This is a genomic window from Thermococcus sp. PK (assembly GCF_000430485.1).
Lineage (GTDB): Archaea > Methanobacteriota_B > Thermococci > Thermococcales > Thermococcaceae > Thermococcus_A > Thermococcus_A bergensis.
Window position 1 is genome coordinate 16,893 of record NZ_KE387151.1, and the last position, 53,890, is coordinate 70,782.

Consider the following 53,890-nt stretch of genomic DNA (forward strand, 5'->3'; position numbering starts at 1 on the left):
AATGGTTTCAGACTTCATGTTCCCCCTTCTTTTTCTAAAGTACTGCCAGTAACTTAAACCTGACACCCCACAGCTTATCCTAACAGTATCGCCCTAACGATAAATTGGACTGTTTCTGGGTAAAGTGCTGCAACGCCTCTAATGTTCTTTATTGCCTGTCCTTCAAACATATAAAGGCCGTTGTAGGCATAGTAAGCTACATCGTTCTGAAGAATCGCGGCTTGGGCGTTTCCATCCCCAATTGCCTTTGCGTTTGCTACACTTGCACCGCTTGTAACTGCCTTAGCTGGGATATCGTTTTTAGTCAAAATCTCGGCATATCTGGAGCCAAGAGGGAAGTAAACTCCTCCAGTTCCACCGGTATAGATGGTTATTTCCTGGCCTTGGGTTGTTGTCTGGGTCCGTTCTGCCTACCCGTAAAGTGTGTGTAGGGTGTTAATTTCGTAACGGGTAGGCTTCCAGCCTCCCGTCTTCATTGGCTGGCTTTCGGGGGGAACGGTGACTCCCCACATCTTCAAGGCTCTCGACAGTCCCCATTCGGGCTTGACAAACCCCACATTCTGGGAACTGCTTCACCACAAGGAAGTATAATTAGAGACTATTTAAAAATTACGGAAAACAAGGGCGTGTTTAGTTTCACCCCCTGTTATTTAAACAGTATTTGACTCTGAGGAGGATTTTCAGACCATAACACATTACCCCAAGCAGGATTCGGGTTACAGTAGTCTTTTCAGAAAACAGGGGATCCTACTGCCAAACCACGTTGTAAACGCACCCCAGAACCCCTCATGAGGATTCCTACGCCTGTACCTCTTCTTCAGAAAACACTCTGTCTCTCTTCTTACTACCCTTTGAATCATAAGCCCCATCAGCATAAAAATTCCCAGAACCCCCCGGCAGGAGTTCAATCAGCTCGTTCTCAGAAGTTGTGATCTTCACAGCAACCGGATACAGTAAACCCTGCAGGATTCTCGTTATTGCCTGAACTTCTATCCTGCCCTTTTTTATTTGTGATAATGGTTGAGTCTGCTTGAGTGCTGGCGTAGGGTAATTTCTGGAGTTTTTCAGGAGGTGGTTTGTCAGTTCTTCGAGGTTCAGCTTTTTCTCCCCAGTTGTGGAGGGTTGAGTAGTGAATGTTTGCTCCGAAGAATTTTCTGCCGTAGTGCTGGGCGTCTCTGAGAGGTAGGTTGTAGTATTGTTTAAAGAGGAGTATTGCCAGTATTGTTTTTACTGGAAATTTTTTGGATTTTGGCAGGTTCTTCAGCTTTCCTTCTGATTCGAAGTCTGCTAAAACGTCAAGAATTGCGAATGCCACGCTTTCAGGGTCTTTGAGTCTGTGATCCCATCTGGGGATCACGACAACCACCCGAAAGAATTCAGCAAAAACCCTAATAAAGGTTACTATAAACACGCCCTCTCTATTGAAAAGATTTATAACCCCTTTTCCTCAAATCTCGAAGTGATCAGAGATGATGCTGATAACAACATCCCACAGACCCACAAGGAGGACTAGAAGTTTCGGACACGACCTAGAGAGGGTTTTCCCTAACTCGACTTATCTGACTAGAGGAAAGAAGACTATTCAAGACCTTCTTATGGAGGCTTATGATAGAGGCTACGAAAGGCTTTTGATAATCAATGTTTGGAAAGGAAATCCGCTAAAAATGACTTTCATAAAAGTCTCTCCAGAAGATTGGGGATATCTGGGTTACCTCTACCTCCATGGAATCAAACTTCAGAGAGAAATGGGGTTTAGAAACCTCCGCCCGATTAGGGAGGAGATGCCCTTTATAGTTACAACCGCCAAAAGGGTTGGACTTGACCACATCGTCTTTGGTCAGGTTTTTGCTGAGCTTACTAACGGGAAATTCGTCCCAAGAGGAGAAAAGAGCCTGCAGTACATAGCAGATAAATACAACACGGATGTTCTGGGTGTAATTGAGCGCCACCCAAGGGGAATGGCTGTAAACTTCTACCGCTTTGATGTCTCAAAAGATAGGCCTGTGGGGCCGTTGATAAGCGTTAAAATATGGATAATGGAAGACGGGAGAAGATGGGACTATAAAGAAAAGCTCGGCATCAAAAGTGATGAAGAATGATAAAAGGGAGAATCGAGCTTGAATTCCCCGACAGCGAGACAGCAAGAGTTGTTTATGAGAGCGTTCTTTTTGAGCACAAAACGGTTCCCTATAGAAGAAGCAGGATGGACTTTTATTTAAAGGAAAATAAGGTTATAATGGAGTTCATTGCAAAGGACAATTCTGCCTTAAGGGGGACTTTGAATTCTTATCTTCGATGGATTAAAGTTGCCCTCGATGTAGCAGAGCTTTAGTTAACTATTTAAATCTTCTTCGAGAGTATAGCTTCGGACTAAAAGGAGGTGTTATCATGCAAAACATTCCACCTCAGGTGCAGGCTCTATTGGGACAGCTTGAGAACTATCAACAGCAGCTCCAGCTTGTAATCCAGCAGAAACAAAGAGTTCAGGTAGAGCTCAACGATGCTAAAAAGGCCCTCGAAGAGATTGAAAAAGTTGAAGAAGACACCCCAATATACAAGACAGTTGGCACTCTAATAATCAGGGCAACGAAAGCAAAGGCACTGGAAGAGCTTAAAGAGAAAGTCGAGACCCTGGAGGTTCGCCTAAAGGCTTTGGAGAGACAGGAGCAGAAGCTTAACGAGAAGATTAAAGAGCTCACACAACAAATACAGAACTCTCTAAGAGGAGTGGCTGGGTGAATTTCTTTTTTCAACATTTTATGAGGGGGCGTAGATGAAGAGGGTATTCCACATAGGGCTTCCAGAGCTGGGTGAAGATGAGCTGATAGCAATTGGTGAACTAGCTCAGGAAGTCATCATAGACTACATCTTTGAGCACTTAACAAGGAGTGAAGTGAAGGACATAGAGGTGACGACGAGGATAAACCGCGAAGATACCCTGGATTTGGAAATAGAGGTCTACCTTGAGGTGCCAATATTCGTAAAGGTGGACGTTGAAAAGCTGGTTGACGAGGCACTTGAAGCTGCTTATGAAAAAGTTGAAAAAAGGTTGAGGGAAATTGCGGGGCAAAATAAAACTCAAGAACTTTCTGAATAAAGCAAGGGAAAAGAATTATTCTTTTTTACTGCTGTGCCATCACAATGCCGACCCGGACTCTTTGGGTAGTGCTATAGCTTTTTCCAGGTATCTTACAAGCTTAGGGTTGAAAAACCGGATAGGTGTTTCTCAAAGCGTCTCGTCTTATGCAAAACGCCTTCTCAACTTCGCCCAGGTAGAAAGGAATCCATCCGTTTTAGAGGACGTGGTTATAATCTTTGACACTTCTTCCATCGAGCAGCTGGAGCCTGTTGAAGTTCCAAATGATCGGTATGTAATCATTATCGATCATCACATCGAAAAGGAGAACCCCATAAAAGCCCACATAAAAATCATCGACTCCTCAAGGACTTCCACCGCAGAGATTGTGTGGGAGCTCTTGGAGTACTTTGGCTTTTATGATGAAGTTTCCGCGAAAGCTCTTCTGGCGGGAATAGTTACGGATACTGCCAACTTTAGGTATGCAAACTCAAAAACTTTCAAAACAGTGTCCAGAATCCTGGAGAGATTTGATATTCAAATGGGGGAGATATACAATTTAGTTGCTCCGGTTACGGATGAGAACATAGACCAGGCAAAGAGAATGGCCATATTAAAGGCCTGCCAGAGAATGGAAATAAAAAAGGTGGGCACTTACATAATAGCAGTTTCGAAAGTCTCTGCCTATGAGTCCTTGGCCTGTAAGGTTTTCCTTCAGCTTGGGGCCGATGTTGCGATTGTTGGAAGTGATAAGAACGGAGTCAGGATTTCTGCAAGGGCGAAGGAGAACCTTGTCAAGAAAGGCCTTCACCTGGGCAGGCTTATGGAGAAAGTCGGCCCGATTATAGATGGCTCAGGTGGAGGGCACTCCGGAGCGGCTGGTGCTAATGGAAAGAGAAACCTTGAGGAAGCCGTTAAGTTTTTAGTGAAAGAAATCGAAATGTTTCTAAAGACGTTGGGGTGATTTAATGTCCAGATGCCCCTTATGCGGGAAAATTATTAGGTGGGAAGACCTTATAGAACAGATGCTTATCCTTGAAAACTTTCGGGAGCTGCTTAAGGATAAAGATGCATTCTTATCGGCCTTAAATGACTTCGCGTTCAAATGCCCCGAATGTGGTGAGGAATTTTATGGGAGGAATCTGAATCTTAGGGAGGCTGAAAAAGTTTTTGAGCTCTTAAATGATTTTGACGGCTCGATAGACTATAGCAGCAACAAAGTCCGGCTTAAGCTTACTAATCTTCTGGCGTTGGACTTAATGCTTGAGGAATGGGATAAGAAAGTTAAAGGTTCTCGGTGATAGTTATGATGGAAAATATCTCCGACTTTCTCCAGAAAGGGGATTTTTCAAGTGCTCTGGAACTTGCCCTTCGAATTGAGGATCCCTTTTCAAGGCTTGAGGCGCTCTCTTACATTTACCAATATGTAGAAGGGGACGAGTATAAAGAGATCGTGCTGGAAAGGATGCTTGAAACTATTGACTCCCTTGAGGGACTTCTGGAAAAAGCTAGGGCGCTGGCACTAGTTGGATATGCCCTTACTGTAAGCGGGGACAAAAAGGGCGAGCACTTCTTCAAAAAGGCTCACCAGATTATTAAGGCCATTGATTACCTCCTCTGGAAGGCGGAAGGTTATGGGTACCTTGCATACTATATGGCACTTGCGGGAGATTATAGCAGTGCATTTTACTATTACAACGTAGCATATGAAACGGCCCAGAACTCTTCTGAGCCTTATTCAAAAGTCCTATCGTTCTTATACCGTCTAGCTCAGCAGATATTGGAAAATGCCGAGGAAATACGCTCTCCAGAAGCTAAGGAGTTCTACGAACTTGCTGCGGAGATTTACGAAGAGATAAAAAGGCACCTGAGTGCGCAAGAGCTAAAGAAAAAGGCATCTCTAATAGAGCTGGCACTTGAGAAAGGCAGCAAGGTCGTTTCTGAATTTCTCGAAAGGAGAGATGTGGACAACGCTGTGTTTGTTATCAAATACCTGCCAGATGAAGAAAAAGTTTTGGCGCTCTTGGAAGTAGCGTACTGGCTCTTCCTCCATGACAAGAAGGGGCTTGCAAAGAGTATTGTTGAGGACGCATTTAGAATGGTTGCAGAAAGAAAAATAAAGCCAAATGACGAAAAGCTCGAGGAAATTGCAGCAAAGTTCTTAAAAATAGGTCAGATTGAAGAGGCTTTGACAGTAGGGGCAATTATCTCTGACGATAGGATAGCGTCCAGAGTTTTTGAAAAAATTGCTTTAACTTATGCAAAGAGGGGTGACAAGCTCAAAGCAATTGCAGTTGCACAGGCAATTTCTGACGAAAATATTAAGAGAGGTGTTCTAAAAGCGATTGAAGGTGAGGAAAATGTGGGACACGAGTAAGGATTATCGGTTGCTGGTTGCTGAAGAGGCAGTTGAGCTGTTTTTGAAAACCATTGAAGGGGCAAAATTCAAGGGAAAGTGGGACAAAAAGACAGCAGTAAAACTGGCAAAAGAGATGATTCCCGAGATTCAGGCATTGCGCTACTCGTATCTGGAGCCGCAGGAGTTAATTGACACTCCTCAAATGAAAGCACTAAAAGAAAAAGCTCTGGGAATAATCGAGGCACTGGGCGGCGAAGACTGGTACACCAAGTTTCTCGAGCTGGCTGATAGAAGTGAGAGGGAGAAGGTTGAGGAGAGCATCGCAAAGGTTCGCTTTTTCCTAAACACAATTCTTAACCTTGATAAGAGGCTGGAATTGGGTAAGATAAACGACCCGGTTATTGCAGTGGACATAAAGGTTGGCGAAGTCATGAGCGCTGGCAAGCATCCAAATGCGGATAGGCTCTTGGTGTGCAACGTCAACATAGGGGATAGAGCGGTTACTGTGGTTACAAATGATTTAACCGTGAAGGAAGGTCACAGAGTTGCTGTGGCACTTTTACCGCCAGCAAACTTCAGAGGAATCACTAGTGAGGGAATGTTCTTGGGAGCGGGAGAAGGTGTTTTAAAGGATGTAAAGGGCGAAATCGGCGGTCTGCCCAAGGGTATTCCTCTTGAGGCGTTGAAAGAAACAAGAAACTTAGTTGAGGCGTTTTTGAAAGAGTGAGCCTTTATATTGCTTTATTTTTTAGCTCTTTTGATTTCTGTTGAGCTACTTTAAAATTTGGAGTAGCGTTAAAAGAACATTTTGAATCCTTCCTATTGTAGATTATGTTGAATGTCCAAAAACCTATAAACTCCAAACCAGAAAAATAATAATGGTGCTGGAGATGGTGAGTTCCTATTTCAAAGATATCCTTCTTGAGCTTGGTATAAGCAGGGAGCGTATTGAAATACTGGAAAATAAAGGTGGCATAACAGAGGATGAATTCGATGGAATACGGTATCTCAGGTTTAAAGATTCTGCTGGAAGCTTAAGAAGAGGGACTGTCGTTTTTGATTTTCATAACATCATACTTGGCTTTCCTCATATAAAGCGGGTTGTTCATCTGGAAAATGGAATAAAGAGGGTGTTCAAGAGGAAACCCTTCTATGTAGAGGAAAAAGTCGATGGGTACAACGTAAGGGTTGCCCAGGTAGAGGGAAGGGTTTTTGCATTTACCCGGGGTGGTTTTATATGTCCCTTCACCACAGAGCGAATTGAGGACTTTGTTAATATGGAGTTTTTCAAGGATTATCCAAATTTGGTCCTTTGTGGGGAGATGGCGGGGCCGGAAAGCCCATATCTCGTTGAGGGGCCTCCCTATGTGAAGGAGGACATAAAGTTCTTCCTTTTTGATATTCAGGAAAAGAAAACGGGGAATTCCCTTCCCGTGGAGGAGAGGCTTAAGCTAGCTGAGGAGTACGGAATTCCAAGCGTTGAAGTGTTTGGGGTGTATGATATCTCAAAAATCGACGAGCTTAAGGAGCTTGTGGAGAGGTTGAGCAGGGAAAGGAGAGAAGGGGTAGTCATGAAAAGCCCCGATATGAAGAAAATTGTAAAGTATGTTACCCCTTATGTAAACATTAACGATATCAAAATCGGAGCGAGGATATTCTTTGACCTCCCACAAGGATACTTCATGCAGAGAATAATGCGGCTTGCGTTTTATCTAGCTGAAAAGCGAGTGCAGGATGAAGAATTTGAAAAATACGCAAGTGCTCTGGGAAGAGCCCTTTTGGAGCCCTTTGTTGAAAGCATATGGGATGTCAGCGCTGGAGAGGAAATAGCCGAAGTTTTTACGGTGAGAGTGAAGCACATAGAAACAGCCTATAAGATGGTATCCCACTTTGAACGTTTAGGCTTGAAGATTCACATAGAGGACATAGAAGAAATGCCTCAAGGCTACTGGAAGATTACGTTTAAGAGAGTTTACCCGGATGCTACAAGGGAAATTAGGGAGCTTTGGAATGGACATGCTTTTGTTGACTAGCCTAAAGTTTTTATATTTTGCCATTAAATCGAAAACAGAGGTGAAAAGATGGATTGGAAGCGAGGTGCATATCCGGAATTTAAAATTGAGGATGCTATTGCCGTGCTTTTCTTATTAAAAACACCCAAAGGGCGAAAACAGATTTCTGAAGAGTTGAATCTTGGAGAAGGGACTGTTAGAACGCTTTTAAAGAAGCTTTCCTCAATTGGGCTTGTTGAATCTCAGCAAAAGGGACATTCACTAAGTGAGAAGGGTATTAAAGTCCTCCAGGAAATTTCAAAACTGTTCTCAGAGCCCTTGGAGGTAACTCCCCTCGAAGGTTTTGTGACATATGCACTCGTCGTGAGAAACCCTCCGGAGTTTAGGAGTATAGAGCTCAGAGATGAAGCAATTCGCTTTTTCGCTAAGGGCGCCATGATTTTAACAGTACAGAACGGTGAAATAGTATTTCCAGAGGATGGAAGACCTTTGAAGGAAACCCTTCCCGAGCTTTCCGATGACCTCAAAAAGCTCCCTGTTGAGAATGGCGATCTTGTGATTGTTACGTGGGCTGAAAATAAAGCAGATGCTTTGAAAAGTTTAATTCATGTCGCATTGAGCTTGAAAGGGGAATTATTGCCAGAAGAAATCAAAAAGCTTGTTGAGTGAGGTGCTCTGAGATGAAAATAAAGCATCCATTGAGCAAAAAAGAAGTCAAGAAGATAATGGAAGAGATGGCTAGAATCTTCGGAGAAGAAGTAGCCGAGAAGTTAATATCAAAAAATGATCAAGTTCTGGTGGGTGAGTTTGATAAGACTACCCAGATTTTGTTTGTTAACGGAAAGCCTCGCTTTATACGACGGGAGAAGCTTATATTTCCGCTGGTAATAACTCTGTACGAGATTTCCGACAAGGAGGACTTAAGAAAATGGAAGCGCAGAGTTGTTGTCGATCAGGGTGCTGTCCCGCATATATTGAACGGTGCCGATGTCATGGCCCCGGGTATAGTGGATGCAGATGAAGAAATAAAAGAGGGCGATTTTGTGTTTGTAGTGGAAGAGCAGTATGGGAGGCCACTGGCAATTGGGATTGCACTGATGGACGGAAAAACTATGAAAGAAAAAAAGAAGGGGAAGGCTGTGAAAGTGATACACCACGCAAAAGATAAAATTTGGGAGTTGACTGCGGTATGAGGGAAAAGAAAAAGATAAGAGTTGTTGTTGGAGGTGTTTTCGATATTCTCCATGTGGGGCATATTCACTTTCTGAAAAAGGCGAAAGAGCTGGGAGATGAGCTTATAGTAATAGTAGCTCACGATGAAACGGTAAAAGAAAGAAAAGGTAGGCCACCGATAAACTCTATGTACGAAAGGGCTGAGCTCTTAAAGGCGCTCAAGATGGTGGATGGAGTTGTAATTGGGGACCCTGGACACATAAGCCTCGAACTCATTAAAAAGCTTAAGCCAGATGTCATTGCATTGGGCCCTGATCAAAACTTTGATGTCTATGCCCTGAAAGAAGAACTCAGAAAACATGGCATCGAAGCGGAAGTTATTAGAATACCTTATGCATACAAGACAGATGTCGCTAAGACAAGTAAAATAATTCAAAAAATAGTAGAAATATTTTGCGAGTGATTTTAGCAACTTCTGATTTTACCCCTTTGATGATTATAAAGGGTAAAGGATTTAACTTAAGTCGTAATCTACGGCTCCCTTTACAATTCTCTCAATTTCGGGATTAACAATTAAATTGGGTTTTTTCCTTCCTGAAACTTCGTCAAATAGGTTTTCGAGCTCTGAGTCCTTGTTTATCCTCCTGGTTATTGGATTTGAAATTATCAAGTTATCCTCTGTTGTCAATGCGTTAACGTCGCTGCTGAGGATGTGAGGGGATTTTACTCCCGTCATTATCACCATAGCTCTAACGACTTTTCCGAGATCCTTCTCTATTCTTGCTCCCCATTTTATCTCTGACTTTGCTCCGAGTTTTTCATATACAACCTGCATGGCGTCGTTTATCTCTCCGAGGCTGACGTCTGGACCAACTGTAAAGTGCACTAGGGCAGCTTCTCCACTTCCAAACTCAACCTCAAGCATTTTGTTGCTCAAGGCGTTATTTACGGCATCGACGGCTCTCCTATTTGAATCGCTCTCGCCTATTCCAATTAACGCAGCACCACCGTTTTTCATGACGCTGTACACATCTGCAAAGTCTATATTTACCATGGAGGGGAGCATTATTGTTTCTGTTATGCCCTTAACCATCCTCGCTATTATTTCATCGGCAAATCTAAATGCGGCTGAAATTGGAAGCTTCGGCACCAATTCAAGAAGTTTGTCGTTTTCTATTATCACGACAGTGTCTGAATACTTTAGGAGGGCCTGTATGCCTGCTTTTGCTTTTTCAATCCTCTTTGTTCCTTCAGTTTTGAATGGATATGTCACAACACTCACAACAAGCGGCTCTTGGATTCTCCCAGAGTTTCTTGCTTCCTCTTTTATCACCTTGGCAACAACAGGTGCGGCCCCAGTCCCTGTTCCGTTACCCATACCGGCGGTTATGAACACAAGGTCGACATCTCTAACTGCATCTGCTATTTCATCTCTACTGGCCTCCGCAGCTAAATAACCTATTCTTGGATTTCCACCAGAACCCTTTCCGTGAGTAATATTCTTTCCGAGAAGAATTTTCTTGTGAGCCTTGGTTCTTGAAAGATGTTGCGCATCGGTGTTCATGGCTATTAACTCTGCTCCCTCTACCCCTAACTCGTAGAGTCTTGTTATTGTGTTATTTCCAGATCCACCGACACCGATAATTGCTATTTTAATGAAAGATTTAGAAACTTCTAGATCATTGAGAGCTTCCTGTGCTCTGTTATCGTCGTTATCCATATTCAAATCAATACCGGCTTGTTCTAGTAGTTTAAACACCATATCAATTCCCTCCGACACTCTTATTCAATCACATATTCTGGAAGTTCCTTTTCTTCTGCCTCTGTTGTATATAGTTCTTTCTTTATGAGCTCCCTGATAGCTTCTCGAATTGCTTCGCTTCTGTTGGGGTATACTCCTCTTTTGACTAAGACATCAAGAGCGTTTATGAGTCCCTGTGGCAACTGAACACTAATGATCCTCATCTTTGCCATTCTGTCCACCATTACATGAGGTGCATCTAGTGTATGTTTTGGCTTTAATTAGTTAAATACTTTTTGCCTCTGCTTTAATATTAGCGTATTATTAATTTCAAAAATTTTTAAGAAAATTGGAGGATAATTAAAATATTTTTATTGAGTACACATTTCTGTGTAGACAAAAAATTTAATAAACAACGAAGCAATAAGCTTGGGGAGATAGAATGAAGGTATTAAACTACGGCACAATTAAGATCGCAATTGCAAAGATTTTGCTCGAGGATACTGCAGATATTTTTGAAATTCTCCCAGATAATGTCCAGATATTGAACATAAGATGTTGGGAACAGGTAGCTTTTTCTACTATATTGGCCCTAAAATCGTTTGAAAGAAAAACGAACAAAGCGAAAACAATCAAAGGGGAGATACTTCTTAGGGCAAGTGGAACACTTCAGATCAAAGATGCCATTAAGACCGTGGGGGCAAAGGAGGGTGAGAACTTCATAGTGGCATTCGGAGAGAATGCAGAGAAAGATCTCCAGGAGATACTTTCAAAGATACCTGCGGAAGAGATACCATTCAATGACTGTGAAAAAGAGGAAGTAAAAAAAGTCTTCGAGAAGGCTGCTTTAGTCGATGTTCTCTAATACCGGCGTGTTCACTTATTTTCTGGCAAAATTTCGAAGAATTTTTATTATTTGTGCCTAGTTTTGAAACTTTTCTCTCGATAAATTTATAAGAATTTGGCATCACTCATAAATGCTCTTGGAGGGATGAATCATGCGTTATAAAAAGCATAAATATTTCGTTGCGGGTCGTATAAATCTTATCCAGAGATCAAAGATTAGGGAGCTTTTTGAAAGGGCATCAAAGATGCAGAACGTCATTTCCCTCGGAATAGGCGAACCAGATTTCGAAACCCCTCAAAATATAAAGGAAGCAGCAAAGAGAGCTCTCGACGAGGGGTGGACTCACTATACACCAAATGCAGGTATTCCAGAGCTTAGAGAGGCAGTTTCGGATTACTATAGGGATCACTACGGTTTGGATGTTCCATCAGAAAGGGTAATCGTAACGGCTGGAGCTTATGAAGCCACTTACCTTGCCTTCGAAACTCTGCTGGAAAATGGTGATGAGGTGATAATCCCCGATCCGGCTTTTGTATGCTATGTTGAAGATGCAAAGATTGCAGATGCGAAGCCGGTTAGGCTGCCCCTGAAAGAAGAGAACGGCTTCCAGCCCGATCCGGACGAGCTTCTTGAGCTTATAACCAAGAAAACGAGAATGATTGTGATTAACTACCCGAATAATCCCACTGGTGCAGTTTTGGATGAAGAAGTTGCAAAGGCTATAGCGGATATTGCTCAAGATTATAATATTTACATTCTTAGCGATGAACCATATGAGCACTTTCTATATGATGGGGCAAAGCACATACCAATGATAAAGTATGCTCCGGACAATACAATCCTGGCAAACAGTTTTTCAAAAACTTTCGCAATGACCGGATGGCGCTTAGGATTTGCAATAGCTCCGGAAGAGATAATAAGGGACATGATAAAACTCCACGCTTACATCATTGGAAACGTTGCCTCTTTTGTCCAGGTTGCGGGAGTTGCAGCCCTTAGAGAGGAAGCAAGCTGGAAGGCAGTGGAGCAAATGCGCAATGAATACGCAGAGAGGAGAAAGCTCGTCTTAGAGCAATTAAAAGAAATACCCTACATAAAGGCGTTTGAACCGAGAGGAGCGTTTTACATCTTTGCCAATATAAAGGATACAGGAATGAAAAGCGAGGAGTTTGCAGAATGGTTGCTGGAGAAGGCAAGAGTGGTTGTTATCCCGGGAACGGCTTTTGGACCTAATGGCGAAGGCTACATCAGAATAAGCTATGCAACAAGCAAGGAAAAGCTCTTAGAGGCTATGGAAAGAATGAAAAAAGCTCTTGAGGAGCTTTAGTTCTTTAATATTCTTTTTGAGGTGGTAACGTGAAGGAGATCCTTTATGTCTTTGTTGCAATATTCCTTGCAGAATTGGGAGACAAGACTCAGTTAGCCACAATTGCCTTTGCTTCTAAGTACGGGTGGATCAAGGCGTTTTTAGGAGCAATTTTTGGCTTAGCATTGGTCAATTTGATTGGAGCTGTTTTAGGGGACAAAATAGGCGATGCATTGCCCCTTGAAGTTATTCACAAGGGGGCCGGCATTTTGTTTATTGTCTTTGGAGTACTGATGCTGCTTGGAAAGCTGTGAGGTGATAGCTATGAAACGCTGGAAATCCGTTATATTGGACACGCTGGTCATGACTGCAGGATTTGGAACTTTAAGCATGATGAGTGTTGCAAAGCCGGATATAGTTTCCCACTTTGGGATAAGTGCCGAGGCTTATGATCTCCAGCACGTGGCATATGTGTTTGGTCTTTTTATAGCGTTCTTGCTTGGACACACAAGGCTCTACGAAGGGAGTTTCAAAAGAAGTGTTGCCATAGCTCTCAGCTTTGCAGCGATACCCCAAGCTTTGATCCCCTATGTTGGGAACTGGTATCTAGTTGTCTTTCTCAGGTTTATTCAGGGTTTTGTTGTGAGCTTGGTGCCTCTGTTCAGCACCCAGATAGCCAATTACTTTGTCGCAGAAAGGCCGTTTGCTAAGGGTATTATTCTCTCAGGTATATTCTGGGGGGGCGTTTTTGGTTCAATGAGCGCCAAATATTTGGTAAGTGCCTTTGGATGGAAGACGGCTTTCCTGATAACGGTTGCTATAATGTATGCCATTCTTTTGATATGGTGGCTCTTTACGGAGGACTTTGAGATAATTCACAAAAAAGAAGGTAGAGACACGGTAAACATCTGGAAGATGAAATTTACATGGGTGCTTGGATTCACTTTCTTCCCAGCTCTGTGGGTCATCTTCACAATAGCGGGGTTTTCAGCCTCCATGGGATACGAAGCAGGCTGGAGCAAGGATCAGGTGGCCGCTCTAAGCACGAACCTCAACATATCAAAAGCTCTCTGGTCAATAGTTATGGGATTCGTTGGTTTCCAGCTTTCCAAGAAAAACCCAAGTCCAAGGGGACTCTTTAAGGCGATTGTTCAGGTCATGATACTCTCATACGCAGTGGCTTTTGTTGGATTGGGCGTTTACTCTAGGGCAATGCTTCAAGGGAATTACTCATTAGCATTAGCCTCAGTATGGCTTATTGGTGCTCTTCAGGGTACGGGGCCAGCATTTTGGACCTCAGCCCCAGCAACCTACCCCAAGAGCATCTATCCCAGGGCCTCTTTTGCCCTAGGATTGATTTCCAACTCAGCAAACGCAGTCGCTCCGTCTATCACAGAAGCCCTTGCAAGGCATAGTGAAGCGCTGGCACTTGCGGAGCTTATGCTTATGCCGGTACTGGGAATATTGACCTTGATAGCGGTGTCAAGAATGAAGTTGCCTGTGGAGGAGCTTGGAGATGAGGCTTAAGCCCATCGTTTCCACCTTCTTTTTCTTAATGGGGACGTATTTTGCTGGAATGGGTGTGTTGAGTTCCAGTGAAAGATCAACTGCGCTTGGGTTTTTTATAATCGCTCTGATTCACTTCCTTATTCTCCTGGGAATTCTGCTAGGCAGGGAGCTTGTTGTCCAGATTGGGACTTATATAACACTTTTGGACCTTATCTTTGGCATACTGTGGGTATTAGTAAGCTTTGAGCCCGCATCTGCTAGTTTAACTTTTCTGGCGGCAATTTGTCTTGTGCTGATAACCAGCGACGAATTTAAAAACGAAATAAAGTTTGGTTACCAGTGAGGGCAATGAAAGGAAAAGGATACATAACAAAAATGAGTTCTGATGGTTACGGAGTGTTAAAGCTGGAAAAAGAGGTTTATGTTCCTTACACTGTTATTGGAGATTTTGTGGAGGTCAGAAAAACGTTCAGGAGGTTTGGACGTTTAATTGCGGAAGACTTCACTGTCCTCGAGGAGTCACCGTTGAGACAAAATCCCAGGTGTCCATATTTCGGAAGGTGCGGAGGCTGTTTTTGGCAGCACGTAAAGTACAAAGAACAGCTAAACCTTAAAATGAAAATATTTGAGGAAACAACTGGAGTCGAAGCTCCAATAAAGGGTTCCCCGAAACTCTGGGGCTTTAGGAACGTAAGCAACTTTATTGTCTCGACAAAGGGCGCTGGATTCAAACGGAGGGATTCCCAGCATATTGTGAGTATCAATCAGTGCCCAGTTTTTTCAAACCGCACTCCGGAGTTCATAAGTGCTTTGAAGCATTTCATGATTGAAGAAAAACTTTCTCCATGGGATCCAAAAAAGAAAAGCGGCGATGTTCACTACCTTTCCGTTAGAGAGGGAAAGTTTACCGGGGAAACTATGGTGAACCTAATTGCACACCTTGAAAAAGCCCCACAAAGCTTCCCTGATTATTTTGACTTTGGAGATTCCATTTATTGGAGCTTTAAAGAAGATCCTAAAGACGACCCTAAAGGCATACCAAAACTTGTAAGTGGGTCTCCGTTTATAAAGGAGAAAATTGAGGGAACTATTTACTTGATACATCCAAACAGCTTTTTCCAGACAAATTCCTATGCCCTTCCCATCCTTTTGAGGGCTGTTTTAAATTTTGTTGAAGGAGAGAAAGTTCTTGACCTTTATTCTGGTGTGGGAACCTTTGGAGTGTTTTTAGCAAAGGAAGGAATTAAAGTTAAGGGAGTTGAAATAAACCCCTTTGCAGTTGAAATGGCAAATAAAAACGCTGAAATAAACGGTGTGGAAGCAACTTTTTTGGTAGGAGATGCCGAATCTTTCCCGATAGGGGATTACGATACAGTTATTGTCGATCCTCCACGAAAAGGTTTGAAAGATGGTGTAAAAACCCTAAAAAGAGAGAAACCGGAAAACATCGTTTATGTCTCATGCAACCCACAAGCATTTAGCAAAGATTATTCCCACTTGAAGGAGATTTACAAGGTAGAGGATGCCATTTTAGTTGATATGTTCCCACATACTCCCCACGTGGAAGCAGTTATAAAGCTCAAGCGGCGTTGATTTTCTTTATAAATTCTTCTGCACTTTTGGGAATCCTTATTCGAACATAGCTGTTGTCAAGGTTCATGAATTCCTCACCTGGTACTGTTAAAATCCCCTTGCTGAGGAAATATTGGTAAGTGTTGCCGTTTCCACCACAAAGGAATATTACTGTTGATTTGTCAGTTCTTGCGATGTGAAAGCTTTTGCCCAATACCTTTATGAGTTTCTCCTTGTTTTTTCTTGTCTGCTCTACCGTTTTTCTTAGAAAATCTTGATCCTCTAGGGCCTTTAAAGCGGCAACAAGTGAAATCGTTGTTACCGAAAAAGGAAAGTCAACTTTGGAAATTGCCTTTTTCATTTCATCACCTTTAACAATGCAATATCCAATCCTCAGACCAGCCAGTCCAAATCCTTTAGAGAAAGACCTTGTAACGAGGATGTTTGGAAACTCAAGGTTTATTGCTGAATTTTTCTTGCTCATGAACTCTCCGAAAGCTTCGTCTACTATCAAGATTGCACCTTTTTTCTCTGCCACTTCTGCAATTTCCTCAATTTGTTTTAGCTTTAAGACCTGCCCTGTGGGGTTATGTGGATTGTCGATATAAATAAAGGAGGTCTTTTCTGTTATCTTCTCTATTATCTCCCCAACGTCTATTGTAAAGTCGTTTTCTTTTCCAAGGGGGACATACTCGTAAACTGCCCCGTTTAATCGAGCGTCGTTGATATATGGAAGAAACTGCGGAGCATAGCCAAGGACGACTGAACCCGGGGAGAGGAGCTTGTTGATCTTCTGAAGACATCCCATGGAACCTGTCCCTAAGAAAATTTGTTCGCTTTTTACACCCCAATACGCTTTTATAGCCTCTTTGAGCTTTTCCTCTTCCCTTGGGTAGAGATAAACAGCTTGAGAGCGGATGTTTTTAATCTCCTCAATCACCCTGCTAGAGCACCCAAATGGGTTGTACGCAAGGGCACAGTCCAAGTATTCCCCTTTTGGCAGGCTTTTCCCATAGTCTTTACCTATCTCTTCAATGTCCTTTGGAAGCATCAATATCACCAAAAATAAAAATTAAGGGGTTGAGGCCTTTGAAAGTTTGTAAAGAGCCCATATCAAAGGCCCATAGACTATGAGCACTACAAACAGGGCTATTATGTACACTGCATCCATTTGAATCACCCCAGCAGGAATTGTGAAATGTATATTACAGCTATCACTATTGGGTATAGGAACTTTACCCAGGGCTTCCAGAGTTCTGGCACGTCTATTAGGGCTCCTTTTTTAAGTTCCTCATACGCCTTATCCACTCCAAGCTTTATCAAGGCTAATGCTGCTATTAAAGCTCCCAATGGCCCTATGTAAACCGTTGAGATGTTGATCAGCCAGTCAAAGTATGATGGATTAATTGCTGAAGGTGCACCTACCAGGAAAGTTAAGAGGCCTAAGAGGATTGAGGCATTTCTTCTGCTCATATTGAGCTTTGTAATGGCTGAGTCTACATAAACTTCGAGCATTGAGACAGTTGAAGAAAGCCCGGCGAATATCAGCAGGAGGAAGAACAATGCGCCAAAAAACATTCCTCCAGGCATTTTCTGGAATACCATTGGTAGCGTTACGAAAACTAACCCTGGACCGGCTGTAGGCTCAAGACCAAACGAAAAAACCGCAGGAAATACTAGAAATCCAGCTGTAACGGCTACCGCTGTATCCCCAAATGCCGTTGCTATTGCCGATAATGGGATGTCATCTTCCTCTTTTAGATAACTTCCGTAAACTACCATTGTAGTCCCTAAGACGCTTAGGGAAAAGAACATCTGCGACAGGGCTATCATCCAAGTTTTTCCACTCATCACTTTGCTCCAGTCTGGAAGAAGGTAGAACTTCAAACCTTCATACGCATTTGGTAATGTAACGCTCCTTATCGTTAATATCACCAGGAGCACAAACAGAGCAGGCATCATGACCTTGTTTGCTCTTTCAATTCCCTTTTGAACCCCCATGGCCACTATAATCACTGTTATTGCTATCATGGTGAACTGCCATAAAATAGCCTCTTTACTAAAGGCTAAGCCGTCAAAAAAAGCCCCTGGATTAACTCCCGTTAGTTCCCCGGTTAGAGAGGCTATGAAATATCTAAGTATCCATCCAAGCACCAGGGAATAGAAGGCAAATATCATGACCATTATTGCGTTTACAATTATTCCAAGGTACTTTCCTCCCGGCAGTGTTTTGGCAAATGCCTCTATGGGGCCTCCCTTAGTTGCCCTTCCCAGAGTCCACTCCACTGTGAGGCCAACTACTCCCACTGCAAAAAGCAACACTAAGTATGGAAGCAGGAATGCCGCTCCGCCGTAGAGACCTGCTCTCATTGGGAACATCCAGATGTTTCCTAGCCCTACTGCACTTCCTACTGCAGCTGCAACAAACCCTACTCTACTTCCCCAAGTTTCTCTTGCCACAAACTACCACCTCCAAAAGGTTTTATTGGATCAGCGCCAAAAACAATCCCTACCTTGAATTAACAATAGAAGAGGTTCACCAACTATACTCCCAAAAACACTCACTCCTGAACGTCATAGGGCATCAACGCATTTGAATGTTTTTCCCCTATAAAAATATTTTCCAGTTTTGTTTGTCATTATGTCAAAAAAGCCGAAGTTGAATAAGGGTTTTTGGTTGTTCATAGAAAATTATGCACTCTGGAGGCACAAATTTAACTATACGGACATTCTTTCCGGCTTTATAGATTTTGTATCCCTTCTTTCTCAGGCATTCGGCATCTACAAAAATAATCACAACATCCCTTCCATATCTGCGCCCTGTTTCGTATGCTTCTTCCTTGCTTGTTGTTAGGTGGACAAACTTTCTTTTCATTGATTTTATGCCCTCTCTCAATATGTTTTTGAGATTTCTCCTGGGAGTTCCATGATAAAGGATTCTCACATCGACGTCTTCCTCATGATTCAGAGAGACGTCGAAACTGTGTCCGTATCGGGCTCTTATTTCGTTTCCTCTAATCTCAAATCTGCCTTTTGGATCGTTCTCAACAATCCAGAGAATTTGCTCTTTCTTAACCCACGGGTAGGATTTTTTAACAGCCCTAACCACCTCCTCAATACTGGCGAAGCCTTCCTCATCTACTTCAACGTCAAATTCCCAGGGAGCGTGCCTTAGGATGTAACTCATCAGTTTGCTAATCTTAGTCCTTTCTCTGCTCTTCAAGAACTCTTCTTTTTTCATCATAAAGAAATAGAGAGAGGGTCATTTAAACTTTCTCAATGCCATCTCAGCCGCAACTGTAATCGGGTCTATCGTGGGGCTTATTGGAGGAGCGTAGGCAGTTTCTCCGTAGGCTATATCTTCTACAGTTGCTCCCTTTTGAGCGGCAAAACTCAGGGCCATTATTCTACCCCACACTCTCTCTCCACCGACTATCTGTGCTCCCACTAATTTTCTGTCTTCCCTTCTAAAGATAAGCTTCACTGTTATTGGCTTTCCTCCCGGGTAGTATTCTGGTCTTGTTGAACCCTTGAATTTGCCCACAACGACGTCAACTCCTTCTTTCTTTGCCCTCTCTTCTGTTATCCCAAACGTTCCGATTTCAAGGTCAAAGAGTTCGGTTATGGCTGTATTGAAAACGGGTCTGAATTTTACGCCTTTTCCAAAGACATTTTCCGCCGCTACCTTTGCCATTCTTACTGCCGTAGTGCCGAGTTGGCTTAGCGTTCTTTTTCCTGTAACCGCATCGAAGACCTCAGCACAGTCTCCAATAGCGTAGATATCGGGATCGCTTGTCCTTAGGTACTCGTCGACAACAATGCCCCTATTGACTTCCAATCCAGCTCTTTGAGCTAGCTCGACGTTAGCCCTTACACCTGTTGCTATAAGAACAAGGTCTGCCTCGATTTTCTCTTCCCCAACCTTGACAGCTGTGACGGGGTTTCCGAGAATCTCACTTACCGCGACGCCGAATTTGAACTCTATCCCCTTTTCCTCAAGGTGAGACTGGACTATTGAAGCAGTATCCTTGTCCAGCATCGTTGGGAGTAAATGGTCGAGCAACTCGACAACAACAACTTCCATTCCAAGCTCCCTAAACGCTACCGCCCCTTCAAGTCCTATCAGGCCAGCTCCAATTATAATGGCTTTTTTTGGGTTTCTCTTCTCTATGTATGCTTGGATTTTCTTTACATCTTCTAAGGTTTTTAGAGTGAAAACTCCTTCACTTTCCACGCCCTTTATTGGGGGGACAAACGCCTTGGAGCCTGTGGCGATGATAAGCTTATCATACGGAACTTCACCTTTGTCCGTAACCACGACCTTCCTTTCCCGGTCTATTTCTTTTGCTTCGGTTTCCAGCATCATCTGGATTTTTTGCTTTTCGTAGAAATCGTTCGGAAATACTATGATATTTTCCAGCTTGGGTATCTTTCCGCTTAGAACAAAGGGCAGTGCACAGGGAGAATACTGCATTGTTTTTTCTTTTCCTATCACGATGATTTCCGCTTTTCTATCAAGCTTCCTTGCAAAGAGGGCAAAATTACTTCCTGCTGTTCCGGAACCAATAACTACTATCCTCATAACTTTCACCATATACAGAAAAGCTGGAGAATATAAAAAAATTGTGAATTAAGGTTCAACTAAAGTACCACTGTGCTTGCCCTTTATTACATCGAAAAGATTTCTTGCGTCCTCTTTGCCTATGACGAGAGTTCTTATTTTGCCCCTCTGGATAAATTTGGCAGCTAAAGCGTCAACAACGCCACTTCCACCCGCTTTGCTCTCGCTCTGCATGGCTATTTCAACAAGCTGTTCAGTTGAAATCCTCTCCAGCTTCTTTGCGTTTGGATTCTTTTTAGGGTCGCTATCGTAAACGCCATCAACGTTTGTTATAACCACCAGCAAATCTGCTTGGAGATACTCGGCTAAGAGAGCGGCAACGGCGTCTGTTGTATGTCCAGGATGCGTCCCACCCATTATGGGTATCTTTTTGAGTTGCATTACTTCCCACGCTTTTCTAAAATCGCTCACCACAAACGGGTACGCTTTTTCTCTGAGTGCCGCTATTAAGAGCATTGCGTTGGCCCTCGTGATGTGTATCCCAATGTAGTCTTTGAAGGTTTCATTTTGCGTAAAAGCTCTCGCCGCGTTGATGTATTCTCTTGCTATTTTTCCTCCTCCGACGACGACTGCTACCTCGTGATCTTCGCTGATTTTTGTCAGCTGATAGGCAATCTCCTCTATAAATTCAACATCAGGCTTGTCGGGAACTAGAACAGAGCCTCCAATGTCGAATACTATCCTCATGGTAACCCTCCTTAAGTAGGAGCCCTTTGCTTTATAACGTTTTCCAAAATTAAAATAAAAAGTCAGAGCTCAAAAAATCCCTTCCATTTAATAAGACCGAGCAGGAACTTGTGAGGAAGCTTGTCATGGTACGGATAAACTCTAACGGCATAGTGCCAGCAGGGATGGCCGAGATTTTTGAGTGCGTTTCCTTCATAGCGATAGAGCCACCTGCTACCTCCGAGATTTTGGGGATGTCTAAGTTCTATGACGTAGGGCTTTTCTATTGCGTATCCTTCTGCTTTGATTCCGTAATAAATTTCAACCTTTACATCCTCTGGATTTAAGCCATCGAGGTTTACTATAACCTCAACACCCGTAGCGTCGTGAGTTGTAATGCGCTCTATCTCCACTTTATCCCAAGAGCTGAGAACCTTCGCTTTCCACGATGCAATCTCTTTTGTAGCTTTGAAGTTGTCTCTCCTTAGAATAGCGGCATTTGTGAGGGCTTTTGAGTAGAACTTATCGACGTATTCTTTTAGCATTCTGTGTGTGCTGAACCTTGGCGCAATGCTCTTTATGCTCTCTTTCATCATGTAGATCCATTTTGGTTTGTTCTCGTAGTATGTGGGGATTACCTCATTTTCAAGGAGGTCATAAAGGCTCTGTGCGTCCCTAATGTCGTCTTGCTCAGTTTCTGGTTCGAGGCTTTCATCTCCTATGACCCATCCGTTTTTGCCGTTGTAACCTTCGACCCACCATCCATCATAGACGCTCAAATTCAAAACACCGTTTAAACCGGCTTTCATTCCACTGGTTCCGCTTGCTTCAAGTGGCCTTCTTGGATTGTTGAGCCACACGTCTACTCCTGCTACCATAGCCCTTGCTGAGCCCATGTCGTAGTTCTCAAACACTATGATTTTGTTCTTAAATTCGGGCATCTGGGATACTTCATAGACCCTCCTGAGGAACTCCTTGCCTGCTTCATCCCTCGGGTGGGCTTTTCCTCCAAAGATTATGTACACAGGCCTTTCTGGATTATTTACTATTTTCTTGAGCCTTTCCAAGTCAGTCAAAATGAGTGTTGCACGCTTGTAGGTTGCAAAACGCCTTGCAAAGCCTATTATCAAGGCGTTCTCGTCTATTTCGGGCAGGGGTTCGTCGATTCCAAGGCGTTCGTTCCTCTTTTTTATCTTCCTTTTGATTAGCTCTATAAACTCTCTTTTCGCCTTTAAATGGGCTTCCCAGAGCTCTTCATCCGGAATTCTCTCCACTCCGTACCAGAGTCCTTCAAGCTCCGCATAGTCTCTCCAGACTCTTCCAATATACCTATCGACGAGCTTCTTTATCTCGTTGTGGAGCCACGTTTTTGTGTGGACACCGTTTGTGATACCTTCAACCGGAATCTCATCCGGTGGAACCCCATTCCAGAGGTGCATCCACATCTCTTTGGTTACCTTTGAATGGAGCTTACTTACGGCGTTTACATAACTTGAGGTTCTTATTGAGAGGAGGGTCATGTTGAACTGGTCTCCTTCCCTGCCCAAGTTAAGGAATTCCTCCTTTGGAAGGTCCTCAAGGAATTTGGCAAGCCTCTTCTCAACCTCTGCTATTGGGAATTTATCGTGTCCAGCTGGCACGGGAGTGTGAGTTGTAAAGATCGTTGTGCCCCTTACGACAGTTAAAGCTTCCAAAAAGTTTAGACCTTCCTCCATATACCATGCTATTCTTTGGAAGTTTGCAAACGCTGGATGTCCTTCATTAAGGTGGATAACAGCTGGATCAATTCCCAGCATTCTTAAAAGCCTCATTCCACCAATGCCTAAGAGTATCTCCTGTTTTATTCTCTTGTCTATCTCAGCGTTGTAGAGGTAGTCACAGATGGTCCTATCATCCGGAGAGTTTTGAGGAACATCGGTATCGAGAAGATACAACTTTACCCTACCGACATTGACTTCAAAGGCTCTTGCATACACTATTCTATCCTCTATTGGCACTTCTATGAGGAGTGGCTCTCCTTTCTCCGTGGTTAGGGGCTTAATTGGCATCTCCTCTGGGTTGTACTCTGGAAACACCTCTATTTGTTTTCCGTCTTTATCGATTTCCTGTTTAAAGTATCCGTGCTTGTAAAGAAGACCGATAGCTATAAGTGGTATTCCCAAATCGCTTGCTGTTTTTATGTGGTCGCCAGCAAGTATTCCAAGTCCACCGGAATAAATGGGGAGGCTCTTGCTTATCCCGTACTCCATACACAGATATATTACGGGTTCCTTCCATTTTGGATAATTGGTTGAAAACCACGTGCTTTCTGGATTCATGTAATGCCTGAACTGATCAATTACGAGTTCATAGAGGTTTATAAAATCATCATCTTTCGAAAGCTCCTTTAATCTCTCTTCCGGAGTATCGAGGAGAAGCTTGACTGGATTTTTATATTCCCACCAGTGTTCGGGATCTATTTTTTCCCAGAGTTTTGTGGCTCTCCTATTCCAGCTCCACCAGTAGTTATAGGCTAGATCCAAAAGACCTTCCAAATTTTCTGGGAGTTTTGATTTTATCTGATTAACAACAGTTTCCATGATATCACCCCACAAGCTTATGCAACTTTGTTACTCATTCGCAGTGATACATTATAAGGATTTTGGAGAAAATAAAAAGCGACGAGCGAATTCATATTAGAACCTTTTTGAGCTTTCTTTTTGCTTCTTCTATGCTCTTGGGTATTTCCAGTCCAAGACTTGAGAATAAATCTACCAGGGGAGGAACATCTAAATTATGCTCTCTGAGAAGATCTGCGTTTCCTAAAATCTCCTCTGGACTTCCAACTTTTATAACTTTGCCTCCATCTAAAAGGGCTATCCTGTCACAGAGTGTAAGATACTCAGCTTCGTGAGAGGATAAGATTATAGTTTTTTCTCCTCTGAATTTCTCAATTAACTCCCTCAACATTTTCTTTCCCCGGAAATCAAGGTTAGCGAAGGGTTCATCAAACACTAAAATCTCAGGTTCCATTGCAAGTACTGTCGCTATTGCTACCCTCTTTTTCTCTCCAAAGCTAAGTTCTTTTGTTTCTCTGTTTTTATATCCCTCCATACCAACAAGCCTTAGGGCTTTTTCAACCCTTTCTTCTAATTCTCTTCCCCGCAAACCAAGATTGTAAGGGCCGAAAGCAACATCGTCAAATACCTTGGGGGAAAATAGCTGGTCGTTTGGGTCTTGAAACACTATTCCAACTATTTTTCTAACTTCTTTTGGATTTTTATTGACTTCTATCCCGTTTACAATAACTTTGCCCATTTTGGGTTTCAATATGCCGTTTAAATGCATTATAAGGGTTGATTTCCCTGCTCCATTTGGGCCCAGAATTCCAAATACCTCCCCGTCGTTTATTTTAAGTGAAATGCCCCTCAGCACTTCTCGGTTGTTATACGAGAAATGGACGTTCACGAGTTCTATCAAAGCAACGCCACCCCCAATGCGATTAGAGTTAGAACTATGGGTTCACCTCTTTTTTCTTCCACTACTTTGGGAAATTCTCCAAAGCCTCTCGAAAGCATTGCCCAGTGTATCCTCACACTTCTCATGTATGCTCTGGCAAATATCTCGCCTATAAGCATTCCTAGCTTTTTGTAGTACTCTATTTTCCCAATGTTAAATGCTCTAGAATCAAGTGCCCTTTTCATCCTAAGGGTCTCTTCTTCAAAAAGTTCAAGATATCGATAGGTGAATGCAAGAGTTAGTACCAGTATTCGCGGAAAACGAAGAGTTTCCATCTCGGCTAATATGTAAGGGAATCCCAAAGAATTTGAGACTACAACAACAGCAGAAGATGAGAGAAAGGCCTTTCCAAGTAGAAGAGAGAATCTTTGAATGCCTTCGTAGGTTATTACTCCAAGGGGAGTCGTTACTACGGGCTTTCCTGGTGTAAACAATGCCAGAATAAAGAGTAGCCCCTCAAAGCCCAAAAGAAATCCCAAATGTTTAAAAAGCGCTCTTTTTGGTTTGAGTAATAATATCAAAGCCATCAGCACTGGGAGAAAATAAAACAGCTCAACTAAGCTTGTTCTTGTAACGATCAGCAGTGCGTAAATAAAAATAAAAATGAGGTACAAGTCAGACACCTTTTATCAGTTTTCCAAGTCCGTAAGCTATTCCAAAGACAAGTGTTATCCCAATTGCTCCCATTATAAGACTTTGTCCCCACGTTTCGCCGTAGTCGAGAGGAGCGCTGTAAACTGGAGATTCCTCCAGATGTACTTTTTCCATTGTTGCTTCAAGTCCATCTGGGTTTTCAGATGCAAATGGCAAGGCAATTGCGAGCAGGATAAGGATTATGAGCAATCCTTTTACGATGTTTCTCATGCTGGAACACCCCCTATCTCGGGGAGTTTAGACTTGAGAGCGTTCACCACAAAGAGAGTTATTAACGCTTCTCCAATCCCTATCACTGCATGGTAACCGACCATCAGGCCTAATACTTTTCCAAAAGGCAAGCTGTGACTTATGCCTATCTCCACCGAAGCTAAGAAGGCCCCTAAAACCACCGCTGACCAAGAGGCAAAGGCTATTCCAAATGCTTCATTAAAGTTCTTGAGCTTGGAGTATATCCAGTATCCAACAAAAGCCCCAACTATCCCCATGTTTAGTATGTTTGCCCCTATGGCAGTTATTCCACCGTCTCCGAAGAGAAGGGTTTGGATCAATAGTACTGCGGTCATTACAAGCACTGCTGCATATGGGCCCAAGAGCACTGCCACCAGCACGGCTCCAAGTAAATGTCCGCTTACTCCCCCTATAATTGGGAAGTTTACCATCTGAGCAGCAAAGATGCCAGCCGCAAACAGCCCCAAAAGAGGGATTTTCTCTTCTGGAAAGTCCTTTAACTTCCTTAATGAATACGCAAGGATCCCAATTGTCACTGCATATGTTACCACTATCACCGGAAGACTCAGCAGCCCATCGGGGATGTGCACATAGCTCACCTCCTCTGATTATCTAGTAGCACTATGTCTTAGTAAGGTAACACCAGATACTGTCAGGATAAGCAGTGGGGCGTCAGGTTTAAATCCCAGACACTACCACAGAAAAAGAAAGGGGGGAACATGCAAGCCGAAACCATTATCAACCGATTAATTTCAGCCTTAAAACCTTTTCGCCGAAACAAAATCCCACCAGAAAAGAAAATCAGGGCAATAACCCTGTACCTAAACGGCTTAAGCTACAGGCAAACCGCCAGAATCCTCGGAATCAGCCACACAACCGTCTGGGAAGCCATTCAAAAAATAGCAGAAGCAGTCTACCAGCCAAAAATCCTCGCAGTCAAAAAACAGCGGAACTTCATCGCAGTTGACGAAACAGTAATAAAAATCAACGGGAAGAGAAGATTCCTCTGGGCTGCAATTGACGTTGAGAGCAAGGAAGTTTTAGCAGTCTGGATTACGACTGTTAGAAACTGGTGGGTTGCCAGGGATTTCATCCTGGCTGTTTTAAAGTCATGTGAAGGGCAGCCTGTTTTTCTGGTTGACAGGGCGAGCTGGTATAAGTCAGTGTTTAAGAGTTTGGGGTTGGGTTATCTGCATGTGACTTTCGGGCCGAGGAACAGTGTTGAGCGCTGGTTTAGGACGTTGAAGGAGAGGACAAAGCGTTTTTGGAATAATTTCAGGAGTGAGGACTGGAGGAGAGTTCATAGGTTTGTTTTTCTGTTTGCCTTCTGGTATAATTTTGTCAGAATTCATTCTAGGTTTGATAGGCCTCCGGGTGATGTTATTGAATGGCTTCAGGAGGTGATGCCCCAGTTATCCTGACAATATCGTAACACCAAATAAAAGCTTTTTTAAAACCTTCCTTTTCCAACTAGAGGTTGCTGTAATTAGTTCAAATAAAACACCTAAAGTGTTAAATAGTTTGGAGGCCAAAATAGATTATAAGGAAACAAAAAAGTTTCCAAATATGAGGTGAAAAGATATGGAATTTAACAAAGTTTTTTCTCTGCTGTTGGTCTTTGTTGTACTTGGAGCTACAGCAGGGATAGTAGGGGCAGCGCCTGCTGAGAAAGCTCGAGTGATAATAACAATAGACAAGGACTTTAACGAAAACTCCGTCTTTGCACTTGGAGGCAACGTTGTTGCAAGAGGAAAGGTATTTCCAATTGTTATAGCGGAGCTTCCTCCACGAGCAATTGAGAGATTAAAGAATGCTAAGGGTGTTGTTAGAGTAGAATACGATGCGGAGGCCCATATATTAAAAGGCAAACCACCGGGAACAGGCAAGCCAAAGCCTTCACAACCAGCTCAAACGATTCCATGGGGAATTGAAAGGATTAAAGCCCCGGATGCATGGAGCATAACTGATGGTTCAAGTGGTGGAGTAATTGAGGTTGCAATCCTCGATACGGGAATTGATTATGACCATCCAGATTTAGCGGCAAATCTCGCGTGGGGTGTAAGCGTACTTAGAGGCAAAGTGTCTACAAATCCCAAAGATTACAAAGACCAGAATGGCCATGGGACTCATGTTGCGGGAACTGTAGCGGCACTCAATAATGACATTGGAGTAGTGGGAGTCGCTTCAGCTGTGGAGATTTATGCTGTTAGGGTTCTTGATGCAAGTGGTAGAGGATCTTATAGCGACATAATCCTTGGAATAGAGCAGGCATTGCTTGGCCCTGATGGAGTGCTTGACTCCGATAATGATGGTGTAATAGTGGGAGATCCGGACGATGATGCAGCTGAAGTCATAAGCATGAGCCTTGGAGGTTCAAGCGATGTTCAAGCCTTCCATGATGCAATAATAGAGGCATACAATTACGGAGTTGTCATCGTAGCGGCAAGTGGTAATGATGGGGCATCAAGTCCAAGTTACCCTGCAGCTTATCCAGAGGTTATAGCCGTTGGTGCAACAGATAGCGATGACCAAGTACCTTGGTGGAGCAACAGGGGAGTAGAAGTTAGTGCTCCTGGCGTTGATATACTAAGCACGTATCCGGACGATACCTATGAAACACTTAGCGGCACTTCAATGGCAACACCTCACGTTAGTGGAGTAGTGGCATTAATCCAGGCGGCGTACTACAACAAATATGGGTATGTCCTTCCAGTTGGAACATTTGGCGATCTTACCACGAGTACTGTTAGGGGGATTCTACACGTAACAGCTGATGACCTTGGAAGCTCGGGTTGGGATGCAGACTATGGCTATGGAATAGTTAGGGCAGATTTGGCTGTTCAAGCTGCTATCAGTTGATTTCTTTTTTTATTTTTCAGAAACTTTTAAAGGGAATATCCTCGTATTGCTATTTTGGTGATTCATATAGAGCCAAAAACAGCTCTCAATATAAGCAGATTCATTGTTTTCCTAGGATTTATAACTGCTCTCATCTATCAAAGGGTGGATCACATATACCGGACTCTTGTGGCCTTAATTGGCCTTTACATCCCGGATGTGGTTGATAGATATTTCTCAAATCCTAATCCTAAATTAAGACCATTTTTGGCTCCAATCTACAACAAAAAGACGATGGTACTCTTGGGAATTTTTATAGCGGTTCATGTTTCTCTTGTAAACGTTCCCTTCACTACAGTTGACCTATTCCACAAAGAGTGGGGAAACGCGGACATGATAAGCCACTTCCTTGGAGGAATGGCTGTTTGGGCTATAATTGCTGAAGTTCTCCTTAATTTATCAGATGAAGGGTATTTAAGGTTAACAAAAAGAAAATTGGTTCTTTATTCTTTTTTGGCTCTTTTCATTTTAAGTCTGGGCTGGGAAGTTATGGAAAAGCTTAGTGAAAGTGAAATATCTTTTATCTATGAGAGTATCGAAAACAAAATCCGAGACACTATCATGAACGCACTCGGTGGATTATTTGCTCTGTACTTAGTTCTTAAGAGGAAGTATCCATTTGAGGTGAATTTGAACCATTAAGGTATCGAAAACTTTATTAACCTAATGTAAATAAATATTCTCTAGGAAAGGTTTAAATGGAATGAAAACAAATATAAAATTGAAGGAGGTGTTAAGAATGGTCGGGATTTCTGTACAAGAGGTTATGACAGAAAAATTTGCAAAAATTGACATAAACGCCCCCCTTTCTGAGGCGATTGGAATTTTTGAAAAAGAAGATCCGGATTTAATTGTTGTTTTTGATGGAAATGTATACAAGGGTGTATTGACCCAAGATTTGATAATTCGCTCTCATTTGAAATGGGATCCGACAAAGGCTAAGGTTAGGGATGTATATAAGCCCGCACCTGTTGTAAAGCCCGATGAAGACCTGAGCATGGCTGGTAAACTTATGATAGAAACTGACTTACGCTCACTTCCGGTCGGGGAGGATAAAAGCAACATTATTGGTGTAATAAGTGATATTGCTTTGCTTGAAAGAGTTGCCAAAGAAGAATTTGGAAAAAGACCTGTAAAAGAGTTTATGAGCAGTGATGTAATCACCCTCAAACCCTCCGATACAGTGGCTAAAGCCCTCGCAACAATGAGAGACCATGCTATCTCGAGAATTCCGGTTGTAAACGAAGAAGGAAAACTTGAGGGTCTGGTAACACTGCATGACCTGATTATCAGATTTATAAAGCCAAGGTTTAAAGCACAATTTGGAGAAGTAGCTGGAGAAAAAATCTCGCCGTTCTCAACCCAGCTCAGAGAGGTCATGCTTAGAGGAGTAATAACAATAAAGCCTGAAGCAAGCGTTAGAGAAGCTGTGGAATTAATGAAGGAGCACAACATCGATGGCCTTGTTGTAGTTGATGATAAAAACATAGTTAGAGGAGTGCTCACGGTCAAGGATCTCCTGCTCCCAATCTCAAGAATGGTGGAGCAGAAAGCAAGGTTCTACCTGCAGCTAGGTGGAGATGCTCATTACCTCAGTGACTTCACAAGAGAGAGGATAATATCCGACATAAAGAGATTCGTGGAAGGTTATGAAGAGCTCTTGGGGAACGAGGGAATAATATATTTGAGAATCAGGAGATTCCCAGAGAAGCTTCGTGGAGTCCACCTCTACCAAGCAAGAATGAGAATCGTAACAGACAAAGGCCAGTGGGTAGCTACTGGAGAGACTTGGGGAGCTATACAGGCAGTTCACGATGCCCTTAGGGCAATAGAGAGGCAGATACTCCAGGAAGCAGAACTCAAGAGAGAAACAAAGCACACTAGGAGGTTTATAGAGTATCTTGGCTTCTGAGTTTTCTTTTTATATTCTGCTGCTGAATTCTCTTTCTAGGAGTGCCATCTGCTTCTCGGTTAGGGTTCTCGGGTCTATTATTAGAGCTATAACCTTTCCCTTGCTTACAACTCTGTCCTTCAAATCAAATAGGAACTTAACGGCATTCTCAAATCCATTTTCTATCATTAGGTACTCGAATCCATCTATGTAAACCGCATTGTATCCGCTTTCAAGGTTCTTAGTTATGAGATGAATCAGGATGTCTATTTTCGTTGGTGATATAGGATAGACTCTTCCATCTCCGCTTCTGCTGCTTTCTTCTATTCTTGTGAGCCAGTAAACTAAAGTATTTTCGGGAACTTTTTCTTTTGGTGGATTTCTTGTTATTATGATAACATCTTGGTCAAAGAAATTGGGGATTAGTTTTTCCAGGTCTTCTTTGCTTTTAAAGATAAATGCGCCCTTAACTTCTGGAGGCTTTTGCTGTTTTGGCTTTTCGAATACTGCCATTTTGGAGGGATATATTGCAAACTTCAAAGCTCCAACTGCAGCCATTAATCGAAAAACTGCCGCTAATAAAAATGCTGTTGGGGCTATTGACTCAACGTTTCTTATAAACGGGTATGTTAGGTTTATTGTCCCTAAAAGAATAAGCCCCCACGGAAAGAGCTCCTCGAGTGTATTCTTGGAAACCGCATAGTTCCTCAATACGTACCCAACGTATATCAAAGAAGCCCCAAAGGCAAGGATAGGAAATAATGACTTGATTGTAAATGAGTGTTCAAACCTATCAAAAAACTCCGTTGCCAGAAGAAAGATCCAGATATAGGTTGCAGTGGCGAATATTCCTAAAGCTACAACATCCCTAAACTCGCTCCTTTCTTTTCTTAGCTGAATTCCACCCCAAGTTAGCAGGCCAGCTATGAGAAAGTTGGGAATACTACAGGCAATATCGTAGGCTTCTGGTTTGATGGAAATGCCAAGAGGAGTTAAAATGTAGCTTTCTACATCCAGAGCGTTTATAAAAAGAGCTGTAGCTATTAAAGCCCATCTTTTCTCCTTGGTCTTAACGGTTTTGTATGCAACTGCTAAAAACAACAACCATCTCGATAGGAAATTAAGATAGGGAATGAAATCCATTCCCTCTCACCTTTCAATAATCTCTTTTTCCTGTTTGGCCACAACCAATACATTGGAGGGGATGTTTTTATCAACTATTACGCCCGGACCGATAAGAGAGTTGCTTCCTATTTTTCTTCCCGGATATATCGTTACGTTGATCCCTGTTTTTACGTTGTGCCCTATTATCGCTCCCAGTTTCCTTCTTCCGCTATCCTCAAATTTGCCTTTTATTTCCACCTTTATAGTTTTGTTGTCGTGTCTTAAGTTAGCCGTTATTGTTCCAGCCCCTAGGTTGGTGTTTTCTCCCACAATCGAATCCCCTACATAATTTAAATGAGGAGCGTTGCTGTGATCCATTATTATCGAGTTTTTGATTTCAACTGCATTTCCAATGTGGCACCTATCTCCAATGCTCGTATAGGGCCTTATAAAGCAATTGGGCCCTATTTTGGAGTTTTTCCCGATTTTTACGGGTCCTATGATGTAGGCTCCACTTCTAACAACTGTTCCCTCTTCAATTTCTACAGGAGGAAGAATAGTGGCCCCTTCTTCTACAATTCCTTTTATGCTGTGCTGGAGATGGTTTTTGAGAATGTACTCGTTTAGCTCTAAGAGGTTCCATGGCCTTCCCATATCGTTCCAGTAACCCTCATAAACTGCATAGGCTACTTTCTTGCCTTCTTTTATCATGAGGTTTATTGTGTCTGTTATCTCATATTCTCCGCGCTGGCTCTTTGGAGTTTTTTCTATGAACCCGAAAACTTCTGGCTTGAAGAGGTAAATTCCCAGGTTTGCATATCCGGAAACAGCCCCGGGCTTTTCTCTAATGTTCTTTACGAGCTCACCCTCTACCTCTACCATTCCGAAATGAGTTAAATCCTCAAACCTCTTTACGAGCAATGCGGCATCAGCATTATTTTTTCTGAAGGACTGTAAAAGAGTCTTTATGCCCTCTCTCTCAAAGTATATGTCTCCGTTAACCGCCAAAAACTCCTCATTTTCGATGTATTCAATTGCGGAATAAATGGCCCTTGCAGTTCCTTCTCCTTTTACCTGCTCCACATAGGTTATTGGTTTTCCCCCGTATTCATCTCCTAAATATTCCATAAGCTTTTCCTTTTGGTACCTCACGATCACTATAAATTCATCGACAAAAGGATATATGTTTTCGAAGACGTAATCTATTATCGCTCTGTTTGCGACTTTGAGCATAACCTTTGGCCTATCGTCTGTAAGAGGTCTTAATCTTTCACCTTTTCCCGCTGCGAGTACTACACCCTTCATATCAACACCCCCAATAGAGATGCTATCAAAGCTATGAACCCGAAGAAAATGCAGAACTTGGAAAAGTCAAGCCGCTTGGCAAGTCTAAGCATGACTTCAATCATAAGAAGGCTGACCACAAATGCAGTTATCACTGCAGCTAGTGGAATTGTTAAGGGTTCCGAAGTGCGTGAAACTTCAGGTAGCTCTAAAAACAGTGCCCCCGTAATAGCGGGAATTGCCATTAAAAAACTGAGCCTTATGGCTTTTTCTTGTTTTACACCCAGAAGTAATAGACTCCCTACTGTCATTCCCGACCTTGATATCCCGGGAATTACTGCTATTCCCTGTGCTACTCCAGCAATTATTGAATCGAATATCGTAGCTTCTTCTTTTTCACTTTTTAACCCTTTTTCTAGCTTTTCTAGTGGGGCTTCCCGAGATTTCTTTAAAATTATGCCGGTAAGGATTAAGGCTATACCTATTATCCCATTAATGGCTTCTCCGTTGAATGAAGATGCGACGAGTTTGAAAGTTTTATATAAAGGCAGGCCTACTATACCAGTAAAGAGAGTTGAATAGAACAGGAACTTCTCTTCCTCTTCCCACCTAAAGAGAACCAATTTAAGCAAAATCTTGCTCAACTCATACCTAAATTTGAAAAACAACGCCATAAGAGTTCCTAAATGCAAGAGCAGAGAGTAAGAATAGGCCTGCTCCGGGGGTATCTTAAGAAGGTTTATTAAAAATAGCATTGTCTGACCAGAACTGCTTATTGGCAGCCATTCTGTAATTCCCTGGAATAGACCAATAATAATAGCTTGGTAATACTCCATTGCCGTCACTATAAAAACTAACTAAGGTATGATAAATAAACCTTTCGTAGTTCAAAGGTAAAAAATTAAGAGAAAAGTTCAAATTGAATCTCCAGATAATTTTTAAGAGTAATTAAATCAGATAACTTCAGCAAAGGCGAATTTTCTCTTCACACTGTTAATTACAATCTCCACTTCGTCCCCAACTTTGGTGTTTGGAACGAAGACTACAAACCCTTTAATTCTAGCAATTCCATCTCCGCCTTGTCCAATACTCTCTATCTTAACCTTATACCTTTCTCCAACCTTAACTGGAGCTTCAAATCTTCTTCCACCAAATCTATCTCCATACATTTCCAACAATCTCCTTTCAAATTTTCAGCACCCCAGAAGAGTGCTAATGTTAGTTCTTTTGTGGGTTTATAAAGGTTTGCATTTCGTTTTTTTGCATGCACTATAATAGTGATCTGAGCAATTAAAAGTTCTTTAATGTTCATAATCTATGCTACGTAGTCCATAAGTAGACATGAACAAACGCTTTTCTACATAACCTTAGGTTAAAAACAAGGCTTTTTATACCTTTATTGTTAATTTAGACTTTTACAAAACCCTTTTAAAAGAAATTGTTGAAGTATACATCGACAAAAGCGAAAATAGTGAGAATAAAGGCTTGGATTGAGATTCGAGGTGGGAAAAATGAGTTTCATTGTTTCATTTGTATGGTCGTTTGTGCTTTGGCTTGTACTCACAGCAGGTACCAAAGGAATGCTCTGGAGCACGGAAGAAGTAATCGCAGGGATTATATTCGCTGCAATCGTCGGGCTTTCAACAAAGAATATCATAGGAGAAAAAGCTCAGAGATTCCTAAACCCAGCAAAGTGGCTTGGATTCCTAGTTTATGCCATTGGCCCCCTCTTCTGGGGGATGGTAAAGGCAAATTTTGACGTTGCTTATAGAGTAATCACCGGAAAAATAAAGCCAGGGATTGTTAGAGTACCCGTTGACCTTGAAAATGAAGCCCAATACACAATACTAAGCAATTCAATTACCCTCACTCCTGGAACCTTGACAGTGGATGCCTGCCCAGAAGAAAAAGCCCTCTACGTCCACTGGATATACGTAAGAGACGAAGAACCAAAGAGCTCTGAACCCGTTGCAGGTTCTTTTGAAAAATGGGCAAGGAGGTTAGGGAAATGATTTTCACAGAGTTCTTTTACGGAGCAATAGTAATTGCTCTTGGGGCGTTCATAACTCTGATTCGTGTCATGCTTGGACCTAGTGTCCCTGACAGGGTTGTTGGTGTTGACACATTAAACACCCTTATTGTAGCTGGAATGATCCTCCTGGGAGCAGCTTATGACAGAGTAATTTACATCGATATAGCCATAGTTTATGCCTTGCTCAGTTATATTGGGACTTTGGTAATTGCTAAGTATCTCCAGGGGGGATTGGAGTGATTAAAAGCATAATTTACGTTTTTCTGGCAATCAGTATTACTTTCAACTTGCTCGGGAGCGTTTCACTTCATAGATTTCCCGATGTTTACACCAGATTACATGGCGCAACAAAGTGCACAACTTTTGGAACGATATTTGCCGTCTTGGCCGTAATTGTCCATGCAATTTGGCAAATAAAAGAAACAGGGAATCCAAAGTATCTTCAAATGGCATTGCACAGCTTGGTTGCTCTTATAGCCTTGTTGCTTACAAACCCAACAGGAGCTCATGCAATAGCGAAAGCTGCACATTTGAGCGGATATAAACCAGCAAGGGCTGTTATTGATGCTTATGAGAAGAAGTTGAGGGGTGAAGAAGCATGAACCCATTAACCGTTGATATGATAATTCAAGCGGGGCTCCTCATTGGAATATTGCTTTCTTCATACTGGATGATAACCACAAGGGATTTACTTTCAGCAGCCCTAGCGTCTGCGGCTATGAGCCTCCTTCTTAGTTTGGAATTCTACATGCTTCATGCACCAGATGTTGCCATAGCGGAAGCAGCTGTTGGTGCGGGTGTTGTTACTGCAATAGTTGTTTATGGGATTTCAAAAACCGAGAGATGGGAGCGTGAGAGTCCATGAGAAGAACTGTCGGAGCGTTATCCTTGCTCTTCATACTCGGAATGTTGCTTTTAATTGCTCATCCAAATTACGGCCTAAAATTTGGCTTAGGCGGGGAGGACTGGCAAAAGTATCGCTATACAGACCAGTACTACATAGATCATGGCATTGAAGAAGTGGGTGGAACTAACATTGTTACTGACATAGTCTTTGATTACAGAGGATACGATACCCTTGGAGAGGCCACGGTTCTTTTCACTTCAATAGCGGGAGCAGTCGCATTGCTTAGAAAATGGAGGGAGGAAAATGGGGAGTGACATGGGGCTTATAGTTAAAACAATGGCGAGGGCTACGATACCTCTCATTGGGATCTTTGGAGCTTACGTTGTTGCTCATGGACATCTGACCCCCGGAGGAGGATTTCAGGGAGGAGCAACAATTGCTGGAGCGGGAATACTATTCCTTATAGCATTTGGACTCAATGAAGCCAAGACCAGGATAAACAAGAACTTATATTCCGCCCTTGAGGGAGTAGGAGGCCTAGTTTTCTTGATAGCTGGAATGCTCGGTCTGGGTGTAGCGTTCTTCTACAACACCCTATGGCATAACGGTCCAATTTTCAATGGAGAACCAGGCACACTTCTTTCAGCAGGTTACCTTCCAATAATGAACTTGGCAGTGGGTCTGAAAGTTTACACAGGGCTGGTAAGTGCTGTCTTTGCAATGGCTCTCTTTAGGAGGTGGAGAAAGTGATACCACTGCAATTTGTTACGGCATTTTTAATGATCTTCATGGGCATTTACGCGTTCTTGTACAAGAGAAACCTCATCAAATTAATCCTGGCCCTCAATTTAATTGATGCAGGCATACACCTCTTGCTGATAAGCCTCGGATATAGATTGGAAAACGGAGTTTTACCTACGGCACCAATTTACACCGGGTATGAAACATTAAAGGGCACTCCAATGGTTGGCCCAATACCACAGGCTTTAGTGCTCACGAGCATAGTCATTGGAGTTTGTGTGCTCTCATTGGCAATGGCATTGACGATAAACGCCTATAGACACTACGGAACCCTTGACGTTAACAAGTTAAGGAGGTTGAGAGGATGACGCTCCCGTTTCTAATCATAATTCCATTATTCGGAGCATTTTCAATGCCTATCATTAGCTTATTTGGAAAGAAGCTCAAGGAATATTGGGCACTCATAATCAGCGGCGCTACACTCGGAGTTGCTGCTAAGATATTTTACACAGTATGGAAGACCAACGAAATCATCCTTTATACCCTCGGGAGCGAAAGCCCAATTGGCAAAGGAGTGAAGTTCCCAATTAGAATTGTATGGGAAGTTGACTTACTTGGAGCGCTCTTGGCTTTAACAATAACCTTCGTGGGCTTTTTGGCAGTGCTGTATTCTCTTGGCTATATGAAGCATGATACTGGCTTGGAGAAGTACTACACATTGATACTCATTTTGGAGCTGGGAATGCTGGGAATTGTTATCACCGGGGATATCTTCAACTTCTACGTGTTCTTGGAAATAATGAGCATTGCAAGCTATGCGTTAGTTGCCTTCAGAAACGACACATGGGAAGGAATTGAAGCGGGAATTAAGTACATGTTTGTTGGCTCAGTAGCGAGCTCTTTCATTCTCTTGGGCATTGCGCTGCTCTATGGACAATATGGAACACTCACAATGAGTTATCTCTCCCTAAAAATAGCCGAAAATCCAACACTTGTGGCAAAAGTGGCTTTGGCTTTCCTTATTGGTGGGCTACTCTTTAAGAGTGGTGCAGTTCCAGTTCACATGTGGTTAGCTGATGCACACCCGGCAGCTCCAAGTTCTATCTCTGCAATGCTCTCGGGATTAGTCATCAAGGCGGGTGGAGTTTATGCAGTGGCAAGGATAGTATTCAGCATTTTCAACCCAGGACTGCACGCTTACCTAAAAGCGTTCAACATGCCCTCAATTAACATGGAGGCAGTTGGCTGGGTTATAGTGTTCTTTGCTTGCCTGACGCTCCTCATAGGAAATGCAATGGCCGTAGTGCAGACCGACATGAAGAGGCTTTTTGCATTCTCAAGTGTGGGGCAGATAGGGTATATTCTGCTCGGAATTGGTATTGGAACCCTCGCCTATGGTAGCAGGGCAGGTGAACTAGCACTGGCTGGAGCAATATACCACATAGTGAACCACGCATTGATAAAGGCACTCCTCTTCTTTGTGGCAGGAGCAGTTATCCATGAAGTCGGCACGAAGAACCTTAACGAGTTGAGCGGACTGGCAAGAAAAATGCCTATGACAACCCTTGCATTTATAATAGGTGCTGCGGCAATCATAGGTCTTCCACCATTAAACGGATTTGCTAGCAAGTGGATTATCTATGAGAGCTCCGCTATGTACAACCCAATCTTGGCAGCTATTGCCGTCGTTGGTACAGTGTTCTCCCTAGCAGCATACACCAGGGTGCTCTTTACGTTCCTAGGCAGAGAGAGCGAAAAGGTGAAGAGTGCAAAAGAGCCAGAAATGAGCATGCTTATTCCAATGCTGATTCTAGTAGTTGCAATTGTTGTCATGGGTCTCCTTCCATGGCAGATAAACGATAAAATAATGCTCCCGACAGCAAGAATGCTTGAGCAGCTCAATGGTGAGTATATGGTCGCTCTCTTAAAATTCCTTGGAGGTGCATGAAATGTTCGGCTATTGGGATGCTCTCTATTTCCTTTATGCTTTCTTCATTGGTCTGGTGATTAGTTATTTGCTCATGAAATGGGCAGAAAAAGCCAGCACTGGCACTAGAAGGGCTGGAGAGGGAACAAAGATTTACATCAGCGGTGAGGATCAAGATAAGATTATACCTCATTTTGAGCACTTTGAGGGCTACTTTACCGGAAGGCACGTAATGTGGGGCTTAATAAGAGGAGCTCAAAGGATGTTTTTGGCATTTAGAAAGGAACACACTGGTCTGCTTACAGATTATGTTGCATACCTCTTGCTCACTGTAGCAATAGTGCTTGGAGCGCTCGTCATCGGGGGGTGAAGTAATGAACGAGAGAGAAATGCTTGAGAAAAGAATTTCAAAACTCTGTAAGTACCTTGGAAGGTCACCGTGGGTATTTCACGTTAACAGCGGTTCATGCAATGGATGTGATATTGAAATAATAGCTGCTCTTACACCCAGGTATGACGCAGAGAGATTTGGAGTAAAGCTTGTTGGAACACCAAGACATGCAGATATCCTGTTGGTAACCGGCCCAGTTACAGATCAAAGCCTTGAAAGGGTTAAATTGATATATGAACAAACTCCGGATCCAAAAGTTGTTGTTGCTGTGGGAGCATGCCCAACTGGTGGTAGTGTGTTTTTTGAAAGTCCATTTACTAATGCTCCCTTGGACAAACACATCCCTGTGGACGTCTTTGTTCCAGGATGCCCTCCAAGACCAGAGGCAATACTCTATGGTGTGGTTTTGGGGTTGGAAAAGCTCATAAAAAAGATAGAAGGTGAGAAAGAATGACCCCCGAAGAATTCTTGGAGATGATTCTAACAAAATTCCCTAATGCCGATGGAAAAATTAGTGAGAACAAGCTCCCCCACCCTAGGAAGAGGGTCTGGATAAATGTTGCGAGAGAAGAATTCAAAGATCTTATGAAGTTTATTAAGGAACTTGACCCCAAAGCACAGTTTTCTATAATAATCGCCAGGGATGGAGGAGACTACTTAGAGGCTAAGTATCACCTTGAACTATTTTACGAGCAAGCTCCAAGTATCTCACTCGTAGTTGGTACTAGATGTCCCAAAGATGACCCAACACTGCCCACTATCACAGACATATTACCAAGTTCGCTCCCCTATGAAAGAGAGGTTCAAGAGTTTTTGGGAATATTCTTTGAGGGCATACCCGATCCACGGAGGCTGTTTTTACCCGATGACTTCCCAGAAGACATCTATCCTCTGAGAAAAGATGAGAAAGGTATCAGCGATGAAATGATAAAGAACGCAGGCCATCCCTACAAAATGAAAAAGGAGGGTTAAACATGGAGAATAGAGTTGAATATTGGGTTAAAATCCCATTTGGTCCCATTCACCCGGCACTTGAAGAGCCTGAAAAGTTCATCATTACCCTTGATGGAGAAAGAATAGTAAACGTTGATGTAAAGCTTGGATACAACTTGAGGGGGCTGGAATGGATTGGTATGAGAAGGAATTATATCCAGATACTTTACCTCGCTGAAAGACTATGTGGTATATGCTCTTTCTCTCACAACCACACTTATTCTAGGGCAGTCGAAGAAATGGCTGGGATAGAGGTACCAGAGAGAGCTGAATACATAAGGGTGATAATAGGAGAACTGGAAAGAATCCACTCTCATTTGCTCAATCTTGGAGTTGTGGGGCACGCTATAGGTTATGATACCGTCCTCCACTTAAGCTGGCTTGCCAGGGAGAGAGTTATGGATCTCCTAGAGGCAATAGGGGGGAACAGGGTAAACTACTCCATAAACACGATTGGTGGCGTGAGAAGAGACATAGAGGAGAAACACAAGAGAGCAATTTTGGAAATGATAAAATACTACCGTGAGGAAGTTATGCCAAAAGTTGAGGAGGTATTCCTTTACGACCCCACAGTCGAAGCCAGACTTAGAGACGCAGGCGTTATACCTACGAGAATAGCTATTGAATACAGTGCTCAAGGTCCAACTGCGAGAGGAAGCGGGGTTGAGAAGGACGCTAGATATAATGAACAGCTTGGAGTTTATCCAGATTTGGGAGTTAAACCAATAACTCCAAAAGAATTTACTGGAGTAATCAAAGGAGATATCTTTGATAGAATGGTCGTTAGAGTTGGGGAACTTTGGCAGAGTATGGAACTCATAGAGAGAGCTTTAGACCAGATGCCGGAAGGGAAGATAAAGGCATTTCCAAAGGACAATGTAGCTTTGGTTCAGCTTAAAAAAGCAGAAGGAGAGGGCATCGGTAGGTATGAGGCTCCAAGAGGGGAGCTCATTCACTATGTGATGGCCAACCCTGGAAGCGAAATTCCAGAAAGGTGGAAAATGAGAGAACCTACTTTTCCAAACCTCTTTGCTGTTGCAAGGGCACTGGTTGGAGAACAGCTTGCCGATGTGCCGGTTGCAATAGCGTCGATAGATCCCTGCATGAGCTGTACGGATAGAGTAGCCGTTATAGATGCTAAAACAGGCAAGAAAAAAGTCCTCACCGAGAAAGATCTTCTTAAAGCTTCAATTAAAAAAACGAGAGAAATAAATCCAAACATAAAAGCAAAACCAGAACCCGTTGGAGGTACTTGTGGAGGTGTTAGGCTATGAACATCGTTTATTTGACTCTGGGACTAATAGCGATTTACCTTTACGTCTCCGCTGCTTCTCTCCTTTGGGAGGGAGTGGATAGAAAGCTCGTTGCGAGAATGCAGAGAAGAATGGGTCCTCCTATACTCCAACCGTTCTATGACTTCCTAAAACTGGTAAGTAAAGAGTCCATAATCCCAAGAGATGCCAATAAATTCTTTGAAATCGCTCCAGTGTTGGCTTTAGCTTCTTCAATAGCCCTCCTAGCTTACACTCCTCTTGGATTTGAACCCCTCTTAGCCACAAAGGGCGATGTAATAGTTTTCATATACTTACTTGCTCTCATAGCCTTTGTAAGGGTGATGGGTGCCGTTAGCTCAGGATCCCCCTATGCGCAGATAGGTGCTCAGAGAGAAATAATCATGCTTGCTTCCAGGGAAGTTCCCATGATGTTGGGACTCTTTGCAATACTCTGGCGCTTAAGCAAACTCGGAGTTGAAAAACCTTTTAGCTTGGGAACGTTTTATCAGTATAACATCTGGGAGATTGGTACTCCCTTGACAGTCTTTGGCACATTTGTTCTCTTCATAGTGTTCCTACTCTGGCTTGCAAGTGAGATTGAAGTCGGTTACTTCAACATTCCAGAGGCAGAGACAGAAGTTGCAGAAGGTCCCATGGCGGAATACAGTGGAAGACATCTAGCACTATTTAAACTAAGCAGTGCTCTGAAAGAGTTCGCAAGTGCCAGTTTGGTCGTGGCGATCTTTTTCCCATGGGGTATAAGTGGGTACCTTGGCTTGACAGGTATTGGGGCGGTAGTCCTTGATTTGCTCTTCCACACTCTCAAAGTATTCATAGTCCTCTTTGTTAGCATGAGCGTATTCAGAGCAATAACTGGAAGGCTCAGGATTACCCAAGCAGTTGGCATGTTTTGGGGCAGAATACTTCCAATGAGCTTTATAGGAGTGCTGCTGATAGTCATAGACGTTCTGGGGGTGATTGCATGAAGATCCCTCCAACTCTTTCAGTAGTTCTAAAAAACATCTTCAAAAAGCCTGCAACAAACCCCTTCCCTAAGAGTGATCCTATTCCAACACCAGAAGGCTTCAGGGGAAAATTGGTTTACCATGTTGACAAGTGCATAGGATGTAAGCTCTGTGTGACAGTCTGTCCGGCGGGAGTGTTTGAATACGTGCCCGAGCTCAAAAAGGTGACACTCTGGCTGGGAAGGTGTGTCTTTTGCCAGCAGTGTGTCGATGTATGTCCAGTAAAGGCACTGGAAATGAGCAATGAGTTCCTCTTAGCGACATACGACAAATACGACGATAACCTAAGATGGCTCAAAAATGAGGAAATTGAAGAAATGCTCGCAAAGCAAGGAGGAAAAACAAAGAAATATCGCGTAATCCCGGAGAAATGTAAGGGATGTACATTATGTGCCAGGAACTGTCCACAAAATGCTATTGAAGGAGCACCAAGAGAAGTGCATAAAATTGACCCCAATAAGTGTGTTGGATGCGGAATATGTGCAACTGTATGTCGCTTTGGTGCAATAGAAGAGTACGAAGAGTGAACTTTAGTTCTTTTTTTAAATTATTTTTAAAGTCTCGTCAAGTTGTTATTATAATCCCGAATATTTCTTAACATCAATGAACTTTTTTGAACTATAATGTACTTCTAAGTTCCATTTTATGTAAAGTTTTGTTACCTTTATATTTGTCAAATTACATGTTTTCAACCTTTTGTTAAAGAAACGTATTTAATGAATTTTGGACTAATAAATAATGGAATTAGCTTGAAATATGTAATCGAACGGTTTAAAGCCTAAAGCTGGGGTGAGAGAATGTCCTTTATGACATCTTTCCTGTGGTCTTTGATTGTGTACTTAATCTTGACAGCCGGCTCCGGTAGTGTTTTACTGTGGAGTCCAGCAGAACTAGTGGCTGGAATTGTAATAGCAGCTCTTATAGGATATGCAACGAGAAACATAATGGGGGAAAGGTTCGATTACTTTTTTAACCCAAAAAGATGGGTGCTTTTCATTATATTGCTTTGGGACCGTTCTTTTATGCCATGGCAAAAGCAAATCTCGACGTTGCCTACAGAGTTATAACAGGAAAAATAAGACCTGGAATCGTGAAAATATCCCCGGGATTAACGCGAGATGAAAGCAGAACCCTTCTTGCGAACTCAATAACTCTAACTCCCGGAACGTTTACCCTAGAAATTGACGATGAAGGGAACCTATACGTGCACTGGATTAACGTTCCGCAGGGAAAAGAGAAGCCGACTCCTGAAGAACTTTGTGGATACTTACCAAAATGGGCAAGGAGGATTGCAGAATGACACCTGAAAGTTTGTTTATGGGGGCGATGATACTTCTCTTCTTTTCAGCCACGCTGACAATGATGAGAATGCTACTTGGTCCAACAATTCCCGACAGAGTTGTAGCATTGGATGCTTTAACAACCACCACTGCCGGTGCCATGGTTCTCTATGGGGCGATAACAGAACAAGCCGTGATTATTGACGTTGCACTTGTTTATGCTGTTCTCAGTTACATTGCAACTCTGTATATAGCGAGGTACTTAGTAAAGAAGAAGGTGGGATTGGTATGATAGAGGGCATTCTGGCGATACTCCTTGCAATTGGAGTTGGGTTTAATCTACTGGCTAGCATCGGAATACTGAGATTTCCAGATGTCTATACGAGAATCCACGCTTCGACAAAATGTACAACTTTCGGGACGATTTTCATAGTCTTGGCAACCGTGGTGTATTCAATTTACAGATGGCTTCCAACCCATGATACAAGGTGGATTACAATAGGAATTCACTCGGCACTTGTAGTAATATTCTTGGTGCTAACAAATCCCGTTGGAGCCCATGCAATTGGGAGAGCAGCCCGAAAATCCGGGATAAGACCATATGGTGCGGTAATAGATGAACTGGAGGGATACTATGAACTTTGAAAACTTTTTCTGGGTTCTACAAATCTTCATTGCGATCGCCCTAATAGGGAGCTCAATAGCCGCAATCAGGTTCAAAAACTTAATTGCCGCTGTAATAGCAATGGCAGTCTTTAGTTTAGCTCTTTCTGTGGAGTTCTACGTTCTTCAAGCTCCGGACGTTGCTATAGCGGAAGCAGGTGTTGGAGCTGGACTTACAACGGCAATGTACCTCCTTGCCATCAAAAACACCACCGATGAGGAGGTGGTAGAATGAGGAGAGCGCTTGGATTATTTGCGTTCTTATCGTTCATAGTCTTCATTATAGCTGTGAACATAAGCCTGCGACCCTTTGGGGAACCGCCCCATACGGAGATGGACAATTATTTCATAGAGCATGCCCAAGAAGAAGCTTCAGCTAATAACGTCGTTACCAGTGTCGTATTCGACTACAGAGGTTTTGATACTCTAGGAGAGGCAACGGTTCTTTTTACTGCAGTTTCTGGAGTTCTAATGGCTTTAAGACACTATGGGGGGAAGGAGAGATGACAACCACAATCATAAGAACAACAACAAAAATTTTAGTGCCTCTAATACTGGTGTTTGGCTCGTATATCATTCTACATGGTCACCTAACACCCGGCGGAGGTTTTCAAGGTGGAGCTGTATTTGCAAGCGGTTTAGCTTTGCTGATAGTTGCAAATAACAAAGAAAAAGTCAAAGAACTCTTCAACAAGGTTCCGTTAAGCCAGTTGGAAAGTATTGGAGCTTTAGGATTTCTGGGAATTGGGGCATTAGGCTTTATGGGGTACACTTTCTTGAAAAATGTGATCGCAAACAGCGGATTCCTCTTTGGAGCTCCAACGCCTAAAGGGATTAATCCGGGCTATCTCAACACCGGCGGAACCCTTTCGTACCTCAACATTTTCGTAGGAACAAAGGTATTAGCTGGTCTAACGAGCATAGTCCTGATATTCTTCCTTATTCTAAGGAGGGAGAGGGATGAATGGTAGCATTTTTGTTAACTTCCCGTTCATCGTAGTTGCAGTGTTGCTCGCTCTTGGCTTTTACACGATTGGATTCAAGCGGAACCTCATAAAGGTTGTAATTGGCGTTGAAATTCTTGAAGGAGCAGTGAACATGTTCATTGTGGCATTGGGTTATGTAAAAGGTGGTTACGCCCCAATTTACACGCAAGCACCGCCCGAAGCTGTAGGAAAAATGGTTCTTCCGACCCCGCAGGCTCTGACTCTTACGAGCATAGTCATCGGGGTTGCTGTATCTGCTCTAATGCTGGCTTTTGCCGTTAACATCTACAGACACTATGGAACCCTCGACGTTACCAAGATAAGGAGGCTGAGAGGATGATCGAGCACTTGCCTGCCTTAATGATTGCCGTTCCTTTATTTGGAGCATTTACAGCACCCCTATTTAAGAAACACTACAAGGGAGTCTCAATATGGGCAATTATAATAACCGGCATAACTGTAATACTCTCCCTACTGCTTGCCAAGGAAGTGGTTACCGGGGGAATAATGGTCTACGTCTTTGGAGCGGATAAGCCGACCCTCGTGCTGCCTTCTGGTTACTCCGTACCAATAAGAATCATGTTTGAGGTAGATGCCATGGGCGCCTTTATGGCGATATCTGCAACGCTGATGAGTTTTGTGGGAGCTTTATACTCCTACAGCCATGTAGAGAAAGAAACAGGGCTGGAAAAGTATTATTCTTTATTAATGCTCCTTGAGGTGGGAATCCTTGGCATGGTGCTTACGGGAGATCTCTTTAATCTCTTCGTGTTCTTGGAGATAGCAGGTATAGCTGGATCTGCACTGGTAGGATTTAGAAACTATCGTGGTGAAGCAAGCGAAGCAGGAATAAAATACCTTATTGTTAGTGCTGTAGCGTCTTTAATGGTGCTCTTTGCAATAGGTATACTCTATGGACAGTATGGAAACTTAAACCTCGCATACATAGCTAGGAATATTTCCCTTAACCTAGTTGACATGATTGCACTTGGATTGCTCTTTACGTCATTTGCAATGAAATGCGGTGCCGTTCCAATGCACTACTGGGTGCCGGATGCATACACGGAAGTTCCAGCTGGAATAAATCCACCCCTCTTGGTAGCGACTTATGCCAGCCTTTATGCTCTCTTTAGAGTGAGCTTCACTCTCTTTGCAAACATTGTAGTAGATTTGGCAAGAGTAGGGTGGATTATGTCTATCTTGGGAGTGCTTACAATGTTCATAGGCGTTACAATGGCTCTGGTGCAGAAAGACGTCAAGAGATTGATGAGCTATCACGCTATATCCCAGACCGGCTACATGCTTCTTGGCGTCGGCGTTGGTTTAACTGTTTTACACGACCCTTCAAAGCTCGCCGAGTTTGGAAGAGATGCTATGGCCGGTGGAGTGTTCCACATAATAAACCACATCATCTACAAAAGCTTACTCTTGATGACTGCTGGGGCTTTGTTCTACGTTACGGGAACGAGAAACCTTAATGAGATGGGAGGCTTGGCTAGGAAGATGCCGGTAACTACGATAAGCTTCATGGTGGGAGCTGCTGCAATATCTGGCTTGCCTCCGTTTAACGGATTTGCGAGCAAGCTTCTCATATATGAAACATCATACCGGCTCAATCCACTCCTAACAGTTTTTGCGATGGTTACCAGTGTTTTAACTCTGGCTTCGTTCGTTAAGGTGTTCGCATCAGCTTTCCTTGGTCCTCCGCTGGAAAAGTTCGAGAATACCAAAGAAGTTCCCAGACCAATGATAATTGCAATGATAATCCTGGCAGCACTTTGTATAATCTTCGGTCTCTTCCCGAACATAGTACTTGACAAGCTTGTTTACCCTGCTGTTGATGCGTTGATTAACTTTGCCCAATACCATAGCTGGGGTGGTCTGGCATGAGCTTTACACTTACTACCCCTTCTGGATTTTGGAACCCCATTTTATGGCTGGTATTCTTAGCCCTCTTTAGCATAATAGCCTATCTGATATACTCCAGAGGAAACCCCTCGTATAAGAAAGACACCGAACAAATAAAACCCTATCTGAGCGGTAACCAGGAGCCCACAAAGGAAAAGATTCAGGTAAAGGCAGGAGACATCTACTGGGGCTTCATTGAGGCTTTGAAGGAGTATTACAAAGTACTCCAAGCAATCCATGCCGGCGACATGAGAGACTACATTTTGTGGTACCTCGGCGTTGGAGCCATAATAACATTCATACTAATTGGAGGGGTGTAATATGGGCAAACTGACTAATTTTAAGCGCTCTCTCTGGGTTTTCCATGCTTCAGGAGGTTCATGCAACGCTTGTGATATTGAAATAATAGCCGCGCTTACCCCAAGATATGATGCGGAGAGGTTTGGAATAAAGCTTGTAGGCTCCCCGAGGCATGCGGATGTCTTACTTGTCACGGGAGCTATTCCAAGAGACTTTGCTGATAAGCTTAGGCGTATTTACGAACAGATGCCCGATCCAAAGGCCGTTGTTGTAATAGGGAACTGCGGAACCACGGGAGGAGTCTTTTATGACTCTTACAACATAGCTGGTCCAATAGACGAGATAATACCCGTGGACGTCTACATTCCCGGATGTCCTCCAAGACCAGAGGCAATAATAGACGGGATTGTAAAAGCGTGGCTCAAAATTGAGAAGCTTGAAAAGGAGCTGGAGGGAGAAAAGAAATGACACTAAAAGCTGAAGAAATTCTTGAAAGATTGAAAGAAAGGCTTGGAGATGCCATACTAAGCTATGAGATAAAAGAATATAAAATGGGCGTCAAAAAGCCCAGAACTTATCAGGAAATCTGGATGGAAATTAATAGAGATGCATTCAGGAAAGCAGTTGAAGCAATATTTGAAATAGACTATCCACATCTACACTTTATTACCGGAGAAGACGTTGGCGAAGCACTTACGATGATATACTCCTTTGGGGTCTTCCATTCTCATCCATGGGGTGAAGTAAGCATAGTGATGAAATTGAGCCTCCCGAAGGATAATCCGGTTCTTCCCACTATAACAGACCTCATGATCGGTGCAGAGACCAACGAAAGGGAAATCCGGGAAATGCTTGGCGTTGAGTTTGAGGGACTTAAAAACAAGAGGCATCTCTTTTTGCCTGACGACTGGTCTGAAGGGAAGTATCCGTGGAGGAGAGACGAGTATGGAGTGGAAGATATGATTAAACACACTCACAAGAGTGTGAGAGAAATTAGGAAACAACGGGGTGAGCAGAATGGCTAAAACAACTTATTACATCCCCGTTGGTCCAATTCATCCAGCCCTAAAAGAACCGATAAGAGTGGAGGCAGAGGTTGAGGGGGAGAAAATAGTAAAGGTTGATGTTAAGAGGGGCTTTGCCCACAGGGGAATCGAGTACATGGGGATGAAAAGGAACGCAATACAAACTTTATACCTCTCGGAAAGAATATGTGGGATATGCTCAATATCTCATCCATATGCATTTGTCATTGGCAGCGAAAAAGCTCTTGGGATTGAGGCTCCTCCAAGGGCTCAATACATAAGAACAATAATAGCCGAGCTTGAGAGAATCCACTCGCACATCCTCTGGCTCGGAGTTATAGCGCACGAGATAGGCTTTGACCCGCTCCTCTTCTGGACGTGGAAGGGGAGGGAAAAGGTTCTCGACATTCTCGAGGCTATAACGGGTAACAGAATAAACTACGCAATGTACATGATCGGAGGAGTTAGAAGAGACCTCAAAGAGAGCCACATTAAAGCTTTGCGGGACATGATAACCTATTACTGGGAGTTCACGGAACACATGAAGGAGGTCTTCTTGTCTGATCCGGTTTATAAGGCAAGGACAAGGGGAGTTGCACAGCTCTCAAAGGAGATGGCATTGAAGCTCAACGTAGTCGGGCCAACAGCGAGAGCGGCCGGCTTAAGGATGGACATTAGGCAGGATATTCCCTATGATGCATATGCGGATATGGATGTTAAAGCAATTGTTCCTCAAGACATAGTGGGGGAAGCAAGGGGAGATGCTTACGATATCACAATGGTGAGGCTTTACGAGATTGAGCAGAGCCTGGATATAATAGAATTCTGCCTTGACAACCTTCCGGAAGGGAAGATACTTGCAATTCCAAACTACGTGGCGTTACTCAATAAAATCAAAAAAACCGAGGGAGAAGCTATTGGAGCACATGAAGCTCCAAGAGGAGAGGTTATCCACTACTTCAAGTACGATGGAAAAAGGGATGGTCCAGCGGTTTGGAAAGTCATAGCACCTAGTTACAACAACATAAATTCATGGGCACCATTATTGCTTGGAGCAGAGGTTGCTGATATTCCTGTGGTTGTGGCTTACATAGACCCGTGTATGTGCTGTAACGATAGGGTGGCGGTTGTGGAGGATTCAAGCGGCAGGCTTCTGGACTATTCTTATCTGCACAAGAAAGCCGTAGAAAAAACCAGAAAACTTGAAAAAGAGCTGGGGGTGAGAAAATGACCCCCGAAACTCTCTTTTATGCTATAGGAATGCCGATAATAGGGGTGCTTCTTGGACTGGTGTACAAAGGTATTGATAGAAGAGTATCTGCAAGAATGACGTCAAGAATAGGGCCCCCAATAAGACAGCCTTTCTGGGACGTTGGAAAGCTCCTCCTTAAAGAAACCGTTGTACCGGAAAACGCGGTAAGGTGGATTTTCAACGCAATGCCTATCCTGGCATTTGCTTCATCAATGACTCTCCTCCTTTATATCCCCTTCGGCATCTTAAGGGCACCTTTAGAAGGATACGGTGATCTGGTAGTCATCTTGTACCTCCTAACTCTCCAGGCACTTGCAATGGCTATTGGAGGATTTGCCTCGGGAAGTCCGTTTTCTTCAGTGGGAGCACAGAGAGAAATGGTTCTAATGATGAGCTACGAAATGCCCTTTGCAATAGTTATAACGGGCTTTGCTCTAATTTACAAGAGTTTTTCATTGAGCACAATAGCCTCTACTCCCGTATGGAGCATTGTAGGTCCTTTGGGAGGATTGGGTGTTCTATTGCTCTTGATAGCATTCCTATGGGTAACCCCAGCAGAGCTTGCGAAGCTTCCGTTTGATATAGCCGAGGCTGAAACTGAAATAGCAGAAGGTATGCTTGCCGAGTACAGCGGAAGAAACCTTGCTTTGTTCTACCTTTCAGATGCAGTTAGGGGCTTTGCCATGATAGCCTTGGAGGTAGTTTTATTCTTCCCCTTCACATTGAGCTACCTGTTTGGCTTGAATCTTTCGGGAGCCGCTCTCTATATAGCTGAAGGTCTGTGGTTCCTCTTTAAAGTGCTGGTGCTTTATATTCTAGCGGTAACGCTGGTCAGGACATCCTTCGCAAGGTTCAGGATAGAGCAGGCATCGAGGATCTTTTGGGTATACGTGAACATAATAGCCCTGCTTGGAGTGATATTGATATGGGCGGAGGTGATGTGAAGTGCCAACAAAAGCAATGTTCCTAATGATAAAACAGATGCTTCAGAGGCCGTTTACAAATCCATTTCCGGTAAAGCACGCTCCAAAAGATGTGACATCGCTTGTTGAAAAGATCCAAAAAGGGGAAGTAAAGATATATCCCCCTGTCCCTGTTCCAGAAGGATTTAGGGGAAAGCTCCATTACGATCCCGAGAGATGCATTGGGTGCAGGCTGTGTATAACGGTATGCCCTGCAAACGCCATGGAATGGATTCCGGAGCTTAGGAAAATAAGGCACTATGTTTCCCGCTGTATGTTCTGTGCCCTTTGTGTAGACGTCTGTCCAGGTAAAAAGTTCCCAGGAGAGGAGAAGGCAGTTAAGGCACTGTCCATGAGTGAAGAATTCCTCATTGCTGATTACGACAAGTACAGTGACAACCTTATAGAAGAACCTCCCGAAGCTAAGGAAAAAGGTATTTAATTACCTTTTCTTTATTCTTTATCATGATACTCGTGGGAACATGTGGTTTTTGTGAGGCCAAGAAGAGATATTTTGAAGACTTCAGCACTGTAGAGGTTCAGCAAACTTTTTACAAAATCTTGCAGGAAAAGACCCTCCAAAAATGGAGAAAAGAGGCTCCAGAAGATTTTGTGTTCTCTATTAAGGCATTTCAGGGCATAACACATCCTCCCACTAGCCCCACATGGAGAAGGAGCAACGTAAAGCCGTCTGGGAATGTAGGGTTGCTAAGACCAACAGAGGAGGTTTTTAAATACTGGGAGCTTACACTTAAAGAAGCTGAGGCGTTAGGGGCAAGGTTTATTCTGATTCAGCTTCCCAAAAGCTTTAAAGAAAGTGAAGAGAGCTTTGCTAATGCAGAGAAATTCTTTGAGCAGATAGAGAGAAAAGAGTTTGAAGTTGCAGTTGAACTTAGAGGCTGGAGTGAAAAGGGGATAAAGAAATTCGTTAGGGAGTTTGATCTCATCGATGTCACAGACCCTTTGATACGAGAGCCCCTTCATAAGGGAGTCACCAACTACTACCGCCTTCACGGAGCTTATCAGGAAGGAAGGATAATATACAAACACAAATACAGTGAAGAAGAGTTAAGGGCGATAGCCAAAAAAGTCAAAGAGTGGAACAAGGCAGAGAGCTACGTTTACTTCAACAACGTTTATATGTGCGACGATGCCAAGCGTTTTATTCAAATCCTGGCTTTCTAATTTTTACAACATCTTTGTTGACAAGGTTCGGTGGGATTTCACCTTTGGCAAATGCTATTAAGTTCTTTGCAACCAGCTCCGCCATTCCCTCTCGTGCTTCATGAGTTGCGCTGCCTATGTGGGGAGCTAAAACAACGTTCTTCAACTTGAAAAGTTCCTCGTTATAGTAGGGTTCTTCCTCGAAGACGTCCAAGCCTGCCCCTGCAATCCATCCTTCTTTTAATGCCTTAATTAGGGCATTAGTATCGACAACTGCCCCTCTAGAGGTATTTATGAGAATTGCATTGGGCTTCATAAGCTTGAGCTCCTTCTCTCCTATCATGTGGTAGGTCTCTTTGGTTAGGGGAACGTGAAGGCTTATAAAGTCGCTCTCTTTCAAAAGGGTCTCAAAATCCACATACTCTGCACCAATCTCTTTTTCTGCTTCAGGTTTACGTGTTCTTGAGTAATAGATGATTTTCATCCCAAACCCTTTGGCTCTCTTTGCGAGGGCCTGGCCGATTCTTCCAAAGCCCACTACCCCCAAAGTCTTTCCTTTCAATCCATATCCTAGAAACATTAGAGGATGCCAGCCGACTTCACTTTTCTTCCATTCGCCACTCCTCACAAAGGCATCAGCCTCTACAATTCTCCTCGCAACTGCTAGAAGAAGGGCAAATGCAAGGTCAGCCGTTGCATCCGTAAGGACTCCGGGAGTATTTGTAACGTATATTCCTCTTTTTGTAGCCCCTTCTATGTCTATGTTATCATAGCCGACTGCATACTGGGCTATTATCCTCAATCTGGGGGCGTTTTCTAGCAGCTCCTCGTCTACTTTGTCAGTCACAAGAGTCACCAGGGCATCGACCTCTCTGACTTTCTCTAAGAGCACTTCCCGTGGAGGTGCTTTTGGATCCTCCCAGAGTTCTATTTCATAGAATTTCTCAATCATCCTAATTCCATTTTCCGGAATTTGTCGGGTTATGAACACTTTAGGCTTCATGGTATTTCCCCTTCTAAGATAAGGGTCAAAACGTATAAATACCTTTATGAAGATTAGTTAATGGTGATGTGGATGGATTATACCAAATATCTAGCCGGAAGGGCGAATTGGATTAAGGGCTCGGCTTTGGCTGAGGTTATGAAAAAGGCATCAGAACTCCAAAAGAAAGGTGTGAAACTAATTTCTCTCGCAGCTGGGGATCCAGATCCAGATTTAATCCCAAGGGCTGTTCTTGGGGCAATAGCAAAAGAAGTTCTTGAAAGGGAACCAAAATCCGTTATGTATACCCCGGCAAATGGGATCCCGGAGCTTAGGGAAGAACTGGCAAGGTTTTTGAAAAAATATGATCATTTGGAAGTTTCTCCAGAAAACATTGTTATTACAATAGGAGGAACCGGAGCGCTGGATCTCCTTGGAAGGGTTTTAATAGACCCTGGAGATGTCGTGATAGCAGAGAACCCCTCTTATATAAACACCTTGCTGGCATTTGAGCAGCTGGGAGCCAAAATTGAGGGAGTCCCAGTTGACAATGACGGTATGAGAGTGGATCTGCTGGAGGAGAAAATAAAGGAGCTTAAAGCTAAAGGGCAGAAAATTAAGTTCATCTATACCATCCCAACCGGTCAGAATCCGATGGGCGTCACCATGAGCATGGAACGCAGAAAAGCCCTGCTTGAAATTGCATCTAAATATGACCTCTTAATAATTGAAGATGCCGCTTATAATTTCATGAGATATGAGGGAGGGGATATAGTACCCCTAAAGGCTCTGGACGATGAGGGAAGAGTCATTGTGGCAGGAACGCTTAGCAAAGTCCTTGGAACTGGATTCAGAATTGGATGGATAATAGCCGAGGGAGAAATCCTCAAAAAGGTTCTTATGCAGAAGCAGCCTATTGACTTCTGTGCCCCAGCTATTTCTCAATACATCGCTCTGGAGTACTTAAAGAGGGGCTATTTCGAGAAGTATCACCTGGAAGGGGCACTCCTAGGTTATAAAGAAAAGAGGGACATCATGCTGAAGGCTCTGGAGGAAAACCTGCCGGATGCAGAATTTACAAGGCCAATAGCGGGAATGTTCATTATGCTGTTCTTACCAGAAGGAGCGGACGGAATAGCCTTCGCAGGTGAACTAATGGAGAAGAAGGGAGTAGTGGTAGTCCCAGGAAAGCCGTTCTACACAGATGAAAGTGGAAGAAACGCCATAAGACTTAACTTCTCAAGGCCAAGCAAGGATGACATTCCGGTAGGAATTGAAAAGCTTGCTGAATTGTATAAGGAGAAGTTCCGCCCATAATCTCTTTTCTCTTTTTCTTAATGTCTCTTAGCATCTTATACCTTATACTTTGTCTTGGAATTTTTTCAGAAGAGTCAGAAGTCTTTTGGTGCGGGGGCGGGGATTTGAACCCCGGAACCCCTACGGGACGGGACCCTCAATCCCGCGCCTTTGACCAGGCTCGGCAACCCCCGCAAGAGCGCCGTTTATTTCTCTTCTCAGTTGGTTTATAAATTTTTCTGTCCCTTCCGACATCCTTTTGATAATAGGTGGGATAACTCGCGAGGATAATCAGCCCCCTAATACCGTTTTGGGAAAAAAGGAGAGTTGTGAAAGGTGAAAGCACTGTTTACTCTGCGAATTCGGTTGTAAATCTTTTTGAACCAACCAGCAGAATCAA

At 43.2% G+C, this 53,890-nt stretch carries 70 protein-coding genes, 1 tRNA gene and 2 pseudogenes; 52 read left to right on the forward strand and 21 right to left on the reverse strand.

Annotated elements, in window-relative coordinates:
• Positions 1-89: 89 nt before the first annotated feature.
• The 3 genes and pseudogenes from THEPK_RS11780 to THEPK_RS11785 all read right to left on the reverse strand — a co-directional run.
• Positions 90-401 (reverse strand): annotated as a pseudogene (locus THEPK_RS11780) (TAXI family TRAP transporter solute-binding subunit); the annotation flags it as partial.
• 397 nt (positions 402-798) lie between these two features.
• Complete coding sequence (locus THEPK_RS13290; RefSeq protein WP_156882207.1) at positions 799-939, reverse strand: hypothetical protein; 141 nt, start codon at positions 937-939, stop codon at positions 799-801.
• Complete coding sequence (locus THEPK_RS11785; protein ID WP_156882208.1) at positions 920-1,411, reverse strand: hypothetical protein; 492 nt, start codon at positions 1,409-1,411, stop codon at positions 920-922. Before THEPK_RS11785 ends, THEPK_RS13290 begins: the two co-directional genes overlap by 20 nt.
• A gap of 58 nt (positions 1,412-1,469) precedes the next feature.
• On the opposite strand from THEPK_RS11785, the gene THEPK_RS11790 reads away from it, so the two are divergent.
• The 12 genes from THEPK_RS11790 to THEPK_RS11845 all read left to right on the forward strand — a co-directional run bounded on the left by THEPK_RS11790 (position 1,470) and on the right by THEPK_RS11845 (position 9,083).
• A complete protein-coding gene (locus tag THEPK_RS11790) occupies positions 1,470-2,099 on the forward strand; it encodes a ribosomal biogenesis protein (RefSeq protein ID WP_042702449.1) in 630 nt (209 codons plus the stop codon).
• Positions 2,096-2,332, forward strand: coding sequence for a KEOPS complex subunit Pcc1 (gene pcc1, locus THEPK_RS11795; protein ID WP_042702452.1), 237 nt, complete (start codon positions 2,096-2,098; stop codon positions 2,330-2,332). Before THEPK_RS11790 ends, pcc1 begins: the two co-directional genes overlap by 4 nt.
• A 56-nt stretch (positions 2,333-2,388) precedes the next feature.
• Positions 2,389-2,739 carry a prefoldin subunit beta gene (locus tag THEPK_RS11800; protein ID WP_042702455.1) on the forward strand — a complete coding sequence of 117 codons (351 nt, stop codon included), beginning with the start codon at positions 2,389-2,391 and terminating at the stop codon, positions 2,737-2,739.
• A 34-nt stretch (positions 2,740-2,773) separates the two neighbouring features.
• Positions 2,774-3,097 (forward strand): DUF3194 domain-containing protein, encoded by a 324-nt coding sequence (locus THEPK_RS11805; RefSeq protein ID WP_042702458.1) that lies wholly within the window; start codon positions 2,774-2,776, stop codon positions 3,095-3,097.
• Positions 3,060-4,040 (forward strand): DHH family phosphoesterase, encoded by a 981-nt coding sequence (locus THEPK_RS11810; RefSeq protein ID WP_042702461.1) that lies wholly within the window; start codon positions 3,060-3,062, stop codon positions 4,038-4,040. The genes THEPK_RS11805 and THEPK_RS11810 overlap by 38 nt, the downstream gene beginning before the upstream one ends.
• Positions 4,041-4,044: 4 nt before the next feature.
• On the forward strand, positions 4,045-4,377 hold the full coding sequence (locus THEPK_RS11815) for a hypothetical protein (RefSeq protein ID WP_042702464.1): 333 nt from the start codon (positions 4,045-4,047) through the stop codon (positions 4,375-4,377).
• A 5-nt stretch (positions 4,378-4,382) separates the two neighbouring features.
• Entirely contained in the window at positions 4,383-5,453 is a 1,071-nt protein-coding gene (locus tag THEPK_RS11820) for a hypothetical protein (RefSeq protein WP_042702465.1), read from the forward strand.
• The gene (locus tag THEPK_RS11825) at positions 5,437-6,162 is read left to right on the forward strand and encodes a tRNA-binding protein (RefSeq protein ID WP_042702468.1); all 726 of its coding nucleotides are present in this window, start codon (positions 5,437-5,439) and stop codon (positions 6,160-6,162) included. Before THEPK_RS11820 ends, THEPK_RS11825 begins: the two co-directional genes overlap by 17 nt.
• 163 nt (positions 6,163-6,325) lie before the next feature.
• Positions 6,326-7,468, forward strand: a complete 1,143-nt coding sequence (locus tag THEPK_RS11830) for an RNA ligase (protein ID WP_042702471.1) — start codon at positions 6,326-6,328, stop codon at positions 7,466-7,468.
• 48 nt (positions 7,469-7,516) lie between these two features.
• Positions 7,517-8,116 (forward strand): DUF4443 domain-containing protein, encoded by a 600-nt coding sequence (locus THEPK_RS11835; RefSeq protein ID WP_042702474.1) that lies wholly within the window; start codon positions 7,517-7,519, stop codon positions 8,114-8,116.
• Between the two features lie 11 nt (positions 8,117-8,127).
• Positions 8,128-8,640, forward strand: coding sequence for an RNA-binding protein (locus THEPK_RS11840; protein ID WP_042702477.1), 513 nt, complete (start codon positions 8,128-8,130; stop codon positions 8,638-8,640).
• Positions 8,637-9,083 (forward strand): adenylyltransferase/cytidyltransferase family protein, encoded by a 447-nt coding sequence (locus tag THEPK_RS11845; RefSeq protein ID WP_042702480.1) that lies wholly within the window; start codon positions 8,637-8,639, stop codon positions 9,081-9,083. Before THEPK_RS11840 ends, THEPK_RS11845 begins: the two co-directional genes overlap by 4 nt.
• A 51-nt stretch (positions 9,084-9,134) precedes the next feature.
• Here THEPK_RS11845 and ftsZ read toward each other — a convergent pair whose 3' ends face one another.
• Together ftsZ and THEPK_RS11855 are read right to left on the reverse strand one after the other, a co-directional pair.
• Positions 9,135-10,382: a cell division protein FtsZ gene (gene ftsZ, locus THEPK_RS11850; RefSeq protein ID WP_042702485.1), complete on the reverse strand. Its 1,248-nt coding sequence runs from the start codon at positions 10,380-10,382 to the stop codon at positions 9,135-9,137.
• A 20-nt stretch (positions 10,383-10,402) separates the two neighbouring features.
• Positions 10,403-10,594, reverse strand: a complete 192-nt coding sequence (locus THEPK_RS11855) for a ribbon-helix-helix domain-containing protein (RefSeq protein WP_042702488.1) — start codon at positions 10,592-10,594, stop codon at positions 10,403-10,405.
• A gap of 209 nt (positions 10,595-10,803) precedes the next feature.
• On the opposite strand from THEPK_RS11855, the gene cgi121 reads away from it, so the two are divergent.
• From cgi121 to rlmD, 6 genes are all read left to right on the forward strand, one after another.
• The gene (gene cgi121 / locus THEPK_RS11860; protein ID WP_042702491.1) at positions 10,804-11,226 is read left to right on the forward strand and encodes a KEOPS complex subunit Cgi121; all 423 of its coding nucleotides are present in this window, start codon (positions 10,804-10,806) and stop codon (positions 11,224-11,226) included.
• 133 nt (positions 11,227-11,359) lie between these two features.
• Positions 11,360-12,535 (forward strand): aminotransferase class I/II-fold pyridoxal phosphate-dependent enzyme, encoded by a 1,176-nt coding sequence (locus THEPK_RS11865; RefSeq protein WP_042702493.1) that lies wholly within the window; start codon positions 11,360-11,362, stop codon positions 12,533-12,535.
• Positions 12,536-12,564: 29 nt separating this feature from the next.
• Entirely contained in the window at positions 12,565-12,828 is a 264-nt protein-coding gene (locus THEPK_RS11870) for a TMEM165/GDT1 family protein (RefSeq protein ID WP_042702497.1), read from the forward strand.
• Positions 12,829-12,838: 10 nt separating this feature from the next.
• On the forward strand, positions 12,839-14,041 hold the full coding sequence (locus THEPK_RS11875; RefSeq protein ID WP_042702500.1) for an MFS transporter: 1,203 nt from the start codon (positions 12,839-12,841) through the stop codon (positions 14,039-14,041).
• The gene (locus THEPK_RS11880) at positions 14,031-14,366 is read left to right on the forward strand and encodes a hypothetical protein (RefSeq protein ID WP_042702502.1); all 336 of its coding nucleotides are present in this window, start codon (positions 14,031-14,033) and stop codon (positions 14,364-14,366) included. The genes THEPK_RS11875 and THEPK_RS11880 overlap by 11 nt, the downstream gene beginning before the upstream one ends.
• A 5-nt stretch (positions 14,367-14,371) precedes the next feature.
• The gene (gene rlmD / locus THEPK_RS11885) at positions 14,372-15,616 is read left to right on the forward strand and encodes a 23S rRNA (uracil(1939)-C(5))-methyltransferase RlmD (protein WP_042702503.1); all 1,245 of its coding nucleotides are present in this window, start codon (positions 14,372-14,374) and stop codon (positions 15,614-15,616) included.
• Here rlmD and THEPK_RS11890 read toward each other — a convergent pair.
• From THEPK_RS11890 to THEPK_RS11935, 10 genes are all read right to left on the reverse strand, one after another.
• Positions 15,603-16,646 carry a pyridoxal phosphate-dependent aminotransferase gene (locus tag THEPK_RS11890; RefSeq protein WP_042702505.1) on the reverse strand — a complete coding sequence of 348 codons (1,044 nt, stop codon included), beginning with the start codon at positions 16,644-16,646 and terminating at the stop codon, positions 15,603-15,605. The genes rlmD and THEPK_RS11890 overlap by 14 nt on opposite strands.
• 125 nt (positions 16,647-16,771) lie before the next feature.
• Complete coding sequence (locus THEPK_RS11895) at positions 16,772-18,055, reverse strand: sodium-dependent transporter (RefSeq protein ID WP_042702508.1); 1,284 nt, start codon at positions 18,053-18,055, stop codon at positions 16,772-16,774.
• Positions 18,056-18,239: 184 nt separating this feature from the next.
• On the reverse strand, positions 18,240-18,836 hold the full coding sequence (locus tag THEPK_RS11900; protein WP_083965102.1) for an RNA 2'-phosphotransferase: 597 nt from the start codon (positions 18,834-18,836) through the stop codon (positions 18,240-18,242).
• A 21-nt stretch (positions 18,837-18,857) separates the two neighbouring features.
• Positions 18,858-20,177, reverse strand: coding sequence for an NAD(P)/FAD-dependent oxidoreductase (locus THEPK_RS11905; RefSeq protein WP_042702511.1), 1,320 nt, complete (start codon positions 20,175-20,177; stop codon positions 18,858-18,860).
• A 48-nt stretch (positions 20,178-20,225) separates the two neighbouring features.
• Positions 20,226-20,903: a UMP kinase gene (gene pyrH, locus THEPK_RS11910; RefSeq protein WP_042702513.1), complete on the reverse strand. Its 678-nt coding sequence runs from the start codon at positions 20,901-20,903 to the stop codon at positions 20,226-20,228.
• A 62-nt stretch (positions 20,904-20,965) separates the two neighbouring features.
• Entirely contained in the window at positions 20,966-23,461 is a 2,496-nt protein-coding gene (gene malP / locus THEPK_RS11915) for a maltodextrin phosphorylase (protein ID WP_042702516.1), read from the reverse strand.
• A gap of 91 nt (positions 23,462-23,552) precedes the next feature.
• Positions 23,553-24,341 carry an energy-coupling factor ABC transporter ATP-binding protein gene (locus THEPK_RS11920; RefSeq protein ID WP_042702518.1) on the reverse strand — a complete coding sequence of 263 codons (789 nt, stop codon included), beginning with the start codon at positions 24,339-24,341 and terminating at the stop codon, positions 23,553-23,555.
• Positions 24,338-24,994, reverse strand: a complete 657-nt coding sequence (locus tag THEPK_RS11925) for an energy-coupling factor transporter transmembrane component T family protein (RefSeq protein ID WP_042702522.1) — start codon at positions 24,992-24,994, stop codon at positions 24,338-24,340. The genes THEPK_RS11920 and THEPK_RS11925 overlap by 4 nt, the downstream gene beginning before the upstream one ends.
• A 1-nt stretch (position 24,995) precedes the next feature.
• Complete coding sequence (locus tag THEPK_RS11930; RefSeq protein WP_004066511.1) at positions 24,996-25,244, reverse strand: PDGLE domain-containing protein; 249 nt, start codon at positions 25,242-25,244, stop codon at positions 24,996-24,998.
• The gene (locus THEPK_RS11935) at positions 25,241-25,855 is read right to left on the reverse strand and encodes an energy-coupling factor ABC transporter permease (RefSeq protein WP_004066510.1); all 615 of its coding nucleotides are present in this window, start codon (positions 25,853-25,855) and stop codon (positions 25,241-25,243) included. Before THEPK_RS11935 ends, THEPK_RS11930 begins: the two co-directional genes overlap by 4 nt.
• Before the next feature lie 129 nt (positions 25,856-25,984).
• On the opposite strand from THEPK_RS11935, the gene THEPK_RS11940 reads away from it, so the two are divergent.
• The 4 genes from THEPK_RS11940 (at position 25,985) to THEPK_RS11955 (ending at position 30,075) form a co-directional block, all read left to right on the forward strand.
• Positions 25,985-26,686 carry an IS6 family transposase gene (locus tag THEPK_RS11940; protein ID WP_042697708.1) on the forward strand — a complete coding sequence of 234 codons (702 nt, stop codon included), beginning with the start codon at positions 25,985-25,987 and terminating at the stop codon, positions 26,684-26,686.
• Between the two features lie 160 nt (positions 26,687-26,846).
• Complete coding sequence (locus tag THEPK_RS11945; protein WP_042702525.1) at positions 26,847-28,124, forward strand: S8 family peptidase; 1,278 nt, start codon at positions 26,847-26,849, stop codon at positions 28,122-28,124.
• A gap of 57 nt (positions 28,125-28,181) precedes the next feature.
• Positions 28,182-28,805 (forward strand): hypothetical protein, encoded by a 624-nt coding sequence (locus THEPK_RS11950; RefSeq protein ID WP_342764017.1) that lies wholly within the window; start codon positions 28,182-28,184, stop codon positions 28,803-28,805.
• Between the two features lie 97 nt (positions 28,806-28,902).
• The gene (locus THEPK_RS11955) at positions 28,903-30,075 is read left to right on the forward strand and encodes a CBS domain-containing protein (protein ID WP_042702528.1); all 1,173 of its coding nucleotides are present in this window, start codon (positions 28,903-28,905) and stop codon (positions 30,073-30,075) included.
• Between the two features lie 9 nt (positions 30,076-30,084).
• Here THEPK_RS11955 and THEPK_RS11960 read toward each other — a convergent pair whose 3' ends face one another.
• From THEPK_RS11960 to THEPK_RS11975, 4 genes are all read right to left on the reverse strand, one after another.
• Complete coding sequence (locus tag THEPK_RS11960) at positions 30,085-31,197, reverse strand: DUF835 domain-containing protein (protein ID WP_042702532.1); 1,113 nt, start codon at positions 31,195-31,197, stop codon at positions 30,085-30,087.
• A 6-nt stretch (positions 31,198-31,203) separates the two neighbouring features.
• Positions 31,204-32,463: a bifunctional sugar-1-phosphate nucleotidylyltransferase/acetyltransferase gene (gene glmU, locus THEPK_RS11965; protein ID WP_042702535.1), complete on the reverse strand. Its 1,260-nt coding sequence runs from the start codon at positions 32,461-32,463 to the stop codon at positions 31,204-31,206.
• Entirely contained in the window at positions 32,460-33,278 is an 819-nt protein-coding gene (locus THEPK_RS11970) for an undecaprenyl-diphosphate phosphatase (RefSeq protein WP_042702536.1), read from the reverse strand. Before THEPK_RS11970 ends, glmU begins: the two co-directional genes overlap by 4 nt.
• A 117-nt stretch (positions 33,279-33,395) precedes the next feature.
• On the reverse strand, positions 33,396-33,611 hold the full coding sequence (locus tag THEPK_RS11975; RefSeq protein WP_004066496.1) for a TRAM domain-containing protein: 216 nt from the start codon (positions 33,609-33,611) through the stop codon (positions 33,396-33,398).
• A gap of 342 nt (positions 33,612-33,953) precedes the next feature.
• On the opposite strand from THEPK_RS11975, the gene THEPK_RS11980 reads away from it, so the two are divergent.
• The 29 genes and pseudogenes from THEPK_RS11980 to THEPK_RS12120 all read left to right on the forward strand — a co-directional run bounded on the left by THEPK_RS11980 (position 33,954) and on the right by THEPK_RS12120 (position 51,233).
• On the forward strand, positions 33,954-34,454 hold the full coding sequence (locus THEPK_RS11980; protein WP_042702540.1) for a monovalent cation/H+ antiporter subunit E: 501 nt from the start codon (positions 33,954-33,956) through the stop codon (positions 34,452-34,454).
• The gene (locus THEPK_RS11985) at positions 34,451-34,714 is read left to right on the forward strand and encodes a cation:proton antiporter (protein WP_042702543.1); all 264 of its coding nucleotides are present in this window, start codon (positions 34,451-34,453) and stop codon (positions 34,712-34,714) included. Before THEPK_RS11980 ends, THEPK_RS11985 begins: the two co-directional genes overlap by 4 nt.
• Positions 34,711-35,076 carry a monovalent cation/H(+) antiporter subunit G gene (gene mnhG / locus THEPK_RS11990; protein ID WP_042702546.1) on the forward strand — a complete coding sequence of 122 codons (366 nt, stop codon included), beginning with the start codon at positions 34,711-34,713 and terminating at the stop codon, positions 35,074-35,076. Before THEPK_RS11985 ends, mnhG (THEPK_RS11990) begins: the two co-directional genes overlap by 4 nt.
• Complete coding sequence (locus THEPK_RS11995; RefSeq protein ID WP_042702549.1) at positions 35,073-35,339, forward strand: DUF4040 domain-containing protein; 267 nt, start codon at positions 35,073-35,075, stop codon at positions 35,337-35,339. Before mnhG (THEPK_RS11990) ends, THEPK_RS11995 begins: the two co-directional genes overlap by 4 nt.
• Positions 35,336-35,635 (forward strand): hydrogen gas-evolving membrane-bound hydrogenase subunit E, encoded by a 300-nt coding sequence (gene mbhE, locus THEPK_RS12000; protein ID WP_042702552.1) that lies wholly within the window; start codon positions 35,336-35,338, stop codon positions 35,633-35,635. The genes THEPK_RS11995 and mbhE (THEPK_RS12000) overlap by 4 nt, the downstream gene beginning before the upstream one ends.
• A complete protein-coding gene (locus tag THEPK_RS12005) occupies positions 35,625-36,071 on the forward strand; it encodes a Na(+)/H(+) antiporter subunit B (protein WP_042702554.1) in 447 nt (148 codons plus the stop codon). The genes mbhE (THEPK_RS12000) and THEPK_RS12005 overlap by 11 nt, the downstream gene beginning before the upstream one ends.
• Positions 36,068-36,430, forward strand: a complete 363-nt coding sequence (locus THEPK_RS12010) for an NADH-quinone oxidoreductase subunit K (RefSeq protein WP_004066472.1) — start codon at positions 36,068-36,070, stop codon at positions 36,428-36,430. The genes THEPK_RS12005 and THEPK_RS12010 overlap by 4 nt, the downstream gene beginning before the upstream one ends.
• Entirely contained in the window at positions 36,427-38,010 is a 1,584-nt protein-coding gene (locus THEPK_RS12015; protein WP_042702557.1) for a proton-conducting transporter transmembrane domain-containing protein, read from the forward strand. Before THEPK_RS12010 ends, THEPK_RS12015 begins: the two co-directional genes overlap by 4 nt.
• A gap of 1 nt (position 38,011) precedes the next feature.
• A complete protein-coding gene (locus THEPK_RS12020) occupies positions 38,012-38,359 on the forward strand; it encodes a hypothetical protein (RefSeq protein WP_042702561.1) in 348 nt (115 codons plus the stop codon).
• Positions 38,360-38,363: 4 nt separating this feature from the next.
• On the forward strand, positions 38,364-38,834 hold the full coding sequence (locus THEPK_RS12025) for an NADH-quinone oxidoreductase subunit B family protein (protein WP_042702565.1): 471 nt from the start codon (positions 38,364-38,366) through the stop codon (positions 38,832-38,834).
• A complete protein-coding gene (locus THEPK_RS12030; RefSeq protein ID WP_042702568.1) occupies positions 38,831-39,352 on the forward strand; it encodes an NADH-quinone oxidoreductase subunit C in 522 nt (173 codons plus the stop codon). The genes THEPK_RS12025 and THEPK_RS12030 overlap by 4 nt, the downstream gene beginning before the upstream one ends.
• 2 nt (positions 39,353-39,354) lie before the next feature.
• Positions 39,355-40,647: a hydrogenase large subunit gene (locus THEPK_RS12035; RefSeq protein ID WP_042702571.1), complete on the forward strand. Its 1,293-nt coding sequence runs from the start codon at positions 39,355-39,357 to the stop codon at positions 40,645-40,647.
• Positions 40,644-41,633, forward strand: coding sequence for a respiratory chain complex I subunit 1 family protein (locus THEPK_RS12040; protein WP_042702574.1), 990 nt, complete (start codon positions 40,644-40,646; stop codon positions 41,631-41,633). Before THEPK_RS12035 ends, THEPK_RS12040 begins: the two co-directional genes overlap by 4 nt.
• Positions 41,630-42,199, forward strand: a complete 570-nt coding sequence (locus THEPK_RS12045; RefSeq protein ID WP_042702577.1) for a 4Fe-4S binding protein — start codon at positions 41,630-41,632, stop codon at positions 42,197-42,199. Before THEPK_RS12040 ends, THEPK_RS12045 begins: the two co-directional genes overlap by 4 nt.
• A 270-nt stretch (positions 42,200-42,469) precedes the next feature.
• Positions 42,470-42,972: pseudogene (locus THEPK_RS12050) on the forward strand (Na+/H+ antiporter subunit E).
• A gap of 17 nt (positions 42,973-42,989) precedes the next feature.
• Positions 42,990-43,244 (forward strand): monovalent cation/H+ antiporter complex subunit F, encoded by a 255-nt coding sequence (locus THEPK_RS12055; RefSeq protein WP_232194596.1) that lies wholly within the window; start codon positions 42,990-42,992, stop codon positions 43,242-43,244.
• Entirely contained in the window at positions 43,241-43,597 is a 357-nt protein-coding gene (mnhG, locus tag THEPK_RS12060; RefSeq protein WP_042702582.1) for a monovalent cation/H(+) antiporter subunit G, read from the forward strand. Before THEPK_RS12055 ends, mnhG (THEPK_RS12060) begins: the two co-directional genes overlap by 4 nt.
• Entirely contained in the window at positions 43,587-43,850 is a 264-nt protein-coding gene (locus THEPK_RS12065) for a hydrogenase subunit MbhD domain-containing protein (protein WP_042702585.1), read from the forward strand. Before mnhG (THEPK_RS12060) ends, THEPK_RS12065 begins: the two co-directional genes overlap by 11 nt.
• Positions 43,847-44,122 carry a hydrogen gas-evolving membrane-bound hydrogenase subunit E gene (gene mbhE / locus THEPK_RS12070; RefSeq protein WP_042702588.1) on the forward strand — a complete coding sequence of 92 codons (276 nt, stop codon included), beginning with the start codon at positions 43,847-43,849 and terminating at the stop codon, positions 44,120-44,122. Before THEPK_RS12065 ends, mbhE (THEPK_RS12070) begins: the two co-directional genes overlap by 4 nt.
• Positions 44,119-44,586, forward strand: coding sequence for an MnhB domain-containing protein (locus tag THEPK_RS12075; RefSeq protein WP_042702591.1), 468 nt, complete (start codon positions 44,119-44,121; stop codon positions 44,584-44,586). Before mbhE (THEPK_RS12070) ends, THEPK_RS12075 begins: the two co-directional genes overlap by 4 nt.
• Positions 44,576-44,941, forward strand: a complete 366-nt coding sequence (locus tag THEPK_RS12080) for a sodium:proton antiporter (RefSeq protein WP_042702593.1) — start codon at positions 44,576-44,578, stop codon at positions 44,939-44,941. Before THEPK_RS12075 ends, THEPK_RS12080 begins: the two co-directional genes overlap by 11 nt.
• Entirely contained in the window at positions 44,938-46,491 is a 1,554-nt protein-coding gene (locus tag THEPK_RS12085; protein WP_042702595.1) for a proton-conducting transporter transmembrane domain-containing protein, read from the forward strand. The genes THEPK_RS12080 and THEPK_RS12085 overlap by 4 nt, the downstream gene beginning before the upstream one ends.
• The gene (locus THEPK_RS12090) at positions 46,488-46,829 is read left to right on the forward strand and encodes a hypothetical protein (protein ID WP_042702599.1); all 342 of its coding nucleotides are present in this window, start codon (positions 46,488-46,490) and stop codon (positions 46,827-46,829) included. The genes THEPK_RS12085 and THEPK_RS12090 overlap by 4 nt, the downstream gene beginning before the upstream one ends.
• Before the next feature lies 1 nt (position 46,830).
• Complete coding sequence (locus THEPK_RS12095) at positions 46,831-47,277, forward strand: NADH-quinone oxidoreductase subunit B family protein (RefSeq protein WP_042702601.1); 447 nt, start codon at positions 46,831-46,833, stop codon at positions 47,275-47,277.
• Positions 47,274-47,834, forward strand: a complete 561-nt coding sequence (locus THEPK_RS12100; RefSeq protein WP_042702603.1) for an NADH-quinone oxidoreductase subunit C — start codon at positions 47,274-47,276, stop codon at positions 47,832-47,834. Before THEPK_RS12095 ends, THEPK_RS12100 begins: the two co-directional genes overlap by 4 nt.
• Positions 47,827-49,065: a hydrogenase large subunit gene (locus THEPK_RS12105; protein WP_042702606.1), complete on the forward strand. Its 1,239-nt coding sequence runs from the start codon at positions 47,827-47,829 to the stop codon at positions 49,063-49,065. The genes THEPK_RS12100 and THEPK_RS12105 overlap by 8 nt, the downstream gene beginning before the upstream one ends.
• On the forward strand, positions 49,062-50,030 hold the full coding sequence (locus tag THEPK_RS12110) for a respiratory chain complex I subunit 1 family protein (protein ID WP_042702609.1): 969 nt from the start codon (positions 49,062-49,064) through the stop codon (positions 50,028-50,030). Before THEPK_RS12105 ends, THEPK_RS12110 begins: the two co-directional genes overlap by 4 nt.
• A gap of 1 nt (position 50,031) precedes the next feature.
• A complete protein-coding gene (locus THEPK_RS12115) occupies positions 50,032-50,490 on the forward strand; it encodes a 4Fe-4S dicluster domain-containing protein (protein WP_052315973.1) in 459 nt (152 codons plus the stop codon).
• Between the two features lie 23 nt (positions 50,491-50,513).
• Positions 50,514-51,233, forward strand: coding sequence for a DUF72 domain-containing protein (locus THEPK_RS12120; protein WP_042702611.1), 720 nt, complete (start codon positions 50,514-50,516; stop codon positions 51,231-51,233).
• Here the strand turns inward: THEPK_RS12120 and gyaR are convergent.
• The gene (gene gyaR / locus THEPK_RS12125; protein ID WP_042702614.1) at positions 51,211-52,215 is read right to left on the reverse strand and encodes a glyoxylate reductase; all 1,005 of its coding nucleotides are present in this window, start codon (positions 52,213-52,215) and stop codon (positions 51,211-51,213) included. The genes THEPK_RS12120 and gyaR overlap by 23 nt on opposite strands.
• A 60-nt stretch (positions 52,216-52,275) precedes the next feature.
• Between gyaR and THEPK_RS12130 the strand changes: the two genes are divergently transcribed.
• The gene (locus tag THEPK_RS12130; protein ID WP_232194597.1) at positions 52,276-53,511 is read left to right on the forward strand and encodes an aminotransferase-like domain-containing protein; all 1,236 of its coding nucleotides are present in this window, start codon (positions 52,276-52,278) and stop codon (positions 53,509-53,511) included.
• Between the two features lie 86 nt (positions 53,512-53,597).
• Here the strand turns inward: THEPK_RS12130 and THEPK_RS12135 are convergent.
• Positions 53,598-53,685, reverse strand: a tRNA-Leu gene (locus THEPK_RS12135).
• Positions 53,686-53,890 lie beyond the last annotated feature (205 nt).

Coding starts and splice junctions, on each gene's coding strand:
- THEPK_RS11930 (WP_004066511.1), bottom strand. CDS start 25,244: ATGAGAAACATCGTAAAAGGATTGCTCATAATCCTTATCCTGCTCGCA.
- THEPK_RS11970 (WP_042702536.1), bottom strand. CDS start 33,278: ATGGAGTATTACCAAGCTATTATTATTGGTCTATTCCAGGGAATTACA.
- glmU (WP_042702535.1), bottom strand. CDS start 32,463: ATGAAGGGTGTAGTACTCGCAGCGGGAAAAGGTGAAAGATTAAGACCT.
- THEPK_RS12110 (WP_042702609.1), top strand. CDS start 49,062: ATGACCCCCGAAACTCTCTTTTATGCTATAGGAATGCCGATAATAGGG.
- THEPK_RS11790 (WP_042702449.1), top strand. CDS start 1,470: ATGATGCTGATAACAACATCCCACAGACCCACAAGGAGGACTAGAAGT.
- pcc1 (WP_042702452.1), top strand. CDS start 2,096: ATGATAAAAGGGAGAATCGAGCTTGAATTCCCCGACAGCGAGACAGCA.
- THEPK_RS12045 (WP_042702577.1), top strand. CDS start 41,630: ATGAAGATCCCTCCAACTCTTTCAGTAGTTCTAAAAAACATCTTCAAA.
- THEPK_RS11980 (WP_042702540.1), top strand. CDS start 33,954: ATGAGTTTCATTGTTTCATTTGTATGGTCGTTTGTGCTTTGGCTTGTA.
- THEPK_RS12075 (WP_042702591.1), top strand. CDS start 44,119: ATGACAACCACAATCATAAGAACAACAACAAAAATTTTAGTGCCTCTA.
- THEPK_RS11845 (WP_042702480.1), top strand. CDS start 8,637: ATGAGGGAAAAGAAAAAGATAAGAGTTGTTGTTGGAGGTGTTTTCGAT.
- THEPK_RS11840 (WP_042702477.1), top strand. CDS start 8,128: ATGAAAATAAAGCATCCATTGAGCAAAAAAGAAGTCAAGAAGATAATG.
- THEPK_RS12030 (WP_042702568.1), top strand. CDS start 38,831: ATGACCCCCGAAGAATTCTTGGAGATGATTCTAACAAAATTCCCTAAT.
- THEPK_RS12095 (WP_042702601.1), top strand. CDS start 46,831: ATGGGCAAACTGACTAATTTTAAGCGCTCTCTCTGGGTTTTCCATGCT.
- THEPK_RS12085 (WP_042702595.1), top strand. CDS start 44,938: ATGATCGAGCACTTGCCTGCCTTAATGATTGCCGTTCCTTTATTTGGA.
- THEPK_RS12090 (WP_042702599.1), top strand. CDS start 46,488: ATGAGCTTTACACTTACTACCCCTTCTGGATTTTGGAACCCCATTTTA.
- THEPK_RS11955 (WP_042702528.1), top strand. CDS start 28,903: ATGGTCGGGATTTCTGTACAAGAGGTTATGACAGAAAAATTTGCAAAA.
- THEPK_RS11960 (WP_042702532.1), bottom strand. CDS start 31,197: ATGGATTTCATTCCCTATCTTAATTTCCTATCGAGATGGTTGTTGTTT.
- THEPK_RS12065 (WP_042702585.1), top strand. CDS start 43,587: ATGAACTTTGAAAACTTTTTCTGGGTTCTACAAATCTTCATTGCGATC.
- THEPK_RS12105 (WP_042702606.1), top strand. CDS start 47,827: ATGGCTAAAACAACTTATTACATCCCCGTTGGTCCAATTCATCCAGCC.
- THEPK_RS12020 (WP_042702561.1), top strand. CDS start 38,012: ATGTTCGGCTATTGGGATGCTCTCTATTTCCTTTATGCTTTCTTCATT.
- THEPK_RS11880 (WP_042702502.1), top strand. CDS start 14,031: ATGAGGCTTAAGCCCATCGTTTCCACCTTCTTTTTCTTAATGGGGACG.
- mbhE (WP_042702588.1), top strand. CDS start 43,847: ATGAGGAGAGCGCTTGGATTATTTGCGTTCTTATCGTTCATAGTCTTC.
- THEPK_RS11865 (WP_042702493.1), top strand. CDS start 11,360: ATGCGTTATAAAAAGCATAAATATTTCGTTGCGGGTCGTATAAATCTT.
- THEPK_RS11905 (WP_042702511.1), bottom strand. CDS start 20,177: ATGAGGATAGTAGTTATTGGTTCCGGAACAGCAGGAAGTAATTTTGCC.
- THEPK_RS11975 (WP_004066496.1), bottom strand. CDS start 33,611: ATGTATGGAGATAGATTTGGTGGAAGAAGATTTGAAGCTCCAGTTAAG.
- pyrH (WP_042702513.1), bottom strand. CDS start 20,903: ATGAGGATAGTATTCGACATTGGAGGCTCTGTTCTAGTTCCCGACAAG.
- THEPK_RS11815 (WP_042702464.1), top strand. CDS start 4,045: ATGTCCAGATGCCCCTTATGCGGGAAAATTATTAGGTGGGAAGACCTT.
- THEPK_RS12100 (WP_042702603.1), top strand. CDS start 47,274: ATGACACTAAAAGCTGAAGAAATTCTTGAAAGATTGAAAGAAAGGCTT.
- THEPK_RS12015 (WP_042702557.1), top strand. CDS start 36,427: ATGACGCTCCCGTTTCTAATCATAATTCCATTATTCGGAGCATTTTCA.
- THEPK_RS11835 (WP_042702474.1), top strand. CDS start 7,517: ATGGATTGGAAGCGAGGTGCATATCCGGAATTTAAAATTGAGGATGCT.
- THEPK_RS12080 (WP_042702593.1), top strand. CDS start 44,576: ATGAATGGTAGCATTTTTGTTAACTTCCCGTTCATCGTAGTTGCAGTG.
- ftsZ (WP_042702485.1), bottom strand. CDS start 10,382: ATGGTGTTTAAACTACTAGAACAAGCCGGTATTGATTTGAATATGGAT.
- THEPK_RS11875 (WP_042702500.1), top strand. CDS start 12,839: ATGAAACGCTGGAAATCCGTTATATTGGACACGCTGGTCATGACTGCA.
- THEPK_RS11820 (WP_042702465.1), top strand. CDS start 4,383: ATGATGGAAAATATCTCCGACTTTCTCCAGAAAGGGGATTTTTCAAGT.
- cgi121 (WP_042702491.1), top strand. CDS start 10,804: ATGAAGGTATTAAACTACGGCACAATTAAGATCGCAATTGCAAAGATT.
- THEPK_RS12005 (WP_042702554.1), top strand. CDS start 35,625: ATGGGGAGTGACATGGGGCTTATAGTTAAAACAATGGCGAGGGCTACG.
- THEPK_RS11855 (WP_042702488.1), bottom strand. CDS start 10,594: ATGGCAAAGATGAGGATCATTAGTGTTCAGTTGCCACAGGGACTCATA.
- gyaR (WP_042702614.1), bottom strand. CDS start 52,215: ATGAAGCCTAAAGTGTTCATAACCCGACAAATTCCGGAAAATGGAATT.
- THEPK_RS11995 (WP_042702549.1), top strand. CDS start 35,073: ATGAACCCATTAACCGTTGATATGATAATTCAAGCGGGGCTCCTCATT.
- rlmD (WP_042702503.1), top strand. CDS start 14,372: ATGAAAGGAAAAGGATACATAACAAAAATGAGTTCTGATGGTTACGGA.
- THEPK_RS12025 (WP_042702565.1), top strand. CDS start 38,364: ATGAACGAGAGAGAAATGCTTGAGAAAAGAATTTCAAAACTCTGTAAG.
- mnhG (WP_042702582.1), top strand. CDS start 43,241: ATGATAGAGGGCATTCTGGCGATACTCCTTGCAATTGGAGTTGGGTTT.
- THEPK_RS12130 (WP_232194597.1), top strand. CDS start 52,276: ATGGTGATGTGGATGGATTATACCAAATATCTAGCCGGAAGGGCGAAT.
- THEPK_RS11985 (WP_042702543.1), top strand. CDS start 34,451: ATGATTTTCACAGAGTTCTTTTACGGAGCAATAGTAATTGCTCTTGGG.
- THEPK_RS12040 (WP_042702574.1), top strand. CDS start 40,644: ATGAACATCGTTTATTTGACTCTGGGACTAATAGCGATTTACCTTTAC.
- mbhE (WP_042702552.1), top strand. CDS start 35,336: ATGAGAAGAACTGTCGGAGCGTTATCCTTGCTCTTCATACTCGGAATG.
- THEPK_RS11825 (WP_042702468.1), top strand. CDS start 5,437: ATGTGGGACACGAGTAAGGATTATCGGTTGCTGGTTGCTGAAGAGGCA.
- THEPK_RS11890 (WP_042702505.1), bottom strand. CDS start 16,646: ATGCTTCCAAAGGACATTGAAGAGATAGGTAAAGACTATGGGAAAAGC.
- THEPK_RS11900 (WP_083965102.1), bottom strand. CDS start 18,836: ATGAAAAAAGAAGAGTTCTTGAAGAGCAGAGAAAGGACTAAGATTAGC.
- THEPK_RS11805 (WP_042702458.1), top strand. CDS start 2,774: ATGAAGAGGGTATTCCACATAGGGCTTCCAGAGCTGGGTGAAGATGAG.
- THEPK_RS12035 (WP_042702571.1), top strand. CDS start 39,355: ATGGAGAATAGAGTTGAATATTGGGTTAAAATCCCATTTGGTCCCATT.
- THEPK_RS11945 (WP_042702525.1), top strand. CDS start 26,847: ATGGAATTTAACAAAGTTTTTTCTCTGCTGTTGGTCTTTGTTGTACTT.
- THEPK_RS11800 (WP_042702455.1), top strand. CDS start 2,389: ATGCAAAACATTCCACCTCAGGTGCAGGCTCTATTGGGACAGCTTGAG.
- THEPK_RS11830 (WP_042702471.1), top strand. CDS start 6,326: ATGGTGAGTTCCTATTTCAAAGATATCCTTCTTGAGCTTGGTATAAGC.
- THEPK_RS11940 (WP_042697708.1), top strand. CDS start 25,985: ATGCAAGCCGAAACCATTATCAACCGATTAATTTCAGCCTTAAAACCT.
- malP (WP_042702516.1), bottom strand. CDS start 23,461: ATGGAAACTGTTGTTAATCAGATAAAATCAAAACTCCCAGAAAATTTG.
- THEPK_RS12120 (WP_042702611.1), top strand. CDS start 50,514: ATGATACTCGTGGGAACATGTGGTTTTTGTGAGGCCAAGAAGAGATAT.
- THEPK_RS12055 (WP_232194596.1), top strand. CDS start 42,990: ATGGGGGCGATGATACTTCTCTTCTTTTCAGCCACGCTGACAATGATG.